Here is a 51672-nt window from a genome sequence, read left to right as displayed (position 1 = left end):
TATTTATGTTGTTATTATAATGTATAAATAATTGTAATTATAAATAATTTTTATTATTTATTTTCAAATAATAATACAAACGGATAAAGGCGTTTGCACGCACCCAATGCAGATGCGGTTCAAAGCGCAGCAGCATGGCCGGCGGGCAACACACAACGCAGAAATGCGCCGAACATGGCGGTTTTGCAAAAGTCTCAAACTGATTGTGCAGGCTGATGGGAATGTTTTTTCAGACGGCCTTTGTTCAAATTCTCTGCTTTTTCAATTCCAAAGCGGGCAAAAGCGTGATTTTTGTAGCCCGTTTCGTGAAGTTAGGCATGTTTTGTCATAAAATACCCGAAAATCATCCGTGCCAAACAATCGCTGTGGCCAAGACGGCCAAGCAACCCCGACTTGAGTGCAAGCCGTCGATAACGCCGTTCAGGACTGACTTTTCGGCCAAAGGGGCGTAAAGTTGCATCATCAAGGTTTTTTTGGCAGTTAACCATCTCATAACCATTGTGTTCTTTCTCCTCGGGAGCGCCCAAAATGACGGCTGTCCGCGCCTTCTTATCAACCTGCCTGTTGGCCTTGCTGCCGCTCGGCTTTCTTGCCGTGATGGTGGTTGCGCCTTTGCTGGCTTTGGCGTTTTACGAAAACCAAGGGTTGGTGTGGCAGGTATTGCAAGACGAATACATTCAGATGCGTATCGGTTGGACAACGCTTCAGGCGGCTCTTACCTGCCTGTTCACGCTGCTGCTGGGCGTGCCTGTGGCTTGGACGCTCGCCCGTTTGGAATTTCGCGGAAGAAGATGGATTCTGCGGCTGCTGATGCTGCCTTTCGTGATGCCCACACTGGTGGCCGGCATGGGCGTGTTGGCTTTGTTCGGGCCGCACGGGTTGCTGTGGGCAGGCTGGGAAGACACGCCTTACCTGCTGCTGTACGGCAATGTTTTTTTCAACCTTCCCGTGCTCATCCGCGCCGCTTACCAAGGCTTTCTGCAAGTACCCGCCGCACGCCTTGAAACAGCCCGAACACTCGGTGCGGGCACATGGCAGCGTTTTTGGCATGTTGAACGCCCCGTGCTGCAACCTTGGCTCGCAGGCGGCATGTGTTTGGTGTTTTTATACTGTTTTTCAGGCTTCGGACTGGCCTTGCTGCTCGGCGGCAACCGCTACGCCACCATAGAAGTCGAAATCTACCAACTGATCGCCTACGAACTGGATACGGCCACCGCTTCCGTGCTGGTTTGGCTGGTATTGCTTATCACCGCACTGGCCGGCATCGCCTACGCTTGGCTAAGCCGCCGAACCGCCTCCGGCAGAAACATCCGCCCGCTGACGCCGGAACCGCCGCGCACCCTCACCCAAAAAACCATGTTGGCCGCCACACTCGCCCTGCTGGGCTTATGCTGTGCCTTACCTCTGTTGGCCGTGTGTTTTCAGGCGGCATCGGCCGGCGCTTCATGGCAGGTTTGGCAGGAAGCCGACACCCTTGCCGCCGCATGGAACACCCTGCGGTTTACCTTTTCGGCCATGCTCGCCGCCATACTGCTCGGCATCCTCCACGCCGCACTCGCGCGCCGCGTTGTATGGATACGCGGGTTAACCTTTCTGCCGTTTATGGTATCGCCCGTATGCGTAGCATTCGGCCTGCTGCTGCTTTATCCCGAATGGACAGCCTCTCTGCCCCTGCTCATCGCCACCTACGCCCTGCTGGCCTACCCCTTTATCACCAAAGACATACTGGCCGCATGGGACGCCCTCCCCCCCAACTATACCGCCGCCGCACGCAGCATGGGCGCAAACCCCTTTCAGACGGCCCTTTACGTTACCGCCCCCCTGTTGCTGCCTTCCCTCCGCCGCGGCCTTACCCTCGCCGCCGCCACCTGCGTGGGCGAATTTGCCGCCACCCTGTTTTTATCCCGCCCCGAATGGCAAACCCTCACCACCCTCATTTACCGCTATCTCGGCACGGCCGGCAGCGACAACCACGACCGCGCCATGGTACTGACCGCCATCCTGATGCTGCTCGCCTTTATCGTCTTCCTACTGCTCGACTCGACAGAAAAGAAACAACAGGCCGTCTGAAAAAGGAAAACCCATGCTGCAACTCAAACACATCAACAAACACTACGGCAGCAAAACCGTGGCCGACAACATCACACTCGAAGTAGCAAAAGGCCACATTCTCGCCATACTCGGCCGCTCCGGCTGCGGCAAATCCACCCTGCTCAAAATCACCGCCGGGCTTGTCGAACCCGACAGCGGCGAAGTATGGATAAACGGCAGCAACCTCACCCGCACCCCGCCCGAGCACCGCCGCATCTCACTCGTCTTCCAAGACTACGCCCTGCTGCCCCATCTCAACGCCCTCCAAAACGTCGCCTTCGGCCTCAAAATGCAAGGCGTCCACCAAGCAGAAGCCCGCCAAAAAGCACAAGCCATGCTCACCGAAGTCGGCCTCGCAGACGAAGCACAACGCCGCACCCACAGCCTTTCCGGCGGCGAACAACAACGCGTCGCCCTCGCCCGCGCCCTCGTAACCGACCCCAAACTCATGCTGCTCGACGAACCCTTCTCCAGCCTCGACACCGGTTTGCGCCAACAACTGCGCCAGCTCACCGCCAACCACATCCGCCACCGCAACATTCCCGCCGTTTTAGTGACCCACGACCCCGAAGAAGCCTTCGCCCTTGCCGACCAAATCGCCCTCATGCACAACGGCCGAATCATCCAACTCGCCGCCCCCGGCGCACTCATCGCCGCCCCCTCCGACGCCCGCGCCGCCCGTTTGATCGGCGCCGACAACGTCAACGACACCCGCTACATTCCCCGACAAGCCATACACTTCAACCACCCTCAAGGACAAAACGCCAAAATCACCGCCCACACCCGCCTGCCCGACCGCAGCCTACTCACACTCATCCACCCGCAACACGGCGAAATACAGCTGCACCTCGATCCCTCGGAAACCCATAATCTCAACCTACAACCCGGCAGCGAATGGCCGCTATGGGTGGATGCACGCAAAATCATTTGGTTTCAAAAAGATATAACATTTCCAACATAAACAGAAAACATCAAGGCCGTCTGAAAGAAATTAACAAAGAAGCATAAATATGTAGCCGCCCGAAGGCGGCTGGCATATACGGTATTCAAAACCAAACCTTCGATATCGTTTCAACACACAGCCGCCCGAAGGCGGCTGGTTGTAATTTTCGCCATCTTTTGAGTACAACTTTTGTTTCAACACACAGCCGCCCGAAGGCGGCTGGGTAGGCGGCCTGCACGTTGTTTACAACAGACGCTAGTTTCAACACACAGCCGCCCGAAGGCGGCTGGCAGCAGGGCAACAGCGAGGCCGTGCCGCCTATCCCCGTTTCAACACACAGCCGCCCGAAGGCGGCTGGGCTTATAATTTACCTGTAATTGAAAGGACAATTAGTGGTTTCAACACACAGCCGCCCGAAGGCGGCTGGAGTTTCAGCTATACGCATTTTAGTTTCACATTGCTGTTTCAACACACAGCCGCCCGAAGGCGGCTGGGGCCTAGCCATGATAGTTCCTTTATTCCAATTTCCTGTTTCAACACACAGCCGCCCGAAGGCGGCTGGCTGCGAGAGTTGTTCTTTTATTGGCTATTTGTTGTTTCAACACACAGCCGCCCGAAGGCGGCTGGTGAACTTTGCGATTGTGTGGCAGGTAATGTACCTGTTTCAACACACAGCCGCCCGAAGGCGGCTGGAGCCGTTATTCAGCGGTGTGCCATTAACGCATGAGGTTTCAACACACAGCCGCCCGAAGGCGGCTGGGCGGAATTGATGGCAGATGTATCCGCGCACCTGGGGTTTCAACACACAGCCGCCCGAAGGCGGCTGGCGGGCGGTGCTGATATTGCCTTCCTTATCCACCTGTTTCAACACACAGCCGCCCGAAGGCGGCTGGCTCACGCTGGATGAGCCACCGTCGCAGTGGCACACATGGTTTCAACACACAGCCGCCCGAAGGCGGCTGGGAAAGACGCGGGCAAGGTAATGCCGTATTTGTTTTGTTTCAACACACAGCCGCCCGAAGGCGGCTGACTCCGCATGATTTTAAGGGCTGACCGTTTGCCCCTGTTTCAACACACAGCCGCCCGAAGGCGGCTGATCAATACGCGGCTGCCGCTCGCTTCGCTTGGAAAGTTTCAACACACAGCCGCCCGAAGGCGGCTGACCCCACCCAGCGGCTGGGCTGTTGTCTGTCTGCCGTTTCAACACACAGCCGCCCGAAGGCGGCTGATTAGTTGTGCCTGCATCTCTGTAATTTCTTTTATGTTTCAACACACAGCCGCCCGAAGGCGGCTGACTGGATAAATATATTCAAATCGGCCATGTGCATCAGTTTCAACACACAGCCGCCCGAAGGCGGCTGATTCCCGCCTTTGGCCTTCATCGCCTCGCTGTAAACTGTTTCAACACACAGCCGCCCGAAGGCGGCTGAGCAGATTAGCGGCGATGGCAGCAATATTTTTCAAGTTTCAACACACAGCCGCCCGAAGGCGGCTGAGTTTCCGCATCTTTGGCCGCTTTACCGCATGATTGTTTCAACACACAGCCGCCCGAAGGCGGCTGACTGTTTAGTCAATAACCCGCCACATAGGCCGTCTGTTTCAACACACAGCCGCCCGAAGGCGGCTGAATCGCTTGATAAATAGATACAGGGATTTTGGCTGTTTCAACACACAGCCGCCCGAAGGCGGCTGACCCCTGATTCTCAGGGAGCGGCGCCCACTCATTGTTTCAACACACAGCCGCCCGAAGGCGGCTGAGCGTCTTAAACACTTTTTATAAAGGAAATAATCATGTTTCAACACACAGCCGCCCGAAGGCGGCTGACAGGCGGGCAGGACAGGGGATAAAACATTAATGAAGTTTCAACACACAGCCGCCCGAAGGCGGCTGACACAATCTGCGGCATAAGCATTAATCGTATCGCATGTTTCAACACACAGCCGCCCGAAGGCGGCTGAGTTTTACACCGAACCTCAAAGCCGCCGGCCAATACGTTTCAACACACAGCCGCCCGAAGGCGGCTGAATGATGCTTAAAAATGAGGACGGCCTTTTTAAAATGTTTCAACACACAGCCGCCCGAAGGCGGCTGATCCATTTCGGCGGCCAAAATAACACTATGCTCGTTGTTTCAACACACAGCCGCCCGAAGGCGGCTGATCCGTGAAATACAGGTAAAAAAGGCTGAGGAAGAGTTTCAACACACAGCCGCCCGAAGGCGGCTGACGGCCTTTATTTGGCGGGTCTCGCTATTGACCGAAGTTTCAACACACAGCCGCCCGAAGGCGGCTGAGCGATCTTGTCGGCGCTCACTATCACATACATATGTTTCAACACACAGCCGCCCGAAGGCGGCTGACAAAGCCGCATCTTGGACTTGTGTCAATAACTGTAGTTTCAACACACAGCCGCCCGAAGGCGGCTGAGCGGCACTATATATATCTGCTCCGTCGCGGCGCGTGTTTCAACACACAGCCGCCCGAAGGCGGCTGACTTGTCGGCAACCGTGCATCGCCACGATTTCGCGGGTTTCAACACACAGCCGCCCGAAGGCGGCTGACAAGTTGAAGTTTTAGAATGGCCGGATGCTTGTTTGTTTCAACACACAGCCGCCCGAAGGCGGCTGAAACAATTGATAAGCAAAAAGCTGTTGAAGATTCGAGTTTCAACACACAGCCGCCCGAAGGCGGCTGATTAAATCAATTTGCCATTTTTGTTAAGATTGCCGTTTCAACACACAGCCGCCCGAAGGCGGCTGATTGAAATAATGCCGTCTGTATTTGCAGATATTACCGTTTCAACACACAGCCGCCCGAAGGCGGCTGAAACAATCTTCCGTAGTTGTTCAAGGCATTTTCGTGTTTCAACACACAGCCGCCCGAAGGCGGCTGAGTATGCTTTAAGTTCGGGGGTAATCGATATTGAAGTTTCAACACACAGCCGCCCGAAGGCGGCTGACCGCATGATTGACCCGTTCGTGTTGTCGTTGGTGGGTTTCAACACACAGCCGCCCGAAGGCGGCTGAGCTTGCAATGTAATGAGGGCGCATGTCTTAAAGAGTTTCAACACACAGCCGCCCGAAGGCGGCTGAATCCGCAAATGCAAGATATGCAGGCAGGAATACGAGTTTCAACACACAGCCGCCCGAAGGCGGCTGAGATTTTTGCGCGATAGGCTTGGCTTAAAAATTCATGTTTCAACACACAGCCGCCCGAAGGCGGCTGACCCGAACCGCTGCCTTTACCACCGTCTGAACTGCCTGTTTCAACACACAGCCGCCCGAAGGCGGCTGAAATTAAATGCAATTTACGCTTGCAACTTTTAGCTGTTTCAACACACAGCCGCCCGAAGGCGGCTGATTGCATCAAAAAGCTTCCAAAATGCCAACCGCTGTTTCAACACACAGCCGCCCGAAGGCGGCTGAGCTGTATAAAAATGCTGCCGTGATAATAGCAACTAGTTTCAACACACAGCCGCCCGAAGGCGGCTGAAGCCTTCTCGGAAACCTTTATCCATCAAGGCTTGCACGGCCCTGATTCGCTAAAGCCCCCTGAAAACGCGAAAAGCGAGTATAACACAGCCTTATTCCGCCACACCCGCTTTGCTAATTTCCTGATTGTTAAAGAACAATCCTACATCGCTAACCACCCCGCATTTTCATGAGAACCACGGGTTAGCGATTCACACGATCAGCGTATCCTGAAAAACATCCACCGCCGCCTTTGCGCCGTGATGTTCCACCTTGCGCCGCCATTTGCTACCCAGATGGTAAAAGCGCAGGCTGTCGGTTTCAGGCTGGTAAGTGTCGAGCAATTTGGCCTTCAGTTTTACCCACTGATCAGGCGTTACGTCGCACTCGAATACCGAATATTGCACGCGCACGCCGTAATCCAAGCAATGTTTGGCTATGCGCCGCAACCTCGCCTGCCCATCTGCGTCTTCCAGCGAAATATCATAAGTAATCAACATCAACACGCCATTTTCCCTTATTTCTTTTTCAGACGGCCTCAAATATAAGCGGAAAGGCCGTCTGAAAATGCCTGTCTGAAAAACTCAACGCATCAAAAACGGCGGATATTCCGCCAAATCCCCACGCAGATGCCGCGCCAGCAGCATCGCCTGAATATACGGCAGCAGGCCGATTTCTACTTCCTCCTGCAAAAACGGATGGATAATCTTCTCCTGCTTTTTCGCCTGCAAGGCTTGAAAAACCAGCTTGCGTGCCTCCGGCTTAATATTCACCGCGCCGCTCGCCTCATGCACAAAATCCTGCGGCTTGATTTGCCCACGGTTAATCAGGGAAAGCACCAACCTGTCCACCCACCACGCGCGGAATTCTTCCAAAATATCCTGCGCCAAACTATCGCGCCCCGGCCGGTCGGCATGCAGAAAACCCACCTGCGGATCCAAGCCCACGCCCTGCAACGCCCCGCTGATATCCTTACCCAGCACCGCATACAGAAAAGACAACAGCGCATTCACCCCATCGCGCGGCGGGCGGCGGTTGCGACCGTCAAAATCAAAACCGCTTTTCTCCGCAAGCAAATGCCGGAACACCCCGAAATAACGCGCTGCCGCATCGCCCTCAATCCCGCGCACCTTGTCCAAACACTCCGCCCGCTTCAACTGCTGCAAAGAAAAATTCAACGCCGTTACCGCCGCCTGCACCTCCGCATGCTCGCCATGATTGCGCAAACGCCGCTGCAATACCCGCTTGGCCGACTGAATCTTCGCCGCAATAATATGCCGCGCAATCGGCACGGGATTCTGCTCCGACAGCTGATACTGCGCCCGCCTCAGCAATACATTACCACTCTGCCGCCCCTGCAAACGCCCCAAGAACCGCCCGTTTTCGGTAAAAAACGCCAAATTCACATTGTTTTCACCGCAAAACCCCATCAAAAACGGCGACACCAGCACATTGCCGAAACAAAAAATATGCCCGATCGCATGCACCGGCAACTGCGCCACCTTTTTGCGCTCCTGCTCCACCACCAGCGTTTCCCGCTCCTTATGCAGATAACTGCCCTGCGTGGTGATATACAGCGTATTTTGCAGCTTGCGCATGGTTGAAATTCCCCCTTGATTTTGACCGCACTTTTGTTTTGGAACGGTTTGCTGTTTAGGCCGTCTGAAAAAAAACAGGCTTTCAGATGGCATATAAAAAATAGATGACCCATCAACATATGCGTGTCTAAAGCCCCTAACGCTTGCCAACCTACAATTACTTAGTTAAATTACTACCTAGATTATATTGAATCTCTTTAGTAGCTTAGTTCAGCTATCTATATCAATACAGTAATCAATAAACTTATATGCTACATCTGCATGATCTCCATTAAAGTATTCTTCATTTTCATTAGAAATTTCATGAAATATCTGCATATGATAGTCGCGGAATAACTCCCCCCAAGAAACAAATGATAAATAACAACACCTAAAAGGATTCGTTTTTAACCAAGTGCGAAAATCCATAAATCCCTCATAATCCACTGAACAATTTTCTTCAAAACGCATCATTGTTTTTACTTCTTTTGCAATATATTTAATACTATTTCCGAAAACTGGCGTATATTCATCAAACAACTTATTCAAGTTTCTAAATATCTCAACATTTTTTTCATCTTGTAATCTCATTTGTTCATATGATGGTAAATATATAACTGAAACAGAATAAGGAGCTAAGCTCTCATAATTATCTTTCCACAAGATAGCAAAGCCATTACTATTCAAATTATTTCCCATTATAGCCATATTATTAAGTGCTGTTTTTAAGATATTTATGTATTTATCTAGACGAGTAAAATCATTACTTCCTTTCTGTAATTCATCATCATAAACACAAATTTGGAATGATTGTAGCGATGATGCTGGAATCCTTCTATTCCGGTGAATCCTATCAGGAAATATCTCCATATCTAAAATATTTGTGTATTCTAGAATTTCTAGTTTTATTTCCCCTCCAACCCTAATTGGCCTCAAACACAACACATTTAGTTTTTGGATAAAAATCATATTTCTAACATGATGTAATAACAAAGTAGGAAAATTATTAGAAATAATTACATACACAAAATCTAGCTTAGGTATGTTTGGAAAGTAACTAGATAATTCATAACTATATGCTCCAAGCTCTGTACCTGCTTCCCTTGTAGCATTTGAAGAATTTTTTAACTCAATCAAGACTAGACTTTCTGTACTATATGAAAATAGTACAAAATCTGGTTTCAATATATCACTATCAACAAAGGAAATATTTTTATTGTCACTTAAAATTTCTGTCTCAAATAGTGATTTAATTGAATTATTAAATGAATTTAATACCTTACTTTTTAAAGTTGTATTTTGATATAAATTACAAAATTCTTCATAATTTGAAATAATCGAATTTATATCACCATTGTTCTTTTCTATTTCTTTAAGCAGCCAATCCTGCATATCTGCTTCACACTGAAAAATAGGCATATAGTTATTCCTAATAACAAATTATAATTCCCCAAACAACCCCTCCACATACCCCACCGACCTATCCCGTTCCAACAACTTCGGCTGACAAACCTCCACCAGCGAGCAGGCTTTGCAGCGTTTGCCGTATACCGGCAGCGGGGTTTGTCCGCTTGCCAAGAGTTCGCGCACTTGGACGATAACGGCCAGCGTTTGCGCTCTAAGGCCGTCTGAAAACACTACCGGCACGCGGTGGCGGGTTTGCATATACCACAAAGCGCCCTCTGCCACCGTTTGCCCGGTCATTTCCTCCAAGCACAAGGCTTGGGCGCAGAGCTGGATTTCATCGAACGGTTCTGGCTTGGGTTTGCCGCGTTTGTATTCAACATGTTTCAGACGGCCTGTCTGAATATCGCGCTCGACCATATCCAACACGCCGTGCACGCCCAAGTTCTCTGCCGACACATGCACGCTGCGCTCGAAGCGTACGCCCTTGCGCGTTTCCGGCTCGCCGCCGTCCACCCGCTCATGCAACGCACGGCCTTGTGCAGTCAAAAAATTCTCCGCCCATACTTGTTCGTTATGAATCAAGGCACACTGGCGCGGGCAAAAGGCGTAGTGTTGCAGGGCGGAGAGCGGGATGGAGCGCATGGTTAACCTAGTTTGCGGTGTAACTTGGTGGCAGCCAGGTCTTGCTCATTGACGTTTACTGTGTAGTCATCAAAACTGCGGGCAACGTCGACACCTTCTTTTTTGGCTACTTGAATACGCTTGAAGAGGCTATCGGCAGGCGCATCACCCAAGCTGTTGCTATGCTCGAAGACATACAGACCGCGTGCGTTCATTTGCCCGCGCGCGGCGGAATGATCATGATCAAACATATTGATCAGCGCATCCCAAAACAGGTTTAGGTCTGCTTCGCTGAAGCTGGTTTGCTTGGCAAAATGGGCAGAGACGAAGCCGTGACAACGATAGAGGCCATAAGGCACGGTGAATTTGCGTCCCATGGTGCGGTTATCACCGGTTGCGCTGGCATCCTTTTCGTTGGTCACAGCCATGCGAGTGATGCTATGCTCCAGCGTGATAATAGGATCAATGGAGCGCGAGAAGGTAAGCTGCACAGGGCCGCGCACCTGGCCAGCATTTTTGCCGGTGGTCATTACCGCGCCAAAGGTACGGATATCATAGTAACGCTTGCACATATATTGACGGGCAGCCTCGGTTTTTTCGCCTTTTTCTTTGCTTTTAACGTTATCTTGCTCATGCGCTTCGTCAATCAGGTTATTCAAAATCCCTTTTTCGCGGATAAAAATATCGTGCTGCTCCGGGCTTTGTGTCATTTGCACAAAATTTCTCACTTTGCGTTTCAGGCAAACATCAGTAACCAAACCCATGCCAGTTTCAGGATCTATGCGCGGCAAATTTCCTGCATCGGGGTCTCCATTGGGATTACCGTCTTGTACATCAAACAAAAAAACAAAGTCGTAACGTTTTTCAATAGTCATTTGAATCACTCCTTAGCAGATTTGGCTTGGTTGAACAGATCTTTCAAAGCATCTTTGGTAAATAAAAATTGGGTTTCATGGTAATAACCAATAGCGAACAAACCTTGTTGTTCGAGATTGAGATGGCTGGGAAAGTGTTGACATTGATCTAAAATCTGCCGAATTTCCCATTTCAGCTGCACAGCACGGCCTTCATGTTCGAGCTTGCTCAAATGGTGCGGCACCAAGCGCATCAATGTGCCGAATACTGCGACAGGCGTGCTACTGGCCGAACCAAAATAGCGGTCGCCAATGGTGGCATTCAAATTTGGATTGGCCTCCCCCTGAGCTTTCTCCAGTACGGCAAACAACCGCCCAAGTACATAACCAATATCCCCTCTTTCTCGGTCTAAACTCATTGTCAACTCCTTCATGTTTTTCAAACTACCCGCCCGGACAGCGCGGTTTAAATAAGCCTTAATCAATGATGCCCGTCCATAAGTTACTTTTTGCTCGGCCTTGTTACGGCGCAAAGCGATTTGCAACAGGCTAACTGGCAACGGACGATTACTTAAAGCGCTTTGGGTAACCTGTGCAATCAAATCCGGCGGCAAATTTTCCGCCTTGCCTTCCAATACCAAGTTGCACAGCAAGCGCATCAACGGCATAAACTCGGGATAAAGTGATTTTTCGCCGCGCACCATCTGCAAATCGTCATACCAGCGGACAATATTTTCCGACAATGCTGCTACCGTGGTCTCATGCCAGAAACGTACTACAATCCGCGCCGCGTTCGGCGACAAACCCAACAGGTAAAACTTGTCCTTGGCATTCGGCTCAGTATATTTTCCGTTGTGCAAGCTCTTATAAAGCGACTTCACTTCGTCGATATGCGCGTCGGGATTGTCTTTGCCGCCGCCATTAATCATGAGAGCAACCCGACTCTCCAAAAGCGTGGGTTTTTCGCTCCAGCACACGGCGGTCACATCACCAATACGAAAGCGGTTATCACTGGCGAGCAGCATATTGAGCGCAGTGGTGTATTCAAACATCGCCTGCTCGCCGACAGGAAAAATAAATCCCTGCGCCTTACCGTACGACTCAAAAGCCGCCAAATTAACCGAAGCAAAAGGAGACGGCTTGGCATTTACCCCCTTGATGGACGAATGCAGGCGAGCAATCGGCGCCTTCTGACCAGTAACCAAGCAGATTCCTTCCTGCTGGTCACTCTCCTCTCCTTCCTTCTCTGTCGCCAAGTAATTTTGCAAGGCTTTTGATTGGCAAACCAAAGCCGAAACCTCATCAACTAGACGGAAACTCAAATTACAGCCTTTGATTTTCAAGCACTCAGCCCAATTTTCCGATTGGAAAACCTTTGTTTTTTCTTCCGTCGATGCCAAAAACGTAGCCACTGCCGCAATACCAAAATCATCCGGCAACGCTTCTTTCAGCTCATCAACCTTGGCCACAAAACTTGCATGCTGGTTATCTGCCAATATACGGTTTTTTTCAGCCTCAGCCTCCGCTGCATCCGGCATTTTTTTGGCTATGCCGTCAACTTCCCTGGCTGCAGCCAACACATACCCATAGTGATCCCACAAAACATTGCTGGTTTCGTAGGATTTGGAGCCACTGCGCGCAGAAGCCTTGGGCACCAAGTAAGCACGGCCAACCTTTTTTTTACCTCTCGCTTCACGAGTATCTTCCAACTGGATGAAGCGTCCATGCCTATCGAGAACAATTACAAAGGGAATCTCTTTTTTCTCAAATCCTTCCGGAGCCACTCCACCTTCTGAAACGGCTTTACGCTGATAATAGCGAGTCAAGGCATGAAGCATCATCGCTTCACCTCCTCACTACCGGCAGGCGGCACAATAATGACGCCATGCTCGGCCTTGCATTGATAAAACATTGGCTCGGCGCGATTGGAATCGCGCGGATCGGATTTACTGTAATCCATGTCATACAGCATAAAGCCGAAATCCTGGGTAATGTCTTCACGTGGCAGTCCGTCTTCCACTTTTTCCAATAATCTAAAATTACAAGGAAACTCCCGACATCCGAGATAAGGCTGATGAAAATATTGTCCTTTTATTGCACGGCGTTCGAACATTTCTACAAACTTTTTGCGATTATCACCCTGCCCCGCTTCATCGGTCATATCGAAATCAGCATGAATGCGGTAGGCCACATCGCGCAACAGCATTGATGCACGCTGTTGCCTGCTATCTTCGATATACAAACCCTGACTACGCTCGCTCATTTTACTGCCCACTTCGTTACGGCGAATATTGACCCACTGAATCGGCTTCAATATTTCAATCTTCAACACCCGCCAACGGATAGCCGGTTTCCATAAGATGGCCATTAGAATATTGCGCGCAGCCGAAGGTGTAATCACCGGATAGCTGACACGCTCTACCTTGAGCTCCGGCCTGGTAAAGCAGGCAAAATCACCGCTGACTTCTAGAATAAAGCTCATTACCCTTCTCCTTTTAATTCCATGAACGTATATTATTAAAACGTAACCATACCTGTCAAACACAATTTGTGGCTTATTGATGTCACCTGTACAATGTTGATTCATTTTCCTTGCGTGAAAATGTGTGTTGAAACCATGAACGTATTTTGGAATATTCCATGATAAAAAACGCCCCTTCCCAATTAGGGGCGTTTCCTTTACATAACAGAACACTCAGGAGACATCAACCAATTGTCATCCATACTTGCCCCAAGCACCTCATCATAATAACCGACGTCCAGCACCAATAACCCTGCCCGTTCCACCACTGCATTTACTGGCAGCTTTTTCAACTCGTTTTCATGTACGGTAATCGTGTGGCGCTGCAACTTGCGGTATACCCATTTGTACTTTAGTGGATCACTTTCCAAATACGATAACCATGTCTCAAACGGCTCGGGTAAAGGTGGTTTATCCGTTTTTCCGAAGTGTTCATCGAGAGTAGACGGATAGCGCCGTTTTTTTAATATGTCTTCCCACTCCTCAACCGGCACCCCGTCCAGGCAATGTTTAAAAAATTCAGGCAGTTCATGTGTCTTAACGATGTTAGGAAGGTTTTCTCTTTCCTCCCAAACTAAAGGAATAAACGGCACAATCAGAGCCACGCCTTGACCATCAATCAAACGGAATTTTTCTGCGGCGGTACGGAATTTAATAGCCAATGGATTTTGTTCGCTGGGTTGCTCCATCATCAGATATGTGGAAATTCCGTGCTGATCACGCTCCCCTTTCTTATTGAAACGTCGAAAATATTCTGCAAATGCATCGGGCGATAAGGGATCGTTCAACAAACCTGCCGCCAGCATTTCCTCGGTAATGTCCTGTCCTTGTTTCAAACTGCCACTGGGCGCACCCTCCTCTGCTCGGAACACCACCACCTCTCCCAAACCCGGCAGCTTTCCTTCGCGATTGCAGCGCCCAGCCGCCTGCGCAATGCTATCCAAACCTGCCATGGCGCGATAAACCACCGGAAAGTCCAAGTCGACACCTGCCTCAATCAGCTGCGTACTGACCACCCAAAGCGGTTGCGCAAGTTTGCCATCGCCATAAAGCTGCAAATAGCGGCGAATCAGAGCAATTACTTCCGCCCGATGTGCGGCACACATATTGGCAGACAAATGCAGCTTGATGCCATCTGCAGGCAGGGCGGCAAACAACTTACGAGCATGTTTGCGCGTATTGACCACAGCCAGCACGCAATTGCGCTCCGCAATTTCATCACCAACCTGTTGCCAGCTTTTCTTGGGATCATCTTTTTCAGGTAGCCTAATGCGAACACGCTGCAAACGCTTTGCCAATGCAGCTTTATCCGCAATGATTTCGTAAACCTGCGGTAATCCCTCCAATAAAACTTTTCCAAAAACATCGACGTCCTTACCTAACTCGGGCGGTGTAGCGGTACACAGCACAAACGTCACGCCATAATCACGCGCCAACACTCGCATCACATCTGTAATCGGTTTTTGGAATGGCCGTGGAATTTGCTGCGCCTCATCTAAAATCACCACACTGTCAGCAATATTATGGATTTTCCGGCAACGACTGGGACGAGCAGCAAAAAGGCTTTCAAACAATTGCACATTGGTGGTCACAATCAGTGGCGCATCCCAATTTTCAACAGCAAGACGATTGCGTGCCGTTTCCTTTTTTTCATCCACCTCCAGATTGCTGTGATGCTCCAGCACCACCTCATCACCCAACACCTTGCGAAATACATTGGCATTTTGTTCAATAATACTGGTAAACGGAATCGCATAAATAATGCGTCTTTTATTAAACCTCAATGCATGCTTGAGTGCAAAACCGAGGCTGGCCAAAGTCTTGCCGCCACCAGTTGGCACCGTCAAACCAAAAAATGACTCATTCCATTCAGCCGCCTGAAAACATTGCATCAAAATTTGATTGCGTTCCTGGTTGAGTACAGAAGTCTTATCAGTCGTTGCTGCCAATGCTTCCATATACGCCTGATAGCGACTATGCAACTCCGACAACTCAGGAAAACTTGGTCGCAGGCCGGCTTGCCTTGCCATCTCCGCATCCGCATAGCCATTCATAAACGCTTCGGTATCCAAGAAATCGGCATCCACCAAACAAGAAAACAAAAACCGAATCCAGACATGAAGTTCGGCTAAAATTTTGTCGTTTTCCGCAAAAAACGACTGAAAATCTGCCAACAGATCATCATCGGAAAGATTTTGGATTTCCTCATCAAATCCAGCTTCTCTTGCTCCCAGCAACGCACTCTCTAATTCCTGATCCGCCTGTTGTAAACGATGCTTTAAGCCCCCTTTATCATTCCAATCTGCCAAACCCGCATGATGTCCAGCAATCAAATACGTCAATAAGTGCCCAAAAAATGGATCAAAAGCCCCCACCGCATACTTGGCACCCGCCGTCGAGTGCGAAATCTTGGCTGCTACTCCCCTTTCCTCCAAGTTTTCTAGATGAGCATCTTCTTTCTTAAAGCCACTGACTCTTTCAATATAATCCTGAAAAGCCGCTTGAAACTTGCCTAAATCATGCAGCAGACCTGCATAGTGAGCAAAGACTCTCCCTCGCGCACCAGCAAATTGAGCGGCAAGTTTGGCTACTTTTTGCAAATGTTTTCTGACATCATGAATTTGAAACTTGTTGATATCGCTAACGCGCACATGCGCCATAAATACTTTCATCGGCATCCACCATATTCCTTACTTATCTACTACCAAAGCGATACCATAATGAGAAGCAATACATAGCCCCAGCATCTGCCCGCATAACTCCCCTCCACCCTGACGAACGCCAAACTGCTTCAAACGGCAATAAACCCATTGCGCACCGGCAGTTGAGTGATCTACTTTCGCACCACCCGGCGTACTTTCTTCTTCGTCCAAGTCCGGATTAATCAAACCCGTGGCATCGTGAATGTATTTCTGGAATTTCAAAGAATACTTGCCGAAATCATGCATTAATCCCAATAGTTCACCCGACAGATCCAAGCCCAATTTCCCAGCCAACAGCTTGGCAATCGCAGCGGTTTCGGTAAGATGGGTGGCCACAGATTGAGGCGTATTATCGGAACGGCGGACGTGGGCAATAAAATGTTCAGCCATTCATCTTCTTCCTAATTAAATTAAATTTGCATAAAAAAGCGGCAAACCTTGACGCCATCTCTTCATAGTTAGAGAAAAGGCTTTGCAAGGTTTGCCGTTTTTGTTCAGGCCGGTTTTCGGCGGAATGGGCGTAGTAAGCTCGGATAGGCTGAGTATCCACAGACATTCTCCAATGTATTTTTATTATTTCTGCATTAACTATCAAGTGAGAAATATATCATAACGGTTTAAAATTTTGCACTCCCTTTCACTGCAAAAAAGAGGCCGTCTGAAAACATCGCTTCAATCAAGTTAAAGCTGTTTTCAGACGGCCTGAGACCTTTGCAAAACCCTCAGATGTGGATGCAGTTCAAGGCGTAGCAGCGCAGCGAGTGCAGACATATCAAATAGATAGGCAAACGAGCGAGCAGCGCACAACGCAGAAATGCGCCGCAGATGGGGGTTTTGCAAAGGTCTCGGCCTCTGTTGTATGAACTCTAGCAAACTAATGCTGCTGCCGGTATTGCTTTTTGGCGGCTTTCTTTGCTGCGCGATACCAGCGTTTTTGGGTGCGCAATGTCGGGCGGTCGGCGGCGTAGAGCCAGTGTTCGTATTGTTTGAGCAGGCGGGTGAGTTCGGGGTTTTCGATGCCGTTGCTGTTGAGCAGTTTTTGCAGTTCGCCTGCGCTCACGGCGGGAGCGGTTTCGTCTTCTTCGCCAAGCAAGGCGGTTTTGAGTTGTGTGAAGCCTTCGTTTAGGTAATCGCGTTCGCGGCTGCGGTTGCCGAACCACCATTTCAGCAGGGGCAGCAACGCCAAGGCCATGCCTGCGGGCAGCACCAGCAGTAGGGTTTTCCAGTTGAATCCGCCCAAGCCGAGCAGTTCGAAGAGGTTGTTTTGTTTGCTTTGATCGTAGTTCACCACCCATTGCTGCCAGTAAAATTGGCCGGTATCGCGCCAGCGGGCGAAGAGGCTGTGGCCGTCTGAAACCATTTTGCGTTCGGCTTCGGGCAGGGCTTGGCTGATGCCGCTTTCGGCACGCACGGAGGAGATGGCGGCGGTGGGATCGACGCGCAGCCATGCTTGTTCTTGCGGCAGCCACACTTCCGCCCATGCGTGTGCGTCTTTGGAACGGATTTGCCAGAATCCGGCTTGTTCGTTGTATTCGGCTCCTTGATAGCCGGTAACGACCCGTGCGGGCAATCCTGCGGCGCGCATCATCACGACGAAACTCTGTGCATAGTGTTCGCAAAAGCCTTGCTGCGTGTGGAACATAAATTCGTCGATGCCGTTGCGCCCGGGTGTGCGCGGCGGTTGCAGGGTGTAGCTGAATTTTTTGCTGCGGTAGTGATGCAGCACTTTGTCGATAAACTGGCGTTCGCCGGCAGATTGTTTGGCTAGGGCATCGGCAAGCAGGCGGGTTTGCAGGTTGCCTTCGGGCAGGCGGGTGTAGAAAACCCGTTCGCCTTCGGTGAGCTTGTGCGGCAGGGTGTCGCTCAACGATGCCTGCAAGGTGATGCGGCGCAAACCTTCGCGGCTGCGGTGGGCGCGTACAATCTGCCCCATTCGTTTGGTGAGGCTGCCGTGGAGCTGGCCGACGGGATAATCCAAAGCGGGCAGTGCGCCGTTTTGGTCGCGGATAATCATTTGATATTCGACGGTGCGTGCGGGGTTGGCTGCGCTGCGGGCTTCGTCTATATAGGTGTTGTCGAGCGCGCGCCAACGCACGCCGTCGAAATCGGCCATGATGATGGCGCGCCAATACATATCGCTGCGCTGCGGCTTGAGGCCGTCTGAAAAGGTGATGTTCGCCACCCATTCGTCGCTCTGCACCAGATTGCTGATGCTGCCCGGCTCCATCAAGTCGGACAAACCGGTTTTGGCCTGACCCTGCTGCGGCTGGGGAATGCGCCACAGCGGTTCGCTCAGCCGCGGCACGGCGGCAAACAGCACGGCGGCCAGCGGCAAGGTAAGCAGCAAGGCAAGGCCGGTTTGTTTGGCGGCTTCTTTCACATTCAAACCGCACAACACGGCAAAGCATACGCCCACCATCGGCAAGGCCAGCAGCAGCCACAGGCCGACGGTGAGGCTTTGGTCGAACAGAACCGACGAACCGATTAAAAACAGCATCGCCAACAGCAGCACCTGCCAATCGCGGCGGGTATTGCCTTCAAAAGCCTTGAGCATCACCATCAGCAGCAGAAACGACACCCCGCCGTCGCGCCCGATAACCGTGCCGAGCTGCTGCCACACCAGCGCACCGCCGATAACCATCAATAAAATCAATGCCGGCGCGGGCAGCTTGGCAATGCCCAAACGCAGCAAAACCAAGCGCAGCAGCCACATGCCGCCGAACACCGCCATAATCGCAACCGGCAGCGAAGACACCAGCGGCAGCGCAGTCCACAACAAAGCCAGAAGCACGGCGAAAGCAACAGCGCGCGGCGGCGGCTGTTTGAGAAAAGAAGGGTTGAGAATCAGCATGATAGCTTGTGATGTAATGTGTTTGGTTGGCGGGCGGTGCGGCATCTTTTGCCGGCCTGAAACCTTTGCAAAACCCATGTTTAAGGTTCGGCCTGCCCGCAATTATTTGTTTTAATCGGTTGCAGCGCACCCCGAGCGGCATTATCCCCTACACCGTTCGGAGCGTTGTTCAGACGGCCTAACCGCCCTGTTTCGCCGCCCATTCTTCAGGCGTTGCAGCCGTCGTAATCGACAAAGCATGCAATTCATTGCTGGCGAGCTTGTCGGCCAAACCGTCTTTAATCAGGCGGTGGCGGGCAAGGCGGGCTTTGCCTTCAAATTCAGACGATACGATTTGGGCAAAGAAATGATGGCCGTCGCCTTCAACTTCTACATATTCGCAACGGGCAACGGCTTCAATCATATTTTTAACTTGTTCGGTGGAGAGCATGGCGGTTCCTTTCAAAAATCGCTGTTCAGACGGCCATAAGCCTTTGCGCAAAGCAAGGCCGTCTGAAAAATAAGTGTGCATTATATAGGCAGGCATAAGCAAACAACAGACACAAACCCCAAACCTAACCCGTTAAGAGCACCCAAACCGCCCAAACTCCCACCCAGCCGCACGCTCCCGCACGGCAACTGTTCCCCGCAAGCCCCGACATACCGCCGATACACCCATACCCGAGCCGCCCGCCGCACACAAACCGCACCCGCCCAAACTGCATACAGAAAACAACAAACTCCCTGCCGCGCCGCTGCGCAATAAAAATATTCCGCCTGCCTAGCGCGGCTGAAGCACGGCGGATTATTCGGTATAATCGCACCCTGATACCTTTGCAAAACCCTCAGATGTGGATGCAGTTCAAGGCGTAGCAGCACAGCGAGTGCAGACATATCATGCAGATAGGCAAACGAGCGAGCAGCGCACAACGCAGAAATGCGCCGCAGATGGGGGTTTTGCAAAGGTCTCAGCCTGAGATTTCAGCCTTCTTTTTCAAACGGCCTATGCCGTCTGAAACCACTTTCAACGAGAAAAGCTATGATTCGTTTCGAGCAAGTTTCCAAAACCTATCCCGGCGGTTTTCAGGCATTGAAAAACGTCAGCTTCAAAATCAACAAAGGCGAAATGATTTTCGTGGCCGGGCATTCCGGTGCCGGCAAATCCACCATACTCAAGCTCATTTCCGGCATTACCAAGCCCACCCAAGGCAAAGTATGGATGAACAACCAAGACATCGGCAGCCTTAACGACAACCAAATCGGCTTCATGCGCCAGCATATCGGTATTGTGTTTCAAGACCACAAAATCCTGTTCGACCGCAACGTGCTGCAAAACGTATTGCTGCCGCTGCGCATTATCGGCTACGACGCCAAACAGGCCGAAAACCGCGCCCGCATCGCCATCGAAAAAGTAGGCTTGGGCGGTCGCGAACTTTCCGACCCGATTACCCTTTCCGGCGGCGAACAGCAACGCCTGTGCATCGCCCGCGCCGTTGTGCACCAACCCAGCCTCCTGATTGCCGACGAACCCTCCGCCAACCTCGACCGCGCCTACGCCCTCGATATTATGGAACTCTTCAAAACCTTTCACGAAGCAGGCACCACCGTGATTGTGGCCGCGCACGACGAAACCCTGATGGCCGACTACGGCCACCGCATCTTACGCTTGCAGGAAGGCAGGTTTGCATCATGAACCATTACCTGTCGCTCCATCTCGAATCCGCCGCCAACGCCGTCAAACAACTGTGGAAACAGCCTGTCGGCACCCTCCTGATTCTCGTTATGCTGGCCATCGCCATGACGCTCCCGCTCACGCTCTACCTCGGCGTACAAAGCTCGCAGGCCGTGCTGGGCAAACTCAACGAATCGCCGCAAATCACGCTTTATATGGAACTTGGCGCCGATGCGGGCGATACCGAAGCCGTCCGAAACCTGCTCGCCAAAGATGCGCGCATCACCAAAAGCGAATTTATCGGCAAACAAAAAGGCTTGGAAGAACTCCAAACCAGCATGGGCGGGCAGGATTTAGTGTCGATGCTCGATGAAAACCCCCTGCCCGACGTTTTCATCGTTACGCCCGACCCCGCTACGGCACCCGCAGAAATGGAAGCCCTGAAAAACGATTTGGATCAGCTGCCTATGGTCGAAAGTGCCAGCTTAGACACCGAATGGATGCAAACGCTTTACCAAATCAACGACTTTCTGCACAAAATCTTCTGGTTTTTGGCCATTACCCTCAGCGTGGCGTTCGTTTTGGTGGCGCACAACACCATCCGTCTGCAAATCCTGAGCCGTAAAGAAGAAATCGAAATCACCAAACTGCTCGGCGCACCCGCATCATTTATCCGCCGACCGTTTCTCTACCAAGCCGTATGGCAAGGCATCTTAGCCGTCGGCGTCAGCCTCGCCCTGTGCGCCTGGCTCGTCAACGCCTCACAGCCGCTGATCAACCGCATCTTCAAACCCTACGGCCTGCATATCGACTGGCGTTATTTCCACTTTTGGGAAGTGCTGCTGATTTTGGCCGTGGTGTCCGCACTGGGCGTTGCCGGAGCATGGCTGGCCACGCAGCAGCATTTGCTGGGTTTCAAAGCCAAGAAATAATGCAGCTTCATTAAAAAACCTTTTCTATACATAAGGCTACAAAAACCGAAAGGCCGTCTGAAAATTTTTCAGACAGCCTTTCGGTTTTTATATACGCAATGCCCGATCTCAACCGCGCACGGTAGAAACTTGCAGCATATTGGTCGAACCGCTTTCGCGCATACGCGAACCGCTGGTAATGATGTATTGGTCGCCTGCGGCCAATACTTTGCGCTCCACCAGCGTTTTTTCCACTTGATCCAAAGCGGTATCGTGGTCGGTGCTGGTTGCCAAAATCATGGGACGCACGCCGCGGTACATCGCCATACGGCGTTGGGCGGAAATGCTGGGCGTGAGCGCGTAGATCGGCAGTTGGATGCTGTGGCGGCTGATTTCGAAGGCCGTCGAGCCGCTCTCGGTTAAGGCAACAATGGCGCGGGCATTCACGGCTCGGGCAACGTGAACCGCGCCGCCGGCAATCGCCAGATTGGTGCTTACCGCGTCTTCGCTATGCTCTTCGCTCACACCGTTGAGCGAATCTTGTTCGGCTTCGGCGGCAGCACAAATCAGAGCCATTTGGCGCACGGTTTCAAAGGGATACGCACCGATGGCGGTTTCTGCCGAACACATCACCGCATCGGTTCCGTCCAACACGGCATTGGCTACGTCGCTCACTTCGGCGCGGGTCGGCACGGGGTTGGTGATCATGCTTTCCATCATCTGCGTGGCGGTGATGCTGAAACGGCGCAGCTCGCGGGCGCGGCGGATCATGCGTTTTTGCAGGGCGGGCACGGCGGCATTGCCGACTTCCACCGCCAAATCACCGCGCGCCACCATGATGCCGTCTGAAGCCATAATGATTTCATCCAAATTGGTAATGGCTTCCACCCGCTCGATTTTCGATACCAAACCGGGGCGGACGGCATCGCTGCCCTGCATTTCCTGCTCCACCAAACGGCGGGCGGTGTGCAGGTCTTCCGCCGATTTGACGAAGCTGACGGCAAGATAATCGCAACCGATGGCGATGGCGGTTTTCAGATCGCGGAAGTCTTTTTCGGTCAGCGCACCGGCAGAAAGCCCGCCGCCTTGCTTGTTGATGCCTTTATTGCTCTTGAGCGTGTGGCTGTTCAACACGGTGGTCAGGATTTCGCTGCCGTTAACGTTGTCAACAATCAAGGTAAGCAGGCCGTCGTCGAGCAGCAAAATGTCGCCCGCTTTCACGTCTTTGGGCAAGTCGCGGTAATCGAGGCCGACGCGATCGCGGTTGCCCTCACCTTCCAATGCGGCATCGAGCAGCAGTTTTTCGCCGGCGGCAAGTTTGATGCTGCCGCCTTCGATTTTACCTACACGGATTTTCGGGCCTTGCAGGTCGGCCATAATCGCCACTTCGCGGCCTGCCAATTTGGCGGCTTCGCGCACGATGCGGGCGTTTTCTTGATGAAATTCGGGCGTGCCGTGGCTGAAATTGAAGCGGACGACATTCAAACCGCCTATGGCAATCATATCTTTCAACAGGTCAACATTGTTGCTGCCCGGGCCGAGGGTGGCCACGATTTTAGTATTATGGCGGATGCGGGTTAAATCGCGTTGTGAAGCACTCATGGCAAACATCCTTTCGATTGCGGTACGTTTTGTGTTATGTGCAAAGTGTGTTATGTGCAGAATTTTAACCCGAAAGCCGACTATTTGTTGGAAAATTACAGATTTTTATGATTTAAGCTAAATTTTTCGTGCGCCTGCCAAGCCGAAACGCCGGCGGCATTTTTTCTTATTTTATTTCGGTTTTTTAAATGCTTAAATTCCATTACCCCTTTATCGGCAGCAAAAGGCCGTCTGAAAGATTATTTCAGACGGCCTTGATTGAATGACGGCAGGGTTTAGAAGGTTTTTTGCAGAGCCAAGCCGATTTCGTTCTGTTTGTAGCTGTTTAAGCCGATATTGCCGTTTACTCTGCGGTGTTTGACGCTGAGCACGGGTTTCAAACCGGCAATCTTCCAGCGGTCGGCAGTCAGGCTGGCAAGATAAATCTGTTCGTTGTCGCGGCGGCGGTTTTGGAAAAAGGCTTCGTATCCGTCGTGCGTGCGGCGGCGCAGGGTGGCGTTCAATCCCGCGCTGAAACCCTGACGGAATATTTTCACCGCACCAAGCCGTGCAGAAGCCTGACGGTAGGCGTAAACGTCGCTCGCCGCCGTGCGCCGCTCGAAATCCAAACCGGCATACAGCAGCATATCGTTGCGCGGGAGGTAGGTTAGCGTATTGTTGACGGAAACTTTATGGCCGTCCAAATGGTTATAGCGGTCCACATTATCGAGACGCGCCCACTCTACCTCGCTATTCCACTGCCAGTTGGTGCCGTCTCTTTCCCATTCGCCGCGCACGCCGTAACTGCGTTGATCGGTTTTACCGCCGCTGCTGCTCCATTCAAACACCGGAGCAAGTATCAGGCTGTCGCGGTGGTTTTCAAACTGGTAGCCGGCACTCAGATTGGCGGTATGCGTGCCGTGCTCTTTTTTATTGCGGTAAACCGTTCCGTAGGAAATGCCCCGCGCGGTTACGCCGTGATGCCCGCTGATTTGCCATTGACGCACGGCGGTGGCTTCATATTTTGCACCGAAGCCGCTCTCGACGGGGTCTGCCTGCAACAAGCCGGAGCATTCGCCTGCGATGATGTCGCCCACACACCATTCTTTACCTGTTCCGGGGCTGTGGTTGATGTTGCTGTTCCATACGCCGCCGATTTGTACCGACCCGCGCCATGAATTGCGTTGGTTTAAGGCCGTCTGAAAAGAGGCAATGTTTTCGCGAACACTTTCGGGCAGATCCGGCGCCCGGGCAATCTGCACAAACTGCGATTGGGCTTCACGGTTCAGATGGCCTTCATACAGCAATCTGGCCAAATCAAGGCGGCCTCGCGTGAAATCGGGCTGGCGTTCGAGCAGGGTTTCGTAATGCTGCTTAGACTGTTTCCATTTGCCCTCGGCACGGGCAAGCGAAGCACGCGCCAACAAGGCAACATCTTTATCGTGATCGGTTTGCTGCTCATACTCGGCAAGCAGCCGGCGCGCCTTGGGCCAATCACTGTGGTTGACGGCATCGTATAATGCCGCGCCGGTATCCTGAGGCTCCATTTCGCCGCCGCTCAAGGCAGCCTGCGCCGCCGCATCTTTTTCCCACACTTCGCGCTCCTGCGCCCTGTCCATTTGACGGGTGTTCTGCCACAAACGCTGTTGGATATCGTCTTGCGTGAAAGCATGAGTCCGGCCGGCTTGGCGGGGAAAGTCTTGTGCAAAGGCAGGCCAGCACACGGCCAAACACAACCACACTGTTTTTCTTGACATAATCTGCACCTAAGAATGTTCAGATAATAAAAATCCGCTTATTTGATATTATAAACAAATAAGCGGATGGGTTGGATCAGGCTCTCGGAGAATCGTTCTCGTCAAGCCTGTTTATCCTGACTTACTTCTTCACACCGCCGAACGCAGTGTTCAGGTTCGGGTTGGTTTTGAACTTGGCTACACCGGCCAGGCTTGAAGCGCCGTTACCGAAGAAGTTACCGTCAACTTTACCGGCGTGGCCGTTAGCAAAAGCGTAACCTTCGAATTCTGCATCTTTGGTGTCGATGTAAGAATGAATGTTCATGTTAACCGCAGAGTTTTTCAACGAACCTGCCAAGGTACGGGCACCGAAGTCGGCTTTCAGCGTACCGGTCATCAAGTTATTGCCCTTGTAGTTGTTGAAGCCTTTAACCGCGTAAGTGGCAGTACCGTAAACAGGCATGTTTCTGGTGCGGCTGTCGCCTGAGTAGTAAACTGCGCGGTTAGAACCTTTGGCAAACTCGCGGCCTACCCACTCACCGTATTGTACGCTCGCACCGCCGCTGCGGATGCTGTTGAACGTAAACTTACCGATGTTTTGGCCGGTGTAGTGGTTTTTGGCAACGATGGTTTTCACACCGTTACGGTCAACATTGGCTCGGTGTTGATCCAAAGATTTGTAGTAAATGCCTGATTGGTAAGCCGCGCTTTTCAGCAGCTTTTTGTTTACTGCTTCAGATTCGGGCTTGGGCAAAGCAGCGCGGGCAGCTTTGGCAGCTTGTTTGGCTGCTTTTTTAGCCGCTTTGGCAGCTTGTTTGGCCGCTTTCTTGGCAGCTTTGTCTTTCAGGTAGTTATTGTAGTCTTGGTTGTAGCTGGGCTGGTATTGGCCGTAGCTTTGATAATCATTGTAATCATAAGCGTAAGCACCGGCGCTTAAAGTAGCTGCAAGCAAAACCGCTGTGGTTTTTTTCAGATTGAGTTTCATAGTCGTATCCTTTTCATCAAGTAACAAACAAAGTCAGCTTCATAACAGCTGGGGCAACAATCTTTTTGATACCGCATATAGCCATATAGCCGCATTCAAACTTTTGCTGTTCCGAACCGGTGATGCCTTTTGTTTGATTAGCATTGTAGGGGGCAAAACTTAGGTTAAAATTAGCTGGATTTTAATTCTGGTAAAGATTTATACACTATTTGTATCCTACTGATTGCTTTAATTAATTTACCTGATTGTATTTACCTGAACAGGCCGTTTTCATGCCAAATGAAAGGCTGTTTTTTTCTATTTGTCTGTGTGGTCGGAACGGTGCGGAAACAGGCCGTCTGAAACACCAGCAAACCGTTTTTATTTTTAGGAGAACATTTATGTCGCAATGGGATGAACGCTACCAAACCGAAGAATATGTATTCGGTACGGAGCCGAACGAATTTATCGCCCGTATCCGTGCTTATCTGCCTACGCAGGGCAAAGCATTGGACTTGGCCACCGGAGAAGGACGCAATGGCATCTTTCTCGCCCAACTGGGCTTGAAAACCGAAGGTGTCGATATGTCGTTGCGCGGTTTGGAAAAAGCACAAAAACTGGCACAACAAAAAGGGGTGGACTTCACCACCCGCATGGCAAACATTACCGAAATGGATATGCCGCCCGAACACTACGCCGTTATCACGTCGGTATTCTGTCATTTTTCCGAACCCGAACGCACGCGCACCATGCAGCGTATTGTGCACGCGCTGCAACCCGGCGGCCTGTTTGCCGGCGTGTTCTACCACCCCGACCAAATTGCCTACGGCACCGGCGGCCCCAGCGACCCTGCGCTGTTGGGCACGCTGGAAGAAATGCAACAGGCTTTATCGGGCTTGGAATGGTTGGTTGCCGAACATTCCGTCCGCGAAATGAACGAAGGCAGCCGCCATCAAGGCATGAGTTCGGTTATCTGCCTGTTAGGCAAAAAACCTTCGTCCGGCCAATAAACCCCGTCGGCATCCGCAATACCCTATGCAAACCCGACAAACCAATCTCCGGCCTTTTGCCGGAGATTTTTTACGGCAGAAGCTTTTGTCCGAATATTTTCTTGAAAAATAAGTATGCAGATATGAAACAATTACTTTCAATTATGGTCGTAATCTGTTGTAACAAACTATTTTGCCTGTATTTTGTAAACAAATGTTATGCAAGATGCAATGTTGTAAATCTGATTGACCTTCTTTGTTCGAGACTAAGATACTTCCGTCATTTTAGCTTCGACTCTACAACAAGAAGATTACCCGACACACTTAAGGTATGCCATGACAGAATACGACAACACCCGTTCCGAAAAACCGGCACAAAACGACGACTTAATCCATACTGACAACACCCCGAACGGGCAGCCCAACCACAATATGGATCACTTGGCTGTTCAGGAACCGGTTTTAATGTTGGAACATTTAGAAAATGAAAACCATGCCGTGCCGACACAACCGGAAGATGCGCTATTAAACGAATCTGCCGATGAAGCCGCTGCGGCAAAAAAAGCAAAGAAAAAATTGCTGAAAGAGCAACGAAAAGCCAAAAAAGAGCCGAAAGTTCAGCCCGAAGAAGAACCAGTATTGCAATTGGGAACGGCAAAAGGCGTGGAAACGATGTTCCGCAATGCCTTCCGTACCGAAATGGAACTGCTGGCATTGGCGGCAACCAAAGCCAACATCATGATTTCGCTCAACGGTTTCATCGTATCCGCCTTAATGATTTCCGGCGCATTCATTTTTTCAACTTCACCCGACTTTCTCGTGCCGGCCGGCATCTTTATGACAACAGCGGCGGCCTCTATCGTTTTTGCCTTATTGTCGGCCTCTCCCGAACGCATGGGTAAAATGCGTGCCACCGTTGAATGGCTGAAAGACTTATTCAAACGCAAAGCGTCGCTGAAAGATTTCAAGGCTCGGGTATATGAGCCTGAAGCCCACTTTGTGAATGAATCGCCCAATATCCTGATTTATGAAGACCGCGTCAAAATCTCCAAAGACCGCTATTGGGAAATGATGCAGGATATTATGGCTAACCGCGAAGAAGTATATAAAAAAATGAGTGAAGAGCTTTACTGGCTCGGATCGTTGGCAAACAAACAGTTCAAATACCTGAATATGTCGTATGCCGCTTTCCGCTGGGGCTTGCTCATCTCAGTGTTGGCTTTCATTACGATCAAAACCCTGCCCAATGTGGTGCCGTCGATGCGTGCCGACAAAGCCGCCGCAGAACTGCGCAACCTCGGCATCAATTCGTTCACGGGCTTATACGAGCCTTCGGCAGTACAGCAACTGCCCGACGGCCGCCTGTTGGTGGTAGAAGACGAACATTCTCGCGCAGCCAGCATCGTATCGTTTAAGCCGGACGGCACTTTAGACGAAAACGAATCGGTTGATACCCGTATTGTCCGCGGCTTCAAGCGCAAACTCAGCGACTTGGAAGGCCTCACCTTGGATAACGACGGCTATGTTTACGCCATTACCTCCCATTCCCGCAACAGAGAAGGCGTGCGCCGTCCCGACCGCGAGCACTTTATCCGCTTCAAAATCCGCGGTAACGAAGTGGTTGAATTGAGTTCGTTTAACGGTTTGGTGGACATACTCGAATCATCGGATCAAGTAGAACAGCTCATCCGCAGCAAAATCGGCACCATGTTGGATTTCAAAACCATCAATATCGAAGGTTTGGCTTACGACCCCAACAAAAACCGCCTGCTGCTGGGTTTCCGCGATCCCGAGTTCAGCGATAAATCGATGATTCTCTACATCGACAACCCTAAAGAAATGTTTGAGCAAAAAGCCAAACCCAACTTTGTCGATGTTGCCTTCTTGGATATTAAAGGCGGCGGTATCCGCTCGATAAACTATGATGCCGTATTGAAATCGTACATCCTGACCAATGAAGTAAAAGATGAACAAGGCAAGAAGTTTCCGCAGTTTTGGTTGTGGAACGGCGAGCCTACTTCCGAGGCCAAACCCATCGACTTGCCTAACATGAGCCACATGACCAACGTCGAAGCCGTCGATTCTGTTAAAGTAAACGGCCAAAACCGTTTGATCTTCATGAGCGACGACGGCGACGCCACCAAAAATATCGGCGGCAAATATATGATTGTCGAATACGATAAGTTTTAAGAGCTTGTTTAAAGTGCCGGCTTTGTTCAAACAAACCGGCAAATAAAAAAACACTTGGCATTTCATTGCCAAGTGTTTTTTTATTCAAGTATCTATCCCGAGGCCGTCTGAAAATATAGTCAGAGACCTCTGCAAAACCCCCAGATGTGGATGCAGTTCAAGGCGTAGCAGCACAGCGGTGCAGACATACATATATGAGGCTAAGCGAGTGTGCAGCGCACCAGATGAAAAGCGGATTCAAAAATGCGATAATCCGCACCTGTCCCCAATCCACCAAAGGAACCAACATGACCGCGCAGCTGATTAACGGCAAAGAGATCTCCCAACAGCGTTTAGAAATCCTCACGAAAAAAACGGCCGAACGCCAATCTGCCGGCTTGCGTGCCCCGTGTTTGGCCGTGGTTTTAGTAGGAGACGACCCCGCCAGCGCCGTGTATGTGCGCAACAAAAAAACGGCATGTGAAAAAGTCGGCTTCCGGTCGCTTTCCTACGAGCTTCCCAAAGAAACCACGCAAGAAACCTTGTTGAAATTGGTAGATGATTTAAATGCCGATCCCGAAGTCGACGGTATTTTGGTTCAGCTTCCCCTACCCGCGCAAATCAACAGCCAAGCCGTATTGGAACGCATTTTGCCACACAAAGACGTAGATGGCTTCCACCCCTACAACGTCGGCCGTCTGGTTGTCAAAATGCCCCTGATGCGGCCGTGCACCCCCAAAGGCGTGATGACTTTGCTGGAAGCCTACGGCATAGACCCCAAAGGCAAAAAAGCCGTAGTGGTGGGAGCATCCAATATTGTCGGCCGGCCTCAGGCGCTCGAACTGCTATTGGCGCGTGCCACCGTAACCGTTTGCCACAGCGCCACACAGAATTTGGCCGAAGAAGTGGGCGCCGCAGACATTGTGGTTGTCGGGGTCGGCATACCGAATTTCGTTAAAGGCGAATGGATTAAACCGGGAGCGGTCGTGATTGATGTCGGCATCAACCGCTTGGAAAACGGCAAACTGTGCGGCGACGTGGAATTTGAGGCGGCCAAAGAACGTGCCGCCATGATTACCCCCGTGCCGGGCGGAGTCGGCCCGATGACCATCGCCACTTTGCTGGAAAATACTTTGCAGGCGGCAGAACTCCATGATGCGCCTGCCGCGCAATAAGAGCGGCATAGTCAATAAACTTTATTTCTGCTACTGCGTTGCCGCCTTGTATCAAAAATAAGTTTATTGGCTACAAACCTTATTCAGACGGCCTTTCCTATTCGGAAAGGCCGTTGCTGTTTTATCCTTCGGGCAGTTAATTTCCTTTAACCCTTTCGCCGCGCAAAAGCGTTTTTCCTTGCCGGTCGAACATCTCGATGTGTTGGCCGACAAAACGGTAACTCCGCACCAAAGGTAGAATGCGCGTCAGTTGCTGTTCCGTAGCGGCATCGGGGCAAGCCATTAACGTAGATGCGATACCGCCGAACTGCAATTTTTTGTCGGACGACGCAATATAACGGCCGAATACGCGGTTACAGTCGGTGCTGATGCTGAACGCCTTGTCTTTACCGTCCAACATCATCACTACCTCCGGGCGAACCGTTTGGCCCTCTGCTTCTTTAATCTGCCACGAGCCTTGCAAGGGCTGGGTATGGTTGCCTAAGGGCACCGCAACCGAAGTGGTGCATGCACCGATTAAAAACAACGGCAATATCAATCCGAATCGTTTCATCATTTACACCTTTCTATGCTATGCAGGGAAATTTGTATCTGTTTGCACTCATTTGCTGCCACAGTCTATCGACTTCACTTTATATTACGGCGTTGCTGCGCCTTGAGCTGCATCCGCATCCGAGGGGGTGGCAAAAGCCTCAGTTAATATGTTAACTAACATATTACCGAGATTTTCCTGCAAAACACATGACAAAAACTTAAAAAAACGTAAACCTTATTTTCAGACGGCCTTTGTTATACAATCCCAGCCGTTCAAACCGATACGGATTCAACATGAAAGCCATGATTTTAGCCGCCGGACGCGGAGAACGTATGCGCCCGCTCACCGATTCCTGCCCCAAACCCCTGCTCAAAGTAGGCGCAGAACCGCTCATCGGCTGGCATCTGCGGCGGCTGCACGCCGCAGGCATACGCGAAATCGTGATCAACCATGCTTGGCTGGGCAGCCAGATAGAAGATACGCTGGGCACGGGCGCGGCATACGGCGTAGAAATTGCCTATTCCGCCGAGGGGGAAACGGGTTTGGAAACCGCCGGCGGCATTGCTACGGCCCTACCTTTGCTGGGCAGCGAACCTTTTTTGGTTATCAACGGCGACGTATTGACCGACATTGATTTTCAGACGGCCTTTAACGCCGCCCAAACCCTGCAACAGGAACAAAAGCTGGCACATTTATGGCTGGTGCCCAATCCGGCTCATAACCCGAAAGGCGATTTCGCGCTCAACGGCAACGGTGCTGTTCTTTCCGAAAGCAGCGAAGGCACGGCCTTAACCTTCAGCGGCATGGGCGTTTACCACCCGGATTTGTTCCGCAATACCCCGCCGCGCCAAGCCGCGAAACTTGCCCCCTTGCTGCGCCAAGCCATGAATGAAGGGCTGGTGTCGGGCGAGCGGCATAACGGCTTATGGCTGGATGTCGGCACGGTTGAGCGCTTGGCAGAAGCCGACGAACTCGCCCGCCATTGGGCATAAGGATTGATTCAGGCAAATACCCTTGCCGAAAACAGCCGAAACCCGCACCGCCGTGTTTCGGCTGTTTTCCTGCCGGTGAGTTTGCCGTTGCGCGCCCCATTTCCGTATCCCGCCACAAGAATCTCTTGTTATAATCAGCCGTTACCGTAGCAAACTCCATAGAAAAAGACCCTACCATGAGCCAAACCCCGTTACTCGACACCATCGATCTGCCGCAAGACCTGCGCCGTCTGAACAAAGACCAGCTGCCGAAAGTAGCAGCCGAATTACGCGCATTCCTGCTCGATTCTGTCGGCAAAACGGGCGGACATTTCGCCAGTAACCTCGGCGCCGTCGAGCTAACCGTTGCCCTGCATTATGTGTACGACACGCCCAACGACAACTTGGTTTGGGATGTCGGCCATCAAAGTTATCCGCACAAAATCCTCACCGGCCGCAAAAACCGCATGGGTTCTATGCGCCAATACGGCGGTTTGGCAGGTTTTCCCAAGCGCGGTGAGTCGGAATACGACGCATTCGGTGTCGGCCATTCTTCCACATCCATAGGCGCGGCGCTCGGCATGGCGGTGGCCGACAAGCTGGCGGGTAACGGCAAACGCAGCGTAGCGGTAATCGGCGACGGCGCGATGACGGCGGGTCAGGCGTTTGAAGCCTTAAACTGTGCGGGCGATATGGAAATCGACCTGCTGGTAATTCTCAACGACAACGAAATGTCGATTTCCCCCAATGTCGGCGCGCTGCCCAAATATCTGGCGCGTAACGTTGTGCGCGATATGCACGGCCTGCTCAGCACCATCAAAGCGCAATCTACCAAAGTGCTCGACAAACTGCCCGGCGCGTTGGAAATCGCTCAAAAAGTCGAACACAAAATCAAAGCAATCGCCGGCGAAGCGGAGCACGCCAAGCAATCGCTGTCGCTATTTGAAAACTTCGGTTTCCATTACACCGGCCCCGTCGACGGCCACGACGTTGAAAATCTGGTGGAGGTGCTGCAAGACTTGCGCGCCAAAAAAGGCCCGCAGATTCTGCATGTGATCACCAAAAAAGGCCAAGGCTACAAACTCGCCGAAAACGATCCGGTAAAATACCACGCCGTGTCCAACCTCGCGAAAGAGCCTGAAAAAGAACCTTACAAACCTGTGCCGCAACCCGCCGCCAAACCCACCTACACGCAGATTTTCGGCAAATGGCTGTGCGATCAGGCCGCCTCCGACCCGCGCTTGGTTGCCATCACGCCCGCCATGCGCGAAGGCAGCGGTTTGGTCGAATACGAACAAAAATTCCCCGAGCGTTATTTCGATGTCGGCATCGCCGAACAGCACGCCGTTACCTTTGCCGGCGGCTTGGCCTGCCAAGGCGCAAAACCGGTGGTGGCGATTTATTCCACTTTTCTGCAACGCGCCTACGACCAACTCGTCCACGATATCGCCCTGCAAAACCTGCCCGTGATGTTTGCCGTTGACCGCGCCGGCATCGTGGGCGCAGACGGCCCCACCCACGCCGGTTTGTATGATTTGAGCTTTTTGCGCTGTGTTCCGAATATGGTCATCGCCGCCCCGAGCGATGAAAACGAATGCCGCCTGCTGCTGTCCACCTGTTACCAACTCGATGCGCCGACCGCCGTGCGTTACCCACGCGGTTCGGGCATCGGTGCAACGGTTTCAGACGGCCTCGATACCGTACCCGTCGGCAAAGGCGTTGTCAGACGCGAAGGCAGCCAAACCGCCGTTTTCGCTTTCGGCAGCATGGTTCAGCCCGCGCTGGAAGCCGCCGAAACGCTGGACGCAACCGTGGCCGATATGCGCTTCGTGAAACCGCTGGACGAAGCATTGATTCTCAAACTGGCGCAGTCGCACGATTATCTGGTGAGCGTTGAAGAAAACGCCGAGCAAGGCGGTGCAGGCAGCGCGGTGCTGGAAGTGCTGGCGAAGCACAATATCTGCAAACCCGTGCTGGTTTTGGGCGTGGCCGACACCGTTACCGAACACGGCGACCCAAAAAAACTGCTCGACGACTTGGGCTTGAGCGCAGCGGGCGTATTGCAGCGCATTCAAAAATGGCAGGCAGACTTAAGCCGTTGAAACTGCCGTCCAAGCGCTAATCACAATCAGACCTTTGAAAAAACCCGGATGTGGATGCAGTTCAAAGTGTAGCAGCGCACAACGCAGAAATGCACCGCAGATAGGGTTTTGCAAAGGTCTCACCATATCCGCTTGCCCATATAGAGAAGGCCGTCTGAAACCTGTTTTTCAGACGGCCTTCATACCATTCGGGCGCAAATAACGGTACAATTCACCCCAATTCAAATATCACACGGGTGTCACAGATGGGCGCAAACATTATCGCCGTTGCCAACCAAAAAGGAGGCGTCGGCAAAACCACCACCGTGGTCAATCTGGCCGCATCGCTGGCCGCCAAAAAGAAGCGGGTATTGGTTATCGACTTAGACCCGCAGGGCAACGCCACCACCGGCAGCGGCATCGACAAAAGCAATATTCAAAACGGCATCTACCAAGTGCTGCTGGGCGATTCCGACATTAAAAACGCCTTAATGCACAGCGAATCCGGCGGCTACGACGTACTCGCCGCCAACCGCACACTGGCAGGCGCCGAAGTCGAGCTGGTGCAAGAACTCGCCCGCGAAATGCGCCTGAAAAACGCGCTGGCCGACGTTGCCGACGACTACGATTTCGTGTTGATAGACTGCCCGCCCACCCTCACCCTGCTCACCCTCAACGGCTTGGTGGCCGCCAACGGCGTGATTGTGCCGATGGTGTGCGAATACTACGCGCTCGAAGGCATTTCCGATTTAGTCGCCACCGTGCGCAAAATCCGCCAAGCCATCAACCCGCGCTTGGACATTATCGGCATCGTCCGCACCCTTTACGACAGCCGCAGCCGCCTTTCGCAAGAAGTGTCCGAGCAACTTCAAGCACATTTCGGCCCGCAGCTTTTCAACACCACCATCCCCCGCAACGTGCGCCTCGCCGAAGCCCCCAGCCACGGCATGCCCGCGCTGGCTTACGATGCCAAAGCCAAAGGCACGCTGGCCTATCAGGAATTGGCTAAAGAGCTGTTGAAACGGGGGGGAGCTGCGGCGAAATAAAGCGAAACAGCTTTTACACTAACGGATTAAGCATACCGAGCTAACAGTCTTCTGCCGCCATCATACAATCAAGGCCGTCTGAAAACTTATTTTCAGACGGCCTTATCTGTTGTTTCTCAAACTAATCAGTCAAACAAAGCATCCACAAACGCACGCGCGTCAAACGGGCGCAAGTCGTCTATGCTTTCACCCACGCCGATATAGCGCACCGGAATCGGGCGGTTGGAAGCCAGCGCGGCGAGAATGCCGCCTTTGGCCGTACCGTCGAGTTTGGTAACAATCAGGCCGGTAACGTCCAGCGCATCATCAAACGCAACCACTTGATTAATAGCGTTTTGGCCGATATTCGCATCCAACACCACGATGATTTCGTGCGGGGCGTCGGGCATGGATTTTTGCAGCACGCGTTTTACTTTTTTGATTTCTTCCATCAAATGAAGTTGGGTCGGCAGGCGGCCTGCGGTGTCGGCCAGCACGATGTCGATACCGCGCGCTTTGGCGGCTTCGACGGCATCGAAGCAGACAGCGGCGGAATCGCCCGTGCTTTGCGAAATCACGGTCACGCCGTTGCGCGCGCCCCATTCCTGCAACTGCTCGCGGGCGGCGGCACGGAAAGTATCGCCCGCCGCCAGCAGCACCGACTTACCTTGCGATTGGAAATATTTGGCCAGTTTGCCGATAGAAGTGGTTTTGCCCGCGCCATTGATGCCGGCCAGCATAATCACAAAAGGCTGCCCGTTGTCGGGAATCACCAGCGGTTTCTGCAACGGCTTGATCAAATCGTAAATCGCGTCTTTCAAAGCGCCGCGCAACTCGTTGCCGTCTTTCAAACCGCGCAGCGACACGCGTTTGCGCACGTCTTTCATCAGATATTCGGTGGCTTCCATGCCCATATCGCTGGTAATCAGAACGGTTTCCAGCTCTTCATACAGGTCTTCGTCGATCTGGCCGCCGCCGAATACGCCGGCCAGCGATTTGGCCATTTGGTCGCGCGATTTGGTTAAGCCTTTTTTCAAACGCGCCGCCCAACCGAGCTTGGCTGGTTCGTCTTCCTCCGTCACAGGTTCGGCAGGCTCGTCGGCAGCGGCAACCACCGGCGCAGTCATCGTGGCGATACTGTCGGGCAATCTCAAAGCATCGGCCAATTCGCTGCTGTTGAGTTCGGCCGCCTCTTCCACCGGTGCGGCATCGCCTTCGGGTATCGGCGAAACGTGGATTTTGGCTACCGGCGCATTCGGATCGTATTGTTCGGGCAACTCGCTGCTGCCGGAAACCACGTCCGACACCAATTGGTCGAGTACGCTGCTTTCTTCATGTTCTTCTACCGCTTCAAGCTGGGTTTCGGTCAGCGGTTCGAGGGTTTCGGGAGTGGAAATTTCAAGGGCGGACGGCTCGTCCGCATTTTCGGCAGCCGCTTCCGATACCGGCGTTTGCACAGGTTCGGCAACGGTTTCGGCAGTTTCCTGTTTTTTCTTGCGTTTAAAGAAGCTGAACATGGCTTTCCTTGTTTGAAAAAGTGGTTTCAGACCTGAATTGTAACGTATTTTCAGAGAATGCCAATCCGCCCAAGCAGAGAAACACGTCGGCGGAAAATAAGTTATATCGGTAACTGTAAATTTATTATCAATATTCTAGCTGAAACAAATGCCATTCTGAAAAAATAGCCTGCTAAAAAAGCCGTCTGAACATAAGTTTTCAGACGGCCTAAACAGCGTTTACCACAAATGGCGCATCGCTTCATGCTCTTGGCGGATACGGATAGAGAGAATAACCATATACACCGGCAAGCCGACCATCATGGTTGTCCAAGCATGACAAAGCAAACCCACGCCGATCAGCTCGGGAATAATATTCAAAAAATAATTGGGATGGCGTACATAGCGGAACAACCACGACCTGTTGATTTTATGTTGCGGATGGATATAAATTTTCAGCGTCCAAATTTCACCCAACGCACGAATAACGTAAAACAGCACAACCAAGGCAAACGCCGTCAATGCCGTACCTGCTGCGGAAATACCGTCAAAAACCGCCTCTCGGATATGCGATTCGGCAAGTGCCGAAAAATAATAGATGATATGTGCCGCAGCCAGCAGCTTCGAATTTTTCTCGCCAAACTGCTTGGCACCCGCCGCAATCAAGCGTTTTTCGTTTTGAACAGAAATAGAAAGAGAAACTAAACGGATAGCAAAAATAAGAGCAAAAACAGCTGTAATCATATAGAAAAGGTTTCCTAATACAAATGAACAAAGTGCCTGCAAAGCTTTTCAGACGGCCTCGGTATCTTTCCGCCTGAAGCCGTTTCCCGAAAGCCATGATAGTCAATCAACTTAAAAATAGTACATACGTCATATTCGGGCTTGACCCGAGTATCGCCTAAATTTGCTGAAACTCAAGATAATCGCGTCAAGCCGAGTATGACGGTTTTGTTATTAAGTAAGTTGATTGATTCTAGACGAACGGAAAAGCCTTTTTCTTACAACTGCGCATCTATAAAAGTTACCGTATAAGGGCAACGCATTGATTCAAAAAACATACGACCGTCTGAAACAATATGTTTCAGACGGTCGTATCGCTGATTCTTAATCAGAACAACAAATCTTAATCTGCTTGGCGACGCAAAATGGCTGGAATTTCAAAATCATCCAATACAGATTGATTTGAAAAATCAGAAGCAGTCAGGTTCATGCTGCGGGTATTGCGGCCGGAACGGATTAAGCCGTCGATATTGGGGAAACCGTCGTCCGTGCCGGTAGCCTGCTGGGTTTTCACCATACGCAGATTATTGTTGGAACCCAACACATTGTTTTCTTTCAAACCGGTTGCGATGATGGTTACACGGATGGCATCTTCTTCCATGTTTTCATCTTCGGCCGTACCGTATTTACGCTCTGCTTCGGGATGGGCATATTCGTCCACCACTTTCATGATTTCGCGGTATTCCGACATTTTCAGGCACCCCGGAGCGGTGGTAATGTTTACCAACACGCCGCGCGCACCATCCAAAGTCACATCATCCAAGAGCGGGCTGGAAATAGCTTGTTCAGTAGCCAAGCGTGCACGGTCGATGCCTTGGGCAAAGCCTGAACCCATCATCGCCATGCCCATAATGCTCATCACGTTTTTCACGTCGGCGAAGTCCAAGTTGATGAAACCGGGGCGGGTAACTACTTCGGAAATACCGGCAACGGCATCGCGCAACACATTGTCGGCAGCGCGGAATGCTTCACGCACGGTGATGTCTTCGCCCAATGCAGTCATCAGTTTGTCGTTAGGAATCACGATTAATGAATCCACTTGGCTTTTCAGGTGATCCAAGCCTTCTTGGGCGATGTGAACGCGTTTACCTTCGTGGCCGAACGGACGGGTCACAACAGCCACAGTCAAAATGCCTTGCTCTTTGGCAATTTCAGCAACAACAGGAGCAGCACCGGTACCGGTACCACCGCCCATACCGGTGGTAATGAACAGCATATTGGCACCGCGGATGGCATCTGCAATGGCTTCACGGTCTTCTTGGGCTGCGGCGCGGCCGATTTCAGGGTTGGCACCCGCACCCAAACCGCGGGTTAAATTGGTACCTAACTGGATACGTTTGCCGGCATTGCTTTTGCCTAAAGATTGGGCGTCGGTATTCGCGCTAATAAATTCAACACCTTGAACGGTATTCAAAATCATGTTGTTGATAGCGTTGCAACCGCCGCCGCCGATGCCGATAACTTTAATGACCGCAGGGCTTGCAGCTGATTCTACTACGTCGTAAACCAATTCCATGTAACACTCCTTTGCGCCCTGCGTCAGGACGGATAAAACGGGATAAAAAATGGGAATAAATATACGCTAATTATATAAGAAGCATGATGCGGCTGGCAAAAGCCTTCTTATATTCTTATTATATTTTTACGTTTGTTTTAAAAGTTGTTTTTGAGCCAGTCGCGGAATTTCACCCACAAGCTGTCTTTGTGCTCTCTTACTACGACCGCGCCGGAAACTGGGCTGCCGTAAACTTCGCCGCGGGCCGCCTGAAGCAAGCCGATGGCGGTAGCATAACGGGGATTGCGGATACGTTCGGAAACGCCGCCCATTTCTTGCGGCACACCTATACGCGCAGGCAGGTTGAATACGTCTTCTGCCAAATCCACAATGCCGGTAAGCAGTGATGCGCCGCCCGTCAATACGATGCCGGAAGTCAGCACTTCTTCGGGGAAACCCGAACGGCGCAACTCGTTAAGCGTCAGCTCCAAAATTTCTTCCACGCGCGGGCCGATAACGCTGGCCAATACGCGGCGGGAAATTTGGCGCGGCTGGCGGTCGCCTACGCTGGGCACTTCGATCATTTCATCCAAACCGTCCATAGTGGCAATAGCCACGCCGTGATGGATTTTGATGTATTCAGCCGCATTATGCGGAGTACGCAATGCTTGTGCCAAATCTTTGGTAATCAAATCGCCGGCAACCGGAATCACGGCGGTATGGCGGATGGCACCGTTGGTATAAACGGCAATATCGGTAGTACCGCCGCCGATATCGATTACGCATACGCCCAAATCTTTTTCGTCTTCGGTTAAGACGGCCTGCCCGCTGGCCAAAGGCTGCAACATAATCTGATCCATGTGCAGGCCGCAGCGGTTAACGCATTTTTGGATGTTTTGCAGGGCGGTAATGGCTCCGGTAATGATGTGTACGCGCGTATCCAAACGAACGCCGCTCATGCCGATGGGTTCTTTCACGCCGGGTTGGTTGTCGATAATATACTCTTGGACAACGGTATGCAGTATATTGTGGTCAGGCGGAATATTAACGGCTTTAGCGGTTTCAATAGCACGGTCGATATCGGCTTGCGACACTTCGCCGTCTTTGATTTTAACCACGCCTTGCGAATTGAGGCTGCGGATATGGTTGCCTGCGATGCCGGTGGTTACGCTGTCTACTTTACAGTCCGCCATCAACTCGGCTTCGTTCATGGCCTGTTTAATGGCTTGGGCAGTGGCATCGATATTGGTCACCATACCGGCTTTCAGGCCGCGCGACGGTGCCTGACCCAAGCCGATAATGTGGATTTCATTGTCTTCCTGTATTTCGCCGATTAATGCGATAACTTTAGAAGTACCGATATCCAATGCGCTGATATATTTGCCTTTTACCATGATGTCCCATTCATTTTATTTATGTTACTGTCTGTTTGCTGTTTCGGCCTCTGGAATCGCGGTTTCAGACGGCCCTGCTGTTTCTTGCTCTTGTGTTTTCTCAAGATAGCGCACGGCAAAACCGTCTTTGTAGCGCATATCTACATAATCTATGTTGCTTTGGCGCACTTGCAGCACTTCCTGCCACATGTCGGCAAAGCGTTGCAGACGTTTGGTTTCGTTTTCACGCCCCAATCTGACGGAAATGCCGTTGTTTAATTCTACCGACCACGCCGAACGCGGTGTGTATTCGAGTTTGGCGATACTCAGGTTTTTGGGTTTGAGTATGGCGGTAAATTCGTTGTAATGCTTGACCATGATGGCTCCGGTTCCGGGCTGCCCTTCGAAGAGCGGAAAGGCTTCGTCGGTAGCGGCATTGAACAGGTTGCCGTTGCTGTCGATCAAACCGGATTCTTTCCAGCGCCCTACCGGCACACGCTCTTTCAGGTTGATTTCAACCGTGTCGGGCAGGCGGCGGCGCACGGACACTTTATCTATCCACGGCAGTTTGGCAAAGGCTTCTTGGGCACCGTTCAAATCGGCTTTGAAAATATTGCCGCGGATGTATTGCTGCGCCACGCTTTGCAGTTGTTTGTTGCCGGTGCGTTGCACATCGCCTTCGATTTTTACCTGCTTGACCGGAAAATAAGGTGAATTGTAAACCCAAACGGCCAATGCTCCCAGCAGTATCAACACTACCAGGATCATCAGCCAGCCGGTTACGCGCTTTAATGCGCCTGCATTATCCCACATGAGCGGTTTTCAGAATTTCAACACATAAATCGGCGAAGCTCAAGCCGGTTTGGGCAGCCGATTTCGGCACTAAGCTGTGGTCGGTCATTCCGGGCAAGGTGTTGATTTCCAGAAGATACAGTTTGCCGTCGGTATCTTTCAGAAAATCTACTCTCGATACGCCCTGCGCACCTATGGCTACCGCGCCCCGTGCCGCTAAAACGCGCATCTGTGCTTCGTCTTCCTGATTTAAATCGGACGGGCATTGATACACGGTATCGTTACGGTTGTATTTGGCTTCGTAGTCGTAAAACTCGGTGGCGGGAATAATGCGGATGCTGGGGTAGCCTTCGCCGTTAATCACGGGGCAGGAATATTCTCCGCCGCCGATAAAGCGTTCGGCAATAATCTCGCCGTGAAAATGCTTGAGTTCTTCATACACTTCTTTCAGACGGCCTGCTTCTTTCACTTTTACTACGCCTACGCTGCTGCCTTCTGCGGCGGGCTTCACAAACATAGGCAGGCCGAGCTGCCGCTCGAGTTCGTCAAAATCGCTGTTTTCGTGAAGCACGGCAAATTCGGGAACGGGCAAACCCAAAGCCTGCCAAATCAGTTTGCAGCGGTATTTATCCATGCCGACGGCGGAAGCCATCACCCCGCTTCCCGTGTAGGGAATGCCCAATAATTCGAGCGCACCCTGCACGCTGCCGTCTTCACCGTAAGTGCCGTGCAGGATATTGAAGGCCGTCTGAAACCCTTGTGTTTTCAGCTCTGAAAGCGGGGTTTCTTTCGGGTCGAACGCATGGGCGTCTATCCCTTTGCTTTTTAGGGCTTCGAGAATGGCGGCTCCGCTTTTTAAGGATATCTCCCGTTCGCTTGAAAAACCGCCCATCAGTACGGCAACTTTGCCAAATGCTTGCATGTTGGTAACTCTTTCTTTGTTCAGACGGCCTGTTTTATGCGCGGGCACTTGCTTCGATAAACGCTGCCGGCACTTTATTGATGCTGCCCGCTCCCATGGTCAGCACCACGTCTCCGTCTTGCAGAAGGTTGATCAGGGTTTCGGGCAACGCATTCACATCTTCGCAGTAGATCGGTTCAAGCCTGCCCAATACACGCACGGCACGCGCCAAGGCGCGGCTGTCGGCGGCCACAATCGGCTCTTCTCCGGCGGCATACACTTCGGTGAGCACCAGAGTGTCGACGGTATTCAACACGCTTACGAAGTCTTCGAATAAATCGCGGGTGCGGGTATAGCGGTGCGGCTGAAACGCCAACACCAAACGGTTGTTCGGATACGCACCGCGGGCTGCGGCCAATGTTGCGGCCATTTCTACGGGGTGATGGCCGTAATCGTCGATCAAGGTCACTTTTCCGCCCGAAGGCAAGGCAACTTCGCCGTATTTTTGGAAACGGCGGCCTACGCCTTCAAAGCCCAACAAACCTTTTTGAATGGCCTCTACCGACGCGCCGACCTCTAAAGCCACGCCGATGGCGGCAAGTGCGTTCAATACGTTATGACGGCCCGGCATGTTCAGCACCACTTCAAACGGTTCGGTGCCGTTGTGTTTCGCATGCACGGTAAAGCGCATTTGCGTGCCTTCGGTGCGCACGTCGGTGGCGTAAATATCGGCGGATTCGTCCAGCCCGTAAGTGGCAAAAGGTTTGCTGATGCGCGGCACAATCGCCCGCACATGCTCGCTGTCGATGCACAAAAAGGCTTTGCCGTAAAAAGGCATGCGGTGGATAAAGGTTACAAACGCCTGATGCAGCTTTTCGACGCTGTGGTCGTAGGTATCCATGTGGTCGGTGTCGATATTGGTCACAACCGACATAACGGGGGTGAGATGCAGAAAAGAGGCGTCCGATTCGTCTGCTTCGGCAACGATGTATTGGCCGCTGCCCAAACGGGCGTTTGTACCGGCGGCGGTGAGTTTGCCGCCGATAACAAAGGTCGGGTCCATGCCTGCTGCCGCCAAAATAGATGCGGTCAGGCTGGTGGTGGTGGTTTTGCCGTGTGTGCCGGCAATGGCGATGCCGTCGCGAAAGCGCATCAGCTCGGCCAACATCAAGGCACGGGGAATCACGGGGATTTTGCGCTCGTGCGCGGCCACCACTTCGGGATTGTCGGCCTTCACGGCGGTTGAAATCACAACAACGTCGGCATCGGTAACGTGGGCGGCGGTATGGCCGGGATACACCTGAATCCCCAAGCCGCTCAGGTGGCGCGTTACCGCACTTTGCGCCTGATCGGAACCGGATACGTTAAAACCCAGATTGTGCAGCACTTCGGCAATCCCGCTCATACCCGAACCGCCGATGCCCACAAAATGAATATTGTTAACTCTGTTTTTCATGTTGTTGTTATTCCTGAATTTTACATACCGTTTCAGACGGCCTTGCTATTTTATCCCCCTGCTTTTCGGCGATGCGGATGCAAGTGTCGTTTTACACGGGAATAAAAAGTTATTATTTTAATGGCCTGCGGCCCGAGAAGCTATGGGTTTAATGTAAAAGGCTGTTCAGGTTGTTTGAAAATATGCAGAAATTTTTTTCAGACGGCCTCAATAGAAACCACAGGCCGTCTGAAATGAATTACATGGTGGTGGCGATGGCGGTAACGGCCACATCGTCGGCACTGTGCGGCATGGCCAAAGTGCGCGCGTTTTTCGCCCACTCGAGGCAGCGGTCTCTATCCAACGCCCACAATACTTCGGCCAGCTTTTCGGCAGTCAGTTGCGACTGCGGCAGCAGCAAACCGGCATCGGCTTTCACCATAAAGCGGGCGTTGGCGGTTTGGTGGTCGTCAACGGCATGTGGATACGGCACCAGCAGCGCGCCCACGCCTGCTGCGGTCAGCTCGGCAATCGTCAGCGCACCGGCACGGCAAATCACCACATCGGCATGTTGGTAAGCGGCAACCATATCGTCGATAAATTCCACGCATTTGGCTTTTACGTTCAGCAAATCGTAATCGCTTTGCAGGCTGCCGAGTTTGCCGCGACCGGCTTGATGATAAATCTGCGGGCGTTCGTTTTCGGTAAGCAGAGCCAAAGCGCGCGGCACGGTTTGGTTCAATACGTCTGCGCCCAAGCTGCCGCCCATTACCAATACTTTCAGACGGCCTTCCCTGCCGGCAAAGCGTTGGGCGGGTTCGGGCAGATTGGCGATGTCTGCACGCACGGGATTGCCGACCAAGCCGTCGGGATTGTCAAATGCTTTGGGAAAAGCATACAGCACGCGGCGCGCCCAGCGGGAAAGCTGTTTGTTGGCCAAACCGGCCACGGCGTTTTGCTCGTGAATCACTACGGGAATACCCGCCAATTTGGCCGCCACCCCGCCCGGAAAGGTCACAAATCCACCGAAGCCGATCACACAATCCACGCGGTGCCTTCTAATGATATGCAGCGCAGCCTGCACGGTTTTAAACAAAGTGAACGGCAGCATGATTTTGCGCTTGAGTCCGTTGCCGCGCACGCCTTTGATGGCCAGCGTTTCCAAACGGATATTGTGCTTGGGCACGATGCGCTCTTCCATCGAGCCTGCGCTGCCCAGCCAAATCACATGGTGCCCGCGCGAGCGCAGCGATTCCGCCACCGCCAGCGCGGGGAAAATGTGGCCTCCCGTGCCACCTGCCATCAACATAAAGGTTTTTGTTTTCATCGTTTTTACCCCTCGACTTTATAACCGCGCATTTTCAGGCGGTTTTCATAATCCACTCTCAGCAACAGTGCCATACAGGCCAGCATAATGATGACGGCCGAACCGCCGTAAGACATCAGCGGCAAGGTCAGGCCTTTGGTCGGCAGCAGGCCGATGTTCACGCCGATATTGAAAAAGCTTTGAATGCCCAACCAGATACCGATGCCTTTGGCAACATAAGCACCGAAAAACAATTCCAAATCGCGCGCCTGCTTGCCGATGGAAAATGCACGCCACACCAGCCACGCATAGCAGAAAATCAGCACGAAAATGCCGACAAAACCGAACTCTTCGCCAATTACCGCCAAAATGAAGTCGGTATGCGCTTCGGGCAGATAAAAGCGTTTTTCCAAACTCGCACCCAAGCCGACGCCGAACCACTCGCCGCGGGCAATCGCCATCAGCGAATGGGTAAGCTGGTAGCCCTTGCCGAGCGGGTCTTCCCACGGATTCAAAAACGCCGCCACACGCGCCATACGATACGGCGCAACGGCAATCAAAGCAGCCATACTGGCCAAACCGATGCCCACCATCATCATGAACCACCGCCACGGCAAGCCGGCTAGAAACAGCAGCCCCATCGCTACGGCAGTCACCACCACAAACGAACCGAAGTCCGGCTCCAGCATAATCAGCCCCAAGCCGATACCTACCGGCACGGCGGAAAAACCCACTTTTTTAAACTGCTTGAGAATTTCGGCACGACGGGTAAAGAAGCTCGACAGATACAGAATCACCGCCATTTTGAAAATCTCTGTCGGCTGCAAGTTGAACGGCCCCAAATGAATCCAGCGTTTCGCGCCGTTGATTTCACGCCCCACCACCAACACGGCCACCAGCAAAACCAAGCTGCCGAGCAGGATAAACGGCGTTGCCTTTTTCCAGGTTTTCAGCGGGATTTTCGCCACGGCCAAGGCCACGCCTGCACCTATGCCTAAAAATATGGCTTGGCGGCCGAGATAAAACCATTTGTCGCCGCCGTCGTGCGCGGCATAGGCAATCGAGGCGGAATAAATCATCATCAGGCTGAACGCCGTCATCAAAACCACCATCCACAGCAGCGAATGGTCGAATTTCTGCCCGCTGCGGAGGATTTTACGGTCGAGAATTTTGGATTCGGTAATCATATTGCTTGAATCATTTCTGTTGGATTTAAATATTTCAGACGGCCTCAAACATACTAGGCCGTCTGAACAGATGGCGTCAGCCCCTTATTTCGTTTTTAAAACATTTCCCCCGCACACCGGCAACGCACCGCCGCTTATGGGCGGATGTCAATGGGCGCATTGTAAACCACGCTGCGGTAGAGTTCGTCCACCTCATCATCGGTAACCGCGATGCAGCCGTTGGTCCAGTCGCGCCGCAAATGGTGTCTGCCGATGGCGCCTTTGCCGTTGGGCAAGCCGTGGATTTTAATCAGCCCGCCCGGCTCTTTGCCCTGCGATGCGGCATAGGCTTTATCGGCGGCATTCGGATAAGACACGCCCAGATTTTTATGATAGCCGCTGTTCGGATTTCGTTCGTTTATCCGGTAAAGACCTTCGGGCGTTTTGCCGTCGCCTTCAAACTGCTTGTGGCCGACGGGATTAAAACCCAGCGACACCGGATAAATTTTCAGCAACTCTTCCCCGTGATACGCCCACATCTGGCGCTTGGCCTTATAAACCACCAAACGGTCGATCACAGCCGAAGCCGGAAGCGGCTCCGAATTGCCCACCTTCGGCTTGGCCTCGGCCTCGCCTTCCAGCACGGCGGGCGGTAGCGGTTTCAGCCAAAATAAAAAGACTGCGGCGATGGTCACAAGAATCGAGAAGGTTATTCCTACCCCAAACCAAACTTTTTTATTCATTGCTGAACTGCCTCCGGCTGTTTATCGGTTGATAACATGGAAGTTTGGGGCAACCAAAACGAAAATACCAAAGCTGATAACAATCCTGCGATACTGAAAGCGTACCAAATCAGCGATAAGCCGAAAAAGAGCCAATCAAGCACTATCGGCACCAAAGCGCCTGTAATACCCATCACAACGCTGCCTTTTATGCCCCGCCGCAACTTTAATACATTAGCCACAAGCCAAGTCAGCCAAGCGGGGATGACGCCGAACATCCAAGAGATTGGGATGGAATACGGCCATGCGTCCCACAGCATTGAGGCCGAACCGGCGAATAACCCGCCATTGCTTAACGCCTCGACAACAATAAGACTTAACAGCCCAAGCGGGCCGCCAAACAAGCACATCGGCCATAGCAAAGGCAGATAATTCAACTTATCCGGCACTATTTCTTGATGATCTTGACGACTTGCCTGCTCCACCCGTTTTCCTTTCTGATTAAACCGCTCGAAACCGAGCCGGGATATTCATTATGGGCAAAGCAAGACGGCTCATCATCAGCGTTCGGATAAGCGGTGCGATTTCGGCGCAGGCAAGCACTTTTCCGTACTGCACGTTTTTCAGACGGCCTCAAACCATCAGGCCGTCTGAAAAACCTTACAACGCCTTAAACGCCTCAACAAACACCTGCGCCCGATGCGCATAGCCTTTGAACATATCGAAGCTCGCGCAAGCCGGGCTGAGCAAAACGATGTCGCCGCTTTGCGCCAGCTTGTAGGCCGTCTGAACGGCTTCTTCCAGCGTTGCGCAGTCAATCAAATCCACACCGCAGCCGGCTAAATCGCGGCGGATAAGCGCCGCATCCACACCGATCAGCAGCACGGCGCGGGCTTTGTTGTGCAGCGCGGCGCGCAGGGGCGTGAAGTCCTGCCCTTTGCCCTGCCCGCCCGCAATCAACACCAGCGGGCTTTGCAAACCGGCAATGGCGGCGGCGGTGGCACCGACATTGGTGCCTTTGCTGTCGTCGATAAACGTGATGCCGTTTTTCTCGCCGACTTTTTCCACGCGGTGCGGCAGGCCTTTAAAGGTTTGAATGTGTTGCAGCAATTCGGTTCGCGGCAGGCCGACGGCTTCGCACAAAGCCAAAGCCGCCAACACGTTCGCCGCGTTGTGCAAGCCTTGCAGGGGAATGGTGGCGGTGTCCAGCAAATCGTTTGCACCGGCTTTCAGACGGCCTGTCTGAACGTCCGCCCAATAATCGGCCTGCCCTTCCAACGAAAACCATTTGATGTCGCGGTTCGGGCGTTTCATGGCACGGCACATCACGTCGTCGGCATTGAGCACCTGCACGCCGCTGCCGCGAAAAATTTTGTCTTTGGCGTGGGCATAATCGAGCAGGTCGTCGTAGCGGTCGAGGTGATCTTCTGAAATATTCAGCACCACCGCGGCATCGGCGGCAAGATGGTCGGTGTTTTCAAGCTGGAAACTGGATAACTCGAGCACCCATACGTCCGCCGCTTTGCCGCCGCGCTGCATATAGGCCTCCAACACGGGCGTGCCGATATTGCCCGCCACCACGGTGTCCAGCCCGCATTTTTCGCACAGATAACCGACCAAACTGGTAACGGTGGTTTTGCCGTTGCTGCCGGTGATGGCGATGATTTTGTCGCTTTTGCCTTTCAACTCGTGCGCCAGAATTTCCACGTCGCCCAACACCACGCCGCCGCTTTGCTTGAACACCTCGATTTCGGGCGCACGCTCGCTGATGCCGGGGCTGAGGGCGAGAATATCGAAACCGTGCGCCAAAGCGTCTTTCAGACGGCCTGTATAACAGCTTAAGCCGTTAAACCGCTGCTTCAATTCCGCCTCGCGTTCGGGTTTCAAATCAGCATCATAAGCCGCCACCTGCGCGCCCTGCCGCTGCAAAAACGCAATCATCGAAACACCCGTGCCGCCCAGGCCGGCGACTAGGATTTTTTTGTTTTGCCAGTTCATTTTGTTACTCTGAATATGTCCGTCATACTCGGGCTTGACCCGAGTATCTTGTTATCTGCAAGGCCGTCTGAAATACCTCTCCCTGATATTTGGGAGATACTCGGGTCAAGCCCGAGTATGACGCGCTATTTTTATATCGATCAATTTTTTCAGACGGCCTCAAAAAACCCTGCTACCCCAAATACCTTCAACACCGCCACCAACTCCGCCAGCCTATCTTCAGGATTCCCCGCCATCGGCGGCATAGGCGAGGCATATTCCGGTTCGTTTTGGTTGCGCATCCAGTCGGCCAATACAAACAGGCGCAGCAGCAGCGGCTCCGCCCATTCGGGTTTGACCGACAATTCCTGCAAGGCTTGGGCGAAACAGGCGATCCATTGGTTGCGTGTGTTCATGCTTACGGCAAAGGGAAAATGCCGCTGGCGCAAGCGCGGATGGCCGTGCGCATGTTCGTACAGTGGCGGGCCACCGAGCCAGCCGCTTAAAAATTGAAACAGTCGTTCGCGGCATAATCCAGCGTTTCGCCGTGTTGTTCACGCAGTTCGGTGTATTGCGGCTCTAAGTCCATCAAATCATAGAAGCGGTCGGTCAATTCCTGCACGCCCGCTTCGCCGCCCAATAAGTTGTAGAGGGTTTGTTGTGTCATATCTTTTCAGACGGCCTCAACGCACCTTCAGCGTGCTCAAACCGATCAGCACCAACACGATGGTAATGATCCAAAAGCGCACCACCACCTGCGTTTCTTTCCAGCCTTTTTGCTCGTAATGGTGGTGAATCGGCGCCATCAGGAAAATGCGTTTTTTCGTGCGTTTGTACCAGCTCACTTGCAGCATCACCGAAATGGCTTCGACCACAAACAGGCCGCCCATAATCACCAGCACGAACTCTTGGCGGATAATCACCGCCACGGTGCCGAGTGCCGCACCCAAAGCCAGCGCGCCCACGTCGCCCATAAACACTTGTGCGGGGTAGGCGTTGAACCACAAAAAGCCCAAACATGCGCCGCACATGGCCGCGCAGAAAATCACCACTTCGTTCGCGCCCGCCACATACGGCTGCTGCAAGTAGGCGGCAAATTCGGAGTGGCCGCTGGCGTAGGCAAAAACCGCCAAACCGCCTGCCACCAGCACCACGGGGAAAGCGGCCAAGCCGTCCAAGCCGTCGGTAAGGTTCACGGCGTTGGACGTGCCGACGATGGTGAGATAAGCCAACACCACAAAGCCGATCACGCCCAGCGGCAAGGCGACTTGTTTGAAGAAAGGCACAATCAGAATATTGTTGGCCGAGTTTTGCGCCACATAAAACAGCAGCAAACCCGCCGCCAATGCTACACCCGACTGCCACACCATTTTGAACCGCGCCGACACGCCGTTCGGGTCTTTATAAACCACCTTGCGCCAGTCGTCGTAAAAACCCAGCGCGCCGGTGGCCAGCAGTACCAGCAGCAGAATCCAAATATAGATGTTGCCGAGATTGCCCCACAGCAGTGTGGACACGGTAATCGCGGTAAGAATCAACGAGCCGCCCATCGTAGGCGTGCCGGTTTTAATCAGGTGGGTTTGCGGCCCGTCGTGGCGCACGGCCTGGCCGACTTTCAACTCGGTCAGCTTGCGGATAGTCCACGGGCCGAGCAGCAGCGAGAATGCCAATGCGGTTAATGCCGCCATCACGGCGCGGAATGTGGTGTATTGAAAAACGTTCAGCGCGGAAATCCAGTCGCTGAAATGGGCTAACCATAGAAACATGGGGTTTACTTCCTTTTTGTTGTCGTATTTTTATTGATCTTGCTTAGGCCGTCTGAAAAGGCTTTAAGTATGCTCGAATCCGTTTTCAAACAGGCATTTATTTTTCGATATTACGCTCAATCACGCATATCGGATAACCGCCCGGCTGTTTGCCGCCGCCCAAATCCAGGCATAAATCATCATAAACATAGGTTTGGAATTTCATGCCTGCGTAAAAAGCGGCCACCAGAGCGGCGAGGAAAATAATGGTTTTGAGTATTTTGTTCATATTTAAGATTTTGAATTTAATTACCTATTCATCCAAAGGCATAAAAGCTTCATCTTCGATAATCACTCACAACAGATTTAGACAAAGCGGTCGTTTTTTTTCATATTTTTCTTCGCCTAAAAACAATAGCTTTTTTAACTATCATGTATGAGAAAAATCTAAGTTCAGTTAGCTTGCTAAGTTTAGAATCGTACATAAAAAACTTTTATATTATATTAAGAACCATGCCTTTAATTTTATTGAAAATAATCCTCATCAACTACCCAACCATTCAATCCATTTTCACAACGGATTTTTCTAAATTTATCAACTTTGTCATAAACCTCTTCTCCTAAAAAACAAATACTCCCTTTCGGAATAATAAAATCGGGCTGACTATACAAAGCTCCTACTTCTCGATACATATTTACATCTCTTAAAGCAACCACTTTTTTTTCTTGATTATTTTGACAACCTAAAAGCCCAAAACATGTACTCATAGCTATATAAAGGCAAGCTACATTATTCATTTTATTAATCCCAAAGAATTTTTTATCACTCTTTATCAACATATAATGATAAATAACCCATCTAAAGCTATTTGATGCTACTTTTGCTGTTTATTTACTTCATAGGTTCAAAAGCTTCATCTTCAATAACCAGTCCTTTAAGTCCATTCTCACAACGAACTTCTACGAAACGGTCAGTTTTGCCATATTTCTCTTTACCCAAAAAGCAAATACTATCTTTAGGAATAATAAAATCTACAAGACTGTAAGCCGCATCTGTACTGTTATATCCATACATCTCTTAAAGCTTTTACTTTCATTTCTTGTGAATGACACGCACCCAGCAGGAAAAACACCATGCAAAAATATTTTTTCATTTTTTTGGATAAATCCTTCTTTTAATTAATCGAGGAGATTTATTTAAGCCATCCATTATGTCTGAAATTTACTAAAATTCTTATCCAATGCATACTGGGTAATCAGGCGAGGTAAACCAAAAAGATTGGAGTCAAGTTCTATATACGCATTTACAAATAATTTATTTTGATTTGGCCTAATATTTTTATCCAAATACACTCTGTCATCCAAGCAGTGTAAAATTCCTAATATCTAAATTGTTCAACCGCGACGGCATCTTCCCGAAATTTATTGATAACCTTTTGAGAACGAAACATCTTTGACATACGCAGCACAAGATAAAAAAACATCAGAAGAACATAAATATTTCCAGCTATCATATAAAAATTGATTTAGATTAGAAAAAAATTATAATCGAAACTCAAAAGCAATTTTCTCTTTATAATATTATTCATAAGTTCTATTTGGATCACCAAAATAAGAAGAGTACAAATTTTCATATTCTTTATTATCAATAAAGAAT

The 51672-nt window shown here is 51.6% G+C and carries 42 protein-coding genes, 2 pseudogenes and 1 CRISPR repeat array; of the genes and pseudogenes, 10 read left to right on the top strand and 34 right to left on the bottom strand.

Annotated features, from left to right (window positions below; all coding sequences use genetic code 11):
- The first annotated feature begins 528 nt into the window (after positions 1–528).
- Together AKG43_RS07050 and AKG43_RS07045 are read left to right on the top strand one after the other, a co-directional pair.
- Complete coding sequence (locus AKG43_RS07050; RefSeq protein ID WP_054599861.1) at positions 529–2070, top strand: iron ABC transporter permease; 1542 nt, start codon at positions 529–531, stop codon at positions 2068–2070.
- A 13-nt stretch (positions 2071–2083) separates the two neighbouring features.
- Positions 2084–3052, top strand: a complete 969-nt coding sequence (locus AKG43_RS07045) for an ABC transporter ATP-binding protein (protein WP_054599860.1) — start codon at positions 2084–2086, stop codon at positions 3050–3052.
- A gap of 41 nt (positions 3053–3093) precedes the next feature.
- Positions 3094–6524: direct repeats of the CRISPR family, unit length 31 nt; unit sequence GTTTCAACACACAGCCGCCCGAAGGCGGCTG.
- A 191-nt stretch (positions 6525–6715) separates the two neighbouring features.
- Here AKG43_RS07045 and cas2 read toward each other — a convergent pair.
- The 13 genes and pseudogenes from cas2 to AKG43_RS13650 all read right to left on the bottom strand — a co-directional run.
- The gene (cas2, locus tag AKG43_RS07040; RefSeq protein ID WP_054599859.1) at positions 6716–7009 is read right to left on the bottom strand and encodes a CRISPR-associated endonuclease Cas2; all 294 of its coding nucleotides are present in this window, start codon (positions 7007–7009) and stop codon (positions 6716–6718) included.
- Between the two features lie 78 nt (positions 7010–7087).
- Positions 7088–8101, bottom strand: a complete 1014-nt coding sequence (cas1c, locus tag AKG43_RS07035; RefSeq protein ID WP_054599858.1) for a type I-C CRISPR-associated endonuclease Cas1c — start codon at positions 8099–8101, stop codon at positions 7088–7090.
- Between the two features lie 210 nt (positions 8102–8311).
- Positions 8312–9499 carry a hypothetical protein gene (locus AKG43_RS07030; protein ID WP_054599857.1) on the bottom strand — a complete coding sequence of 396 codons (1188 nt, stop codon included), beginning with the start codon at positions 9497–9499 and terminating at the stop codon, positions 8312–8314.
- A 21-nt stretch (positions 9500–9520) separates the two neighbouring features.
- Positions 9521–10129 carry a CRISPR-associated protein Cas4 gene (gene cas4, locus AKG43_RS07025; RefSeq protein WP_054599856.1) on the bottom strand — a complete coding sequence of 203 codons (609 nt, stop codon included), beginning with the start codon at positions 10127–10129 and terminating at the stop codon, positions 9521–9523.
- 2 nt (positions 10130–10131) lie between these two features.
- Positions 10132–10983 carry a type I-C CRISPR-associated protein Cas7/Csd2 gene (gene cas7c, locus AKG43_RS07020; RefSeq protein WP_054599855.1) on the bottom strand — a complete coding sequence of 284 codons (852 nt, stop codon included), beginning with the start codon at positions 10981–10983 and terminating at the stop codon, positions 10132–10134.
- A gap of 5 nt (positions 10984–10988) precedes the next feature.
- Positions 10989–12803, bottom strand: coding sequence for a type I-C CRISPR-associated protein Cas8c/Csd1 (gene cas8c / locus AKG43_RS07015; protein ID WP_054599854.1), 1815 nt, complete (start codon positions 12801–12803; stop codon positions 10989–10991).
- Positions 12800–13444 carry a type I-C CRISPR-associated protein Cas5c gene (cas5c, locus tag AKG43_RS07010; protein ID WP_054599853.1) on the bottom strand — a complete coding sequence of 215 codons (645 nt, stop codon included), beginning with the start codon at positions 13442–13444 and terminating at the stop codon, positions 12800–12802. Before cas5c ends, cas8c begins: the two co-directional genes overlap by 4 nt.
- A 197-nt stretch (positions 13445–13641) precedes the next feature.
- On the bottom strand, positions 13642–16161 hold the full coding sequence (gene cas3 / locus AKG43_RS07005) for a CRISPR-associated helicase Cas3' (protein ID WP_156300635.1): 2520 nt from the start codon (positions 16159–16161) through the stop codon (positions 13642–13644).
- Between the two features lie 12 nt (positions 16162–16173).
- Positions 16174–16575 (bottom strand): CRISPR-associated endonuclease Cas3'', encoded by a 402-nt coding sequence (locus AKG43_RS07000; protein ID WP_054599852.1) that lies wholly within the window; start codon positions 16573–16575, stop codon positions 16174–16176.
- Between the two features lie 303 nt (positions 16576–16878).
- A complete protein-coding gene (locus tag AKG43_RS13305; RefSeq protein WP_082403013.1) occupies positions 16879–17025 on the bottom strand; it encodes a lipoprotein signal peptidase in 147 nt (48 codons plus the stop codon).
- Between the two features lie 34 nt (positions 17026–17059).
- Positions 17060–19081, bottom strand: a complete 2022-nt coding sequence (locus AKG43_RS06995; protein WP_054599865.1) for a DUF3488 and transglutaminase-like domain-containing protein — start codon at positions 19079–19081, stop codon at positions 17060–17062.
- Positions 19082–19214: 133 nt separating this feature from the next.
- Positions 19215–19466 (bottom strand): BolA family protein, encoded by a 252-nt coding sequence (locus tag AKG43_RS06990; RefSeq protein WP_054599864.1) that lies wholly within the window; start codon positions 19464–19466, stop codon positions 19215–19217.
- A 374-nt stretch (positions 19467–19840) separates the two neighbouring features.
- Positions 19841–19987 (bottom strand): annotated as a pseudogene (locus AKG43_RS13650) (signal peptidase); the annotation flags it as partial.
- 67 nt (positions 19988–20054) lie between these two features.
- On the opposite strand from AKG43_RS13650, the gene ftsE reads away from it, so the two are divergent.
- Together ftsE and ftsX are read left to right on the top strand one after the other, a co-directional pair.
- A complete protein-coding gene (gene ftsE / locus AKG43_RS06985; protein ID WP_054599851.1) occupies positions 20055–20708 on the top strand; it encodes a cell division ATP-binding protein FtsE in 654 nt (217 codons plus the stop codon).
- Positions 20705–21619, top strand: a complete 915-nt coding sequence (gene ftsX, locus AKG43_RS06980) for a permease-like cell division protein FtsX (RefSeq protein WP_054599850.1) — start codon at positions 20705–20707, stop codon at positions 21617–21619. The genes ftsE and ftsX overlap by 4 nt, the downstream gene beginning before the upstream one ends.
- Before the next feature lie 108 nt (positions 21620–21727).
- Here the strand turns inward: ftsX and pyk are convergent, their stop codons facing one another.
- The 3 genes from pyk to AKG43_RS06965 all read right to left on the bottom strand — a co-directional run bounded on the left by pyk (position 21728) and on the right by AKG43_RS06965 (position 25900).
- On the bottom strand, positions 21728–23200 hold the full coding sequence (gene pyk / locus AKG43_RS06975) for a pyruvate kinase (RefSeq protein ID WP_054599849.1): 1473 nt from the start codon (positions 23198–23200) through the stop codon (positions 21728–21730).
- 275 nt (positions 23201–23475) lie between these two features.
- Positions 23476–24936 (bottom strand): surface lipoprotein assembly modifier, encoded by a 1461-nt coding sequence (locus tag AKG43_RS06970; protein ID WP_082403009.1) that lies wholly within the window; start codon positions 24934–24936, stop codon positions 23476–23478.
- 121 nt (positions 24937–25057) lie between these two features.
- Positions 25058–25900, bottom strand: coding sequence for a Slam-dependent surface lipoprotein (locus AKG43_RS06965; protein ID WP_054599847.1), 843 nt, complete (start codon positions 25898–25900; stop codon positions 25058–25060).
- A 380-nt stretch (positions 25901–26280) separates the two neighbouring features.
- Here AKG43_RS06965 and AKG43_RS06960 point away from each other — a divergent pair, with 380 nt between their 5' ends.
- From AKG43_RS06960 to folD, 3 genes are all read left to right on the top strand, one after another.
- Positions 26281–26889 (top strand): bifunctional 2-polyprenyl-6-hydroxyphenol methylase/3-demethylubiquinol 3-O-methyltransferase UbiG, encoded by a 609-nt coding sequence (locus tag AKG43_RS06960; RefSeq protein ID WP_054599846.1) that lies wholly within the window; start codon positions 26281–26283, stop codon positions 26887–26889.
- 315 nt (positions 26890–27204) lie between these two features.
- Positions 27205–29058 (top strand): Pycsar system effector family protein, encoded by a 1854-nt coding sequence (locus AKG43_RS06955; RefSeq protein ID WP_054599845.1) that lies wholly within the window; start codon positions 27205–27207, stop codon positions 29056–29058.
- A gap of 287 nt (positions 29059–29345) precedes the next feature.
- On the top strand, positions 29346–30212 hold the full coding sequence (gene folD / locus AKG43_RS06950) for a bifunctional methylenetetrahydrofolate dehydrogenase/methenyltetrahydrofolate cyclohydrolase FolD (protein WP_054599844.1): 867 nt from the start codon (positions 29346–29348) through the stop codon (positions 30210–30212).
- A 136-nt stretch (positions 30213–30348) separates the two neighbouring features.
- Here folD and AKG43_RS06945 read toward each other — a convergent pair whose 3' ends face one another.
- Positions 30349–30768, bottom strand: a complete 420-nt coding sequence (locus tag AKG43_RS06945; protein ID WP_082403008.1) for an META domain-containing protein — start codon at positions 30766–30768, stop codon at positions 30349–30351.
- 272 nt (positions 30769–31040) lie between these two features.
- On the opposite strand from AKG43_RS06945, the gene murU reads away from it, so the two are divergent.
- The 3 genes from murU to AKG43_RS06930 all read left to right on the top strand — a co-directional run bounded on the left by murU (position 31041) and on the right by AKG43_RS06930 (position 34845).
- Positions 31041–31739 (top strand): N-acetylmuramate alpha-1-phosphate uridylyltransferase MurU, encoded by a 699-nt coding sequence (murU, locus tag AKG43_RS06940; protein ID WP_054599842.1) that lies wholly within the window; start codon positions 31041–31043, stop codon positions 31737–31739.
- A gap of 176 nt (positions 31740–31915) precedes the next feature.
- Complete coding sequence (gene dxs, locus AKG43_RS06935) at positions 31916–33820, top strand: 1-deoxy-D-xylulose-5-phosphate synthase (protein WP_054599841.1); 1905 nt, start codon at positions 31916–31918, stop codon at positions 33818–33820.
- 245 nt (positions 33821–34065) lie between these two features.
- The gene (locus tag AKG43_RS06930) at positions 34066–34845 is read left to right on the top strand and encodes a ParA family protein (protein WP_054599840.1); all 780 of its coding nucleotides are present in this window, start codon (positions 34066–34068) and stop codon (positions 34843–34845) included.
- A gap of 125 nt (positions 34846–34970) precedes the next feature.
- Here AKG43_RS06930 and ftsY read toward each other — a convergent pair whose 3' ends face one another.
- The 17 genes and pseudogenes from ftsY to AKG43_RS06850 all read right to left on the bottom strand — a co-directional run bounded on the left by ftsY (position 34971) and on the right by AKG43_RS06850 (position 51090).
- A complete protein-coding gene (gene ftsY / locus AKG43_RS06925; protein ID WP_054599839.1) occupies positions 34971–36341 on the bottom strand; it encodes a signal recognition particle-docking protein FtsY in 1371 nt (456 codons plus the stop codon).
- Between the two features lie 219 nt (positions 36342–36560).
- Positions 36561–37064, bottom strand: coding sequence for an isoprenylcysteine carboxyl methyltransferase family protein (locus AKG43_RS06920; RefSeq protein ID WP_054599838.1), 504 nt, complete (start codon positions 37062–37064; stop codon positions 36561–36563).
- Between the two features lie 382 nt (positions 37065–37446).
- Positions 37447–38619 (bottom strand): cell division protein FtsZ, encoded by a 1173-nt coding sequence (ftsZ, locus tag AKG43_RS06915; protein ID WP_054599837.1) that lies wholly within the window; start codon positions 38617–38619, stop codon positions 37447–37449.
- 137 nt (positions 38620–38756) lie between these two features.
- Complete coding sequence (gene ftsA / locus AKG43_RS06910) at positions 38757–39992, bottom strand: cell division protein FtsA (RefSeq protein WP_054599836.1); 1236 nt, start codon at positions 39990–39992, stop codon at positions 38757–38759.
- A gap of 24 nt (positions 39993–40016) precedes the next feature.
- Positions 40017–40784 carry a cell division protein FtsQ/DivIB gene (locus AKG43_RS06905; RefSeq protein ID WP_054599835.1) on the bottom strand — a complete coding sequence of 256 codons (768 nt, stop codon included), beginning with the start codon at positions 40782–40784 and terminating at the stop codon, positions 40017–40019.
- Positions 40774–41685 (bottom strand): D-alanine--D-alanine ligase, encoded by a 912-nt coding sequence (locus tag AKG43_RS06900; protein WP_054599863.1) that lies wholly within the window; start codon positions 41683–41685, stop codon positions 40774–40776. The genes AKG43_RS06905 and AKG43_RS06900 overlap by 11 nt, the downstream gene beginning before the upstream one ends.
- Before the next feature lie 34 nt (positions 41686–41719).
- Positions 41720–43120, bottom strand: coding sequence for a UDP-N-acetylmuramate--L-alanine ligase (gene murC, locus AKG43_RS06895; protein WP_054599834.1), 1401 nt, complete (start codon positions 43118–43120; stop codon positions 41720–41722).
- A gap of 238 nt (positions 43121–43358) precedes the next feature.
- Positions 43359–44426 (bottom strand): undecaprenyldiphospho-muramoylpentapeptide beta-N-acetylglucosaminyltransferase, encoded by a 1068-nt coding sequence (gene murG, locus AKG43_RS06890; protein WP_054599833.1) that lies wholly within the window; start codon positions 44424–44426, stop codon positions 43359–43361.
- A 5-nt stretch (positions 44427–44431) separates the two neighbouring features.
- On the bottom strand, positions 44432–45592 hold the full coding sequence (gene ftsW, locus AKG43_RS06885) for a putative lipid II flippase FtsW (RefSeq protein ID WP_054599832.1): 1161 nt from the start codon (positions 45590–45592) through the stop codon (positions 44432–44434).
- Positions 45593–45726: 134 nt separating this feature from the next.
- On the bottom strand, positions 45727–46314 hold the full coding sequence (locus AKG43_RS06880) for a murein L,D-transpeptidase family protein (protein ID WP_054599831.1): 588 nt from the start codon (positions 46312–46314) through the stop codon (positions 45727–45729).
- Positions 46311–46778, bottom strand: coding sequence for a hypothetical protein (locus AKG43_RS06875; protein ID WP_054599830.1), 468 nt, complete (start codon positions 46776–46778; stop codon positions 46311–46313). Before AKG43_RS06875 ends, AKG43_RS06880 begins: the two co-directional genes overlap by 4 nt.
- A gap of 175 nt (positions 46779–46953) precedes the next feature.
- A complete protein-coding gene (gene murD, locus AKG43_RS06870) occupies positions 46954–48291 on the bottom strand; it encodes a UDP-N-acetylmuramoyl-L-alanine--D-glutamate ligase (protein ID WP_054599829.1) in 1338 nt (445 codons plus the stop codon).
- Between the two features lie 149 nt (positions 48292–48440).
- Positions 48441–48937, bottom strand: a pseudogene (locus AKG43_RS06865) (group II truncated hemoglobin).
- A 16-nt stretch (positions 48938–48953) separates the two neighbouring features.
- Positions 48954–50036 carry a phospho-N-acetylmuramoyl-pentapeptide-transferase gene (gene mraY, locus AKG43_RS06860; protein WP_054599828.1) on the bottom strand — a complete coding sequence of 361 codons (1083 nt, stop codon included), beginning with the start codon at positions 50034–50036 and terminating at the stop codon, positions 48954–48956.
- 97 nt (positions 50037–50133) lie between these two features.
- Positions 50134–50304 (bottom strand): hypothetical protein, encoded by a 171-nt coding sequence (locus tag AKG43_RS12975; RefSeq protein ID WP_197273131.1) that lies wholly within the window; start codon positions 50302–50304, stop codon positions 50134–50136.
- Positions 50305–50540: 236 nt separating this feature from the next.
- On the bottom strand, positions 50541–50813 hold the full coding sequence (locus tag AKG43_RS06855; RefSeq protein ID WP_231718127.1) for a DNA mismatch repair protein MutS: 273 nt from the start codon (positions 50811–50813) through the stop codon (positions 50541–50543).
- Positions 50814–50907: 94 nt separating this feature from the next.
- Positions 50908–51090: a hypothetical protein gene (locus AKG43_RS06850; protein ID WP_054599826.1), complete on the bottom strand. Its 183-nt coding sequence runs from the start codon at positions 51088–51090 to the stop codon at positions 50908–50910.
- Between the last annotated feature and the right edge of the window lie 582 nt (positions 51091–51672).

Source organism: Neisseria sp. 74A18, assembly GCF_001308005.1.
GTDB lineage: Bacteria > Pseudomonadota > Gammaproteobacteria > Burkholderiales > Neisseriaceae > Neisseria > Neisseria dumasiana.
The sequence above is the reverse complement of the archived record's forward strand: the minus strand, read 5'-3'. Positions and strand labels throughout refer to the sequence as shown.

Bases quoted from the DNA above. Each gene is read 5' to 3' on its own strand.
- AKG43_RS07045 (WP_054599860.1), top strand. From the start codon at position 2,084: ATGCTGCAACTCAAACACATCAACAAACACTACGGCAGCAAAACCGTG.
- AKG43_RS06900 (WP_054599863.1), bottom strand. From the start codon at position 41,685: ATGCAAGCATTTGGCAAAGTTGCCGTACTGATGGGCGGTTTTTCAAGC.
- murD (WP_054599829.1), bottom strand. From the start codon at position 48,291: ATGAACTGGCAAAACAAAAAAATCCTAGTCGCCGGCCTGGGCGGCACG.
- AKG43_RS06880 (WP_054599831.1), bottom strand. From the start codon at position 46,314: ATGAATAAAAAAGTTTGGTTTGGGGTAGGAATAACCTTCTCGATTCTT.
- ftsA (WP_054599836.1), bottom strand. From the start codon at position 39,992: ATGGTAAAAGGCAAATATATCAGCGCATTGGATATCGGTACTTCTAAA.
- AKG43_RS06855 (WP_231718127.1), bottom strand. From the start codon at position 50,813: ATGAATAATGTAGCTTGCCTTTATATAGCTATGAGTACATGTTTTGGG.
- AKG43_RS06990 (WP_054599864.1), bottom strand. From the start codon at position 19,466: ATGCTCTCCACCGAACAAGTTAAAAATATGATTGAAGCCGTTGCCCGT.
- AKG43_RS06905 (WP_054599835.1), bottom strand. From the start codon at position 40,784: ATGTGGGATAATGCAGGCGCATTAAAGCGCGTAACCGGCTGGCTGATG.
- cas3 (WP_156300635.1), bottom strand. From the start codon at position 16,161: ATGCCGATGAAAGTATTTATGGCGCATGTGCGCGTTAGCGATATCAAC.
- cas8c (WP_054599854.1), bottom strand. From the start codon at position 12,803: ATGATGCTTCATGCCTTGACTCGCTATTATCAGCGTAAAGCCGTTTCA.
- AKG43_RS06965 (WP_054599847.1), bottom strand. From the start codon at position 25,900: ATGAAACTCAATCTGAAAAAAACCACAGCGGTTTTGCTTGCAGCTACT.
- folD (WP_054599844.1), top strand. From the start codon at position 29,346: ATGACCGCGCAGCTGATTAACGGCAAAGAGATCTCCCAACAGCGTTTA.
- ftsW (WP_054599832.1), bottom strand. From the start codon at position 45,592: ATGATTACCGAATCCAAAATTCTCGACCGTAAAATCCTCCGCAGCGGG.
- AKG43_RS06955 (WP_054599845.1), top strand. From the start codon at position 27,205: ATGACAGAATACGACAACACCCGTTCCGAAAAACCGGCACAAAACGAC.
- cas5c (WP_054599853.1), bottom strand. From the start codon at position 13,444: ATGAGCTTTATTCTAGAAGTCAGCGGTGATTTTGCCTGCTTTACCAGG.
- ftsY (WP_054599839.1), bottom strand. From the start codon at position 36,341: ATGTTCAGCTTCTTTAAACGCAAGAAAAAACAGGAAACTGCCGAAACC.
- dxs (WP_054599841.1), top strand. From the start codon at position 31,916: ATGAGCCAAACCCCGTTACTCGACACCATCGATCTGCCGCAAGACCTG.
- ftsE (WP_054599851.1), top strand. From the start codon at position 20,055: ATGATTCGTTTCGAGCAAGTTTCCAAAACCTATCCCGGCGGTTTTCAG.
- murC (WP_054599834.1), bottom strand. From the start codon at position 43,120: ATGAAAAACAGAGTTAACAATATTCATTTTGTGGGCATCGGCGGTTCG.
- AKG43_RS07000 (WP_054599852.1), bottom strand. From the start codon at position 16,575: ATGGCTGAACATTTTATTGCCCACGTCCGCCGTTCCGATAATACGCCT.
- murG (WP_054599833.1), bottom strand. From the start codon at position 44,426: ATGAAAACAAAAACCTTTATGTTGATGGCAGGTGGCACGGGAGGCCAC.
- mraY (WP_054599828.1), bottom strand. From the start codon at position 50,036: ATGTTTCTATGGTTAGCCCATTTCAGCGACTGGATTTCCGCGCTGAAC.
- AKG43_RS06920 (WP_054599838.1), bottom strand. From the start codon at position 37,064: ATGATTACAGCTGTTTTTGCTCTTATTTTTGCTATCCGTTTAGTTTCT.
- murU (WP_054599842.1), top strand. From the start codon at position 31,041: ATGAAAGCCATGATTTTAGCCGCCGGACGCGGAGAACGTATGCGCCCG.
- AKG43_RS06930 (WP_054599840.1), top strand. From the start codon at position 34,066: ATGGGCGCAAACATTATCGCCGTTGCCAACCAAAAAGGAGGCGTCGGC.
- AKG43_RS07050 (WP_054599861.1), top strand. From the start codon at position 529: ATGACGGCTGTCCGCGCCTTCTTATCAACCTGCCTGTTGGCCTTGCTG.
- ftsX (WP_054599850.1), top strand. From the start codon at position 20,705: ATGAACCATTACCTGTCGCTCCATCTCGAATCCGCCGCCAACGCCGTC.
- AKG43_RS06960 (WP_054599846.1), top strand. From the start codon at position 26,281: ATGTCGCAATGGGATGAACGCTACCAAACCGAAGAATATGTATTCGGT.
- ftsZ (WP_054599837.1), bottom strand. From the start codon at position 38,619: ATGGAATTGGTTTACGACGTAGTAGAATCAGCTGCAAGCCCTGCGGTC.
- pyk (WP_054599849.1), bottom strand. From the start codon at position 23,200: ATGAGTGCTTCACAACGCGATTTAACCCGCATCCGCCATAATACTAAA.
- AKG43_RS06850 (WP_054599826.1), bottom strand. From the start codon at position 51,090: ATGTATGGATATAACAGTACAGATGCGGCTTACAGTCTTGTAGATTTT.
- AKG43_RS06945 (WP_082403008.1), bottom strand. From the start codon at position 30,768: ATGATGAAACGATTCGGATTGATATTGCCGTTGTTTTTAATCGGTGCA.
- AKG43_RS06970 (WP_082403009.1), bottom strand. From the start codon at position 24,936: ATGTCAAGAAAAACAGTGTGGTTGTGTTTGGCCGTGTGCTGGCCTGCC.
- cas7c (WP_054599855.1), bottom strand. From the start codon at position 10,983: ATGACTATTGAAAAACGTTACGACTTTGTTTTTTTGTTTGATGTACAA.
- AKG43_RS12975 (WP_197273131.1), bottom strand. From the start codon at position 50,304: ATGAACAAAATACTCAAAACCATTATTTTCCTCGCCGCTCTGGTGGCC.
- cas4 (WP_054599856.1), bottom strand. From the start codon at position 10,129: ATGCGCTCCATCCCGCTCTCCGCCCTGCAACACTACGCCTTTTGCCCG.
- AKG43_RS06995 (WP_054599865.1), bottom strand. From the start codon at position 19,081: ATGCCGCACCGCCCGCCAACCAAACACATTACATCACAAGCTATCATG.
- AKG43_RS07030 (WP_054599857.1), bottom strand. From the start codon at position 9,499: ATGCCTATTTTTCAGTGTGAAGCAGATATGCAGGATTGGCTGCTTAAA.
- cas1c (WP_054599858.1), bottom strand. From the start codon at position 8,101: ATGCGCAAGCTGCAAAATACGCTGTATATCACCACGCAGGGCAGTTAT.